Genomic DNA, 52,661 nt, shown 5'->3' on the forward strand with positions numbered 1-52,661 from the left:
TTGATCATCCACGAGTGAATCCGAAAAATAATTTTTTATTTTTTGAAAGATGGATTTTCCTAGTCGGTTATATAAATATACATTTAACACGCCATCGTTAAAGAACTGATGGGGCGTAAGAGGAGGAATGAGCTCATAAATGAACACACGAACATCATCTTCTTCCTTAATATATGTTTTTAACAAACCAATACCTTCTAATTTTAACCGCTCATGGTAAATAGCTTTCAAATTAATTTGCATCATTGACATTAGGTGATGATGCGTAGACTCTTTTCCCCATAAACGATCTTGTTCCAGCTCGCTCCATAGCGTCATATACAAACCAAAACACGTCGTACCCACCAACGGCTGATAGAGCATTGTTAAAATCTTTCGGTCGTATTCCTGCAGTATGCCGCTCGAACGAACAACATAACGATCGACCGGTATCATTTCTTTCCAATGTTGTTCTTTCATGTCGTTCCCTACCTACTTTTAAAGTAATAGAAATGACAAAAAAAGAGCCTAAAGAATACTTCAATAGCTCTTTTACAGTCGTTCCTTCTTAATTAAATCTTTTAATTCATCAATAAATACATTGATGTCTTTAAATTGTCGGTATACCGAAGCAAATCGAACATAAGAGACTTCATCGATAGCAGCTAATCGCTCCATCACCATTTCTCCTACCACATCTGACTGCACCTCTGATGTACCCTGACTGCGCAGCTCTGTTTCAATATCGTGTACGGTATCTTCCAGTTGTTTTAAGCTTACTTGGCGTTTTTCACACGCCTTAATTAACCCTCGAAGGATTTTGTCTTTGCTGAACTCTTCTCTCGCTCCATCTTTTTTTACAACAATTAACGGAAGTTCTTCTACTTTCTCAAAAGTTGTAAAACGATAGTGACACTCTTCGCATTCACGTCTTCTACGAATAGAGCGGCCTTCTTCTACAGGGCGCGAGTCCAGCACTCTCGTTCCATTGTAATGACAGGATGGGCACTTCATATTCTCAGCTCCAATAATAAACCTTGTTTTTCTTTTTATTTTCTCTCATATAAGTTAATTTTCATCTATGTTAGCCGGCTATTCGCCATTTATTATGATTGTCATCATCATTTCCTTTATCAAACACGATGCTATATTAAAGGATTTACTTTATTCCATCTTATAGAAAACAAGGCTTGAATACAAGTAAAGGAAAAGGAATTTCCCCATTTTATTTCCTGAAATTCAAAAATGATAAGGAACTTACGAAGAAAGAGGAATAAGTTTTTGATCAAAGCTCTTATAAAGCGTACGTACAAGTTCTTTGCTAAAACCAAAATCAACTGGCACCACTTTTGACTCTGTTGTAGCAGAAAAATCGATAGCGGTTTCAAGAGGACGTACGCTAATAATGGTAATCACAACAAAAGCTTTTCTTCCTTTTACAACGTTTAAGCTAATTTCTCCTCGCTCTTCATACGCAGCAAGTATCTCTATCCCTTGCATATGCTTCAACATTTCATGAACTTGCTTAAATGCATTCCCAGCCGTTGTTTTGTAATAATGCGTTTTTAGAGTCGGATCTGAATGACGATCGCTTGTTTCTACATGATTAGAAAATAAAGATTTAACTACTTGTACTACCCCCATGTTGTTATCCCCTTTGTTTTTGCATATTAAAAATTTATATACTAAAAAGAGGTGTGTAATACACCTCTTAACTTACGTAATCAATCGACACTATTAAAGTGCATTCGCTTTAGTTTGTTTTACCTGAACAGGACCCATTCCACGTGGTAATTCAATTGTTTCACGTGTCTGTGCACTTAGAGCATCTGCAATATAATCTGCTGCGATTGTAGGATCTAAATGACCACAAGTATAAACATCGATACTTGCATAACCATGCTCTGGGAAGCTGTGAATCGTTAAATGTGATTCTGAAATAATAACAACGCCACTTACACCTTGAGGTGCAAATTTATGGAACGCTACTTCGCGAACTTCCGCACCAGATTTTAAAGCTGCATCAACAAACGTTTTTTCAATATAATCAATATCATTTAACTTATCGAAATCGCATCCCCATAATTCTGAGATGACATGACGACCCATTGTTTCCATAATGATATTTCCCCCTTTAACAATTTTTAATCGTTAAACATGAAGTTCTTTCGCCATATAGCATGTTAACTACCACGGGGGAAAGTTAGTCCAAAGAGGTCCTAACCCTTTAAGTAGCCACATCACCGAAAGGTACACAAGAAGTTCACGAAACATAGTATACTTTGTTTACATTTATTTTGCAATACGTGTTTTGATTTTATTAAAGATTGTTCCCGCAGATAGACCTATACAAATTACCCCTGTATTCTCGTGAGACAGTGTGTAAAAGCTGCTAAACGACTATTCATTTTTTTATTAAAATTGAGGAAAAGAAACACTCCTTTGCATGATTATCTTATTGCTTTTCCCTATTCTTTTGAATAAAAACAAAAAAAACAGGGCGATAGCTCCCTGTTTTTTTTAAAAAGCAATCTATAGCTTTCTTAGCTTACTCTTATCTTTGATCCATTACGCATTTCTGCAGCAATATATCTTACCAAATCGACTACGCGCTGAGAGTAGCCCCACTCGTTATCGTACCAAGCTAACACTTTAATTTTATGATCTTCCATTACGATAGTCGATAGTCCATCTACAATCGCTGAATGAGGATTTGTATTAAAGTCAATTGATACGAGTGGTTCCATTGTTAAATTTAAAATATTCTTTAATGGTCCTTCAGCAGCTTTAATGAACGCTAGATTAACATCTTCCATCGTCACAGGTTTCCTTACATCCACAACTAAATCGACAAGCGATACGTTAGGCGTAGGAACGCGCAGCGCCATTCCATGAAGCTTTCCTTTTAAATGAGGAAGAACTAATGAAAGCGCCTTGGCTGCTCCAGTTGTTGTAGGAATAATTGATTGAGCACACGCACGGGCTCTTCGCAAGTCTTTATGCGGGTTATCAATATTCTTTTGATCATTTGTATATGCGTGAACGGTCGTCATTAAACCGTTTTCAATTGTGAACGCTTCGTCTAACACCTTGACAACTGGAGCTAGACAATTTGTCGTACAAGAGGCATTAGAGATAATGTTATGCTGATTCACATCAAACTCTCGTTCGTTTACGCCCATCACAATAGTAATATCTTCTTGTTTACCCGGTGCCGTTAAGACAACTTTTTTAGCACCTGCTTCAATATGTAACTGCGCTTTTTCTCTTGAATTAAATTTCCCTGTTGCTTCAACAACTAAATCAATCCCAAGCTCTTTCCAAGGCAAATTCAGCGGATCGCGTGAATTTAATAGCTGGATTCTTTTACCGTTAACAATTAGCGCATCATCATCACATTTAACATCTCCATTAAATGGTCCGTGTATAGAGTCATATTTGATTAAATGTGCTAATGTTTCTGCTGGATAAGATGCATTTATAGCAATAATATCTAAATTCTCCTCTATAATCGCTGTGCGAAAAACCATTCTTCCTATTCTCCCAAAACCATTAATGGCAATACGTGCTTTCATGGCTATACCCCTCTCTATATGTGTTATACTATTTAACTTTTTATATTGAATAGTATAACATAAATATTTAAAAAGTGAATAATATTAATTTTTTTTAATAAATTATTTTAATTAAGTTTTACTATATGTATATAGCGAGAACAGATATTTAACACATTCTTTTTTAGAAGCTCGTAAATATTCTCAATAAAAAAATCCGAACGAGCTTGATTCTACCTCAAGAATCAAGCTCGTTCGGATTTCCCTTCAGCTAACATACGTTTATCTCAGCCTCTTTAATCTAGCCATAGGGCTAATATACTTAAAAGCTGTTGTTTTGTTTCCTCTACAGGTCCGTTGTTATTGATCACCGCATCGGCTAAGGCTACTTTTTGAATCAAAGGCAGCTGTGCGTGGATACGTGCATAGGCATCTTTCGTCGAGAGATCATTACGAGATTTTAACCTTTCTAGCTGCACAGGCTCATCGACATATACAACCACTACTTTATCGACTAAATGCGTCAAATCACTTTCAAACAGCAGCGGAATATCTAATACCACAGCATCGTATCCTTCCTCGATATACCTTTCCTTTTGAGAAAGCATTTCTTTTCTTACCGCAGGGTGTACAATTGCATTCAACTTTTTACGTTCTTCCTCTTGAGAAAACACAATTCCCCCTAAAGCCGCTCGATTGATCTCCGCATTTTCGTGAAGAATGGCACGGCCGAACGTCTCTACAATTTGGTTATATGCTTCTTTTCCTGGTTCGACGACTTCTTTTGCAATGTGGTCAGCATCGATTACTGGAATATTAATATCTCTCAGCATTCCGGTTACCGTACTTTTTCCACTAGCAATTCCGCCCGTTAATCCAATTACAATTGACATTGGCCTCTCCTTTATCGCTTTATTTAAAATCTAAAAATACCTAAAATAATAAGCAGAACTCCCGGTAAAAAGGAAAACATTTTCATCCATGATAAACGTGAAAAAACTTTGCCAAACTGTATGCCAGCACTTAAAAAAAGTGAACTCATAAGAGCTACAGCAATTGCTAAAGCATACGGCGAATAACCTAATAAAGCTGCTCCAAACCCTGCTCCAAATGCATCAAGAGATAATGCAATTCCAAGTATAAATGCTTCAATCCCAGTGATGGAACCTGAATTATCTAAATCTGCTGCCGTTGGTTTTTTCAATACGTTAATGACTAAGCCAATTGACTTAATTTCAATTTTCACTAATGTTTTTTCTTCTTTCACTCGAGATGAATCTGCCGGACAAAAAAACTGGTATAAAATCCACATTCCAAGTAGAACAAGAATACCTCCGCCTACTTTATTTAGTACATCCACTGAAAATAGATGCGTAAGTACCTTTCCTAAAAACATAGAAAACATTAAAGAAAATGCTGAGCAACATGAAATAATAAAAATGGATTTCAGCGGGATTTTCACCTTTCGAAGTCCGTATGTCAGGCCAACGCTAAAGCTGTCAAGACTTACGGCAAAAGCAAGAATAAGTAAAGAAAATGTTATCATGATGAGAGGACTCCTTTCCTTTCTGTCTATACGTAGTATATGAAAGGAGCCCATCCATTGTTATTTTTTAGCCGGCTGACAATTTGGGCAGATATGTGTTCCTCTACCGCCTACAACAAATTTTTCAATTGGGGTACCGCAAATTTTACAGGATTCGCCTTTTCTTCCGTACACGTAAAGCTGCTGCTGAAACATGCCTATTTGCCCCTGTGTGTTTACATACGTGCGAATTGTGCTGCCCCCTTGTTTCACCGCTTCTTGAAGGGTCGCTACAATTTCTTCGTACAATTTTTCATACTCTTCGTCTGTTAATTGGCTGGCCACTCGTTCAGGGTGAATCCCTGCGCGAAATAGTGCTTCATCTACATAAATATTCCCTAGCCCAACCACGACATTTTGATCGAGTAAAACCGGCTTGATTTTTCGAGAGGTTTTGCCGATTCGCATTTTTAACTGACTTGGATTAAATGTTTCGTCAAACGGTTCAGGTCCAAGGCCAATAAGAGGAGGAAACAGATCTTCCTCTCCCTTTTTAAATAAGTGCATGGTACCAAATTTCCTTACATCCCGGTATCGTAATTCTGTTCCGTCGGTGAAGTGAAAAAAGACGTGTACATGCTTATCTGGTTCGTCTGCATTTTCATGGAGAGCATATTTTCCTTCCATACGCAGATGAGAAACCATCGTATAATCATCGAGTACAATTTTCAAAAACTTACCTCTGCGTTCAACATCTCGAATGGTTTGTCCAACAAGCGCGTCACAAAACTGCTCAACTTGCTCAGGACGTTTGATAATATTAGGCCATTTAACGGTTACACGCTCAATGGTCTTACCACTGGCTAATTCAATCAACGTACGTCTGACGGTCTCAACTTCTGGTAATTCTGGCACGTTTGTCACATCCTTTTTCCACTACTTTGCTTCGTACCAAGTCTTTCCGTAAGAATAATCTACTTTCAACGGAACTTCTAGCTCTAAAGCATGCTCCATTACTTCTGGTACGATTTTCTCTAAAATTTTAATTTCTTCTTCTGGGGCTTCAAAAATCAGCTCATCGTGTACTTGAAGCAGCAGCTTAGCCTGAAGATTTTCATCTTTTAAGCGCTTATTCATTTCAATCATTGCTTTTTTAATAATGTCAGCTGCTGTCCCTTGAATAGGCGTATTCATAGCTGTACGCTCAGCAAAGCTGCGGAGGTTAAAGTTTCGGCTCGTGATTTCAGGCAAGTAACGGCGGCGGTGCAAGAGCGTTGTTACGTATCCCTTTTCTTTTGCATCGCGCACAATCGTATCCATATACTCCTGTACACCCGGGAAGCTTTTTAAATAGCGTTCAATAAAAGTAGCCGCTGCTTTTCTTGTAATTCCTAAACTTTGCGATAAACCGTAATCACTGATGCCATAGACGATTCCAAAATTAACTGCTTTAGCCTGACGGCGCATATTCGACGTTACTTCTTCTCTTTCGACGTGGAACACATCCATCGCTGTTTTCGTATGAATATCTAAGTCATGCTTAAACGCATCAATTAGCTTTTCATCATTTGCAATATGAGCCAGTACGCGCAGCTCAATTTGTGAATAATCCGCCGCAAATATTAACCAATCAGGCTGTGAAGGCACGAACGCACCTCTTATTTTTTTACCTTCTTCAAGACGAATCGGGATGTTTTGCAAGTTAGGATCTACTGAGCTTAACCTTCCCGTTTGAGTTAACGTTTGATTAAAGCGGGTATGAACTTTTCCATCGCTTTCATGAATAACCTTTTTTAACCCTTCGATATACGTAGACTGTAATTTTCCTAGCTGACGGTATTGTAAAATCTCTGGGATAATATCATGGGCGCTAGCTAATTGCTCTAATACATCAGCTGATGTGGAATAGCCTGTTTTTGTTTTCTTTATGACTGGAAGCTGCATTTTTTCAAAAAGAACAACTCCTAGCTGCTTTGGTGAATTAATATTGAATTCTTGTCCAGCGTATTCGTAGATTTTCGCTTCAATTTTTTCAAGCTGTTCTCGAAGATCTTCGCCCATTTCATCCAAACGCGCCCGATCAATTTTCACCCCTTGATATTCCATATCGGCAAGGACAATGGCAAGAGGCATTTCAAGCTTTTCAAACAGCTCAAACTGTTCATTTTCAACCAATTCTTTTTCCAACACTTCTTTTAAATAAGCTACGGCGGCTGCTTTTCTTATAACATGCTCAGCTAGCTGAGCAGCTTCCGCAATGCTTCGCTTAGCTCCTTTTCCATACACAGCTTCATCTGATTGCACTTGATGATATCCTTTTAATTTTGCAATTGTCGCTAGGTCATCATTTGCTTCAGCGGGATTTAAGATGTAAGAAGCAATCATTACATCATGTTCAATTCCTTTAATTTCATGCCCCGCCCATTTTAACGATACAATCGTACGTTTTCCATTAAATACCGTCTTTTTTACATCTTCATCTTCTAGCCATGCTGTAAACTTGGAAGATGAAAGAGCTGTGTCTTTATCAATAAAATAGTGGCCGTTTTTGTTGCTGATTCCAAAACCGAGCAGCTGATTGTGATGATAGTTTTCTTCATAACCTTCTACGATCAGAGCTGCTTCGCTTGTTAACATATCATCGTGAACTTCCTGCACTATTTCAAACGTCAGTTCTTCAAAATCTGCTTCCTCTTCTGCTGATTCACCAAATTTAGCAAGCAGAGAATTAAACCCAAGCTCTTTAAATAAAGAGATGACCTTTGAAGATTCAAACCCGTCATATTTCGCATCTTCTACAGATACTTCAAGAGGCGCTTCGCAATAAATAGTTGCAAGCTTTTTACTCATGATGGCTGATTCACGATTATCTTCTAGCTTTTCTTTTAATTTTTTACCGCTGACTTGATCGATAGATTGCAATACATTTTCAACGGTTTCAAACTCTTTTAATAGCTTTAAGGCTGTTTTTTCTCCAACTCCAGGCACACCTGGGATATTATCTGAGCTGTCTCCCATAAGACCCTTCATATCAATGATTTGCGCAGCCGTGATTCCATATTTTTCATCAATGGCTGCAGGCGTATAGGAATCCACATCCGTAATTCCTTTTCTCGTAATATCTACGGTTACATGCTCTGACACAAGCTGAAGTAAATCTTTATCACCGGAAATGACTTTCACGGCCATTCCTTTTTGTTCTGCTTGTTTTGAAAGTGTACCGATAATATCATCTGCTTCGTACTCAGGCAGTTCATAGCGCTTAATTCCATATGCATCTAATAACTCACGAATAAAGGGAAACTGCTCTGAAAGTTCAGGAGGCGTCTTTTGTCTGCCTCCTTTATATTCTGTAAATGTTTTGTGACGAAACGTTGTTTTCCCTGCATCAAAAGCCACCAGTAAATGCGTTGGCTTCTCTTCCTCTAAAATACGTGTCAGCATTGTAGTAAAGCCGTATATGGCATTTGTATGTATTCCTTTATCATTGTTTAAAAGCGGCAAAGCAAAAAATGCACGGTAGGCAATACTATTCCCGTCAATTAATACTAGTTTTTGTGTCATTCATGTTCCTCCATTTCGCTCTCTTCTTATCTTACCTTTATTTTAGCAAACAATAAGCTTTAAGGACAAAAAGTACTCTTGAATTCAACGTTTTATTTTCATATGGTGATAAGATCTATACATCATAAAATAAAAAACACCGCCTGGTTATTTTAGGCGGTGTAGCATGTGAATGGATAGAAATTGTCAAAAAGAATCGGCGAAAATAGCACGGTTAAAGCTATTTTCGCCTTACATATTGGCTCCTTGGATGAAGGGGTTTCCATGAAAAATTGTATCAATTAATTATTAAGCTACATTAAATAAATTGTAAAAGGAACGTAAACATTTTACATCTGCGGCAAATACTTGTGCAGCTTCACCGAAAAAGTTGTCCCTTTATTGACTTCACTTTTCACTTCAATTTCCCCTTTATGAGCTTCAACAAGATGTTTAACAATTGCTAATCCAAGACCTGTTCCTCCGGAATTGCGGCTTCTTGCTTTATCTACTCTGTAAAAACGCTCAAAAATACGTGAAATTTCATCAGAATCAATACCGATACCTGTATCTTGAACATGAACCGTAATCGTTTCTTCTTCCTCTTCAAGCGAAACGTGAACGGTTCCTCCAGGCATTGTATACATGAGCGCATTGCCAATTAAGTTAACGAACACTTGCATAAGGCGCTGACTGTCACCATCAATCCACGCTTCTTCAGGAAGCGTATCTAACGTTAGAGTGATTTCTTTTTCATTCGCTCGGTTCGATAGCACTGTTATGACCTCATAGAGAAGGGTATTCAAATCTACTGAATGAATGCTTAGTTTAAAACCTTGCTGTTCAACTTTAGATAAATCCAAAAGATCTTGAATCAGGCTCTCCATGCGCTGGCTTTCCGTTAGAATAATAGATAGAAACTGCTCTCGCAGCTTTGGATCTTCCATGGCACCGTCTAACAATGTCTCACTAAACCCTTTAATGGACGTAATAGGTGTTTTTAGTTCATGAGACACATTCGCTACAAAGTCACGGCGCACTTGTTCTAGTTTTTTCAGCTCGGTAATATCATGGAAAACAAGCACAATGCCTTTCCATTCATCGTTTAAGCCAATAATCGGCGCTCCGTAAACATCAAAATATCTTCGTTCAATATTTAAAGGCAAAACGACTTGTTTTCGAACCTTTACTTCGGTCATAAATATTTTTTCCACAAGTTTAATGATTTCTTTGTGCTCAAATACCTCATAATACAAGTGATAAAGGAAGTCGTCCGGATGTATATGAAACTGCTCTTTATAAGCTCGGTTCACTAAGTTTATATAGCCTCGACTATCGATAAGAAGCATACCGCTTCCCATATTTTCAATTAGCGTGCGCAGCCTGTCCTGCTGCATTTCTTGATTAGTGATAGACTCTTGCAGATTACGAGCAAGTGCGTTAATAGACTGACTCAGCATCCCTGTTTCATCTACATAATCTTCATATGTACGAGCTTTATAATTCCCTTTTGCAAGTTCCATAGCCACCTTGGTTGCCGATTCAATAGGACGGGTATAGCGCCCCATAATCTTTACACCTAAGAGTAAAATCACAATCAAAGCTAGACCTAAGCTTCCAATAAGAAGCCCCCAGATTTGCTGATTTACTTGTTTTAATGAATCAAACGATGTACTCAAAACAACAAATCCCTCTTGCTTACCTTCTATAATAAGCGGGATACCATAGTAATATAAGTCGTAATCTTCTTTAATTTGATCAAAGCTTTTTTTGCTGTTTAACTGCTTTTTTAATACTTGTTGGATTACAATACTTTTTTCGATTCTTTGCTGCTTGCTACCTGGATTTGAGTCAACTAATATTTTTCCATCTTTTTGAACGACAGTCGTTCGTACACTTAGCGAATGACTGATTTGATCAACTTTAGATTTTAAAGCAGGACTTGTGATGCCTTCTTCACTAATGTACATTTCCACAAGCTTTGCTTCTTTTTCCATTCGCTCTTGAAACGTTTGAAAATAAAAGTTTTTAAACAACTGCCCCAGCAGCAGGCCAAGACCTACTAATACAATAATAATAAGTACTAATAGAGCCAAAAGTAGCCTTGAACGAAATTTATTCATCTACCTTTGGTTCCTCCAGCTTATATCCTAATCCTCTAATCGTTTTTATATAAACCGGTTTTCTCGTATTATGTTCAATTTTCTCACGCAGATGGCTGATGTGCACATCTACAATTCGCGTATCTCCGGCAAAATCATAATTCCACACTGCACTCAGCAGCTGATCACGAGTTAATACCCGTCCTTTGTATTTTGCCAAATATAATAATAACTCGAATTCTTTCGGAGTAAGCTCAAGCTGCTCTTGATTAAAGTAGGCCTCATAATGATCTGGAAGAATTTTTAAATCACCAATCATGATGCGTTCGCCATCTTCCTCCTGTTCATTTTCCTGAGCAATAATTTGTGTTCTGCGTAAAATGGCTTTTACACGGGCTACTACTTCTCGAGGACTAAATGGTTTCGTCATGTAGTCATCTGCGCCAAGTTCTAGCCCTAATACCTTGTCAAACTCATCGTCTTTTGCAGTTAACATTAAAATAGGCGTCATCACTTTTTGCTGACGAAGCTTTTTACAAACTTCAATTCCATCCATTTTAGGAAGCATCAAGTCTAACACAATTAAATCAGGTTTTCCTTCTAATGCCTTGTTGTATCCTTCTTCCCCATCTTCAGCTGTTTCTACTGTAAAGCCAGCTTGTTGTAAATTATATTGTAATAATGTTGAAATTGATTGTTCATCATCTACGACTAATAATTTCTTACTCATATTAACGATATAAGCCTCCATCTAGTTAAATTAAACCGCAGCTTCACCCAAATGATATTATTTTCTATTTATCTTCTCTTATCATACAATGTTTTAGCCTCGTTCTCCAATACATTTCAACATTTTCAGAAAATATGGCTAAAGAGCTTCTTCTATATTTATCAATATTTAGGGCGTTTTAAAAATTTTCAAAGTCATGTGTCTCTACTGATGGAAGTCTAAGCGGCGGATACACAAGAAACCGAGCCGTTACTACTTTCTCTTTTTGTTCATTGACCGCTTCTACTTCAATCGTAACAGTTTTAGAAGAAACATCTACCTCTGTGACTTCAAATAAAAATTCAATCGTACTATAATGATGAATTTTTTTGGGAAAGGCAACCGTATGTTCTGCAACATGGCTTCCAGGTCCGGGCAAGTACTTTGAAATGGCTGCTGTCATAATACCGGTAATCATAATGCTTGGCACAATAGGTTTCTTAAAAGGTGTCTGAGATGCATAATCATGCTGAATGTATAAAGGGTTAGAATCATTTGTCAGCCCTAAGTACAATAAGATATCTTTATCTTCAATTCGTTCAGTTAGCGTTAATTTTTCTCCAACTTTTATATCTTCAAGACTTCGACCTATTTTTTGTTTTTTACCTAATACCATCATCATTCCACCTTTTGTATAAAGTAATAGTTTTTCTTTATATACAAGAAAAATTCGAGGTTTCCCTCGAATTTTCCTTGTGACTATTGTTTGAATATCTATAAAAACCTATACTCAAACCTACTTTATTGTATTAAGCTAATACACCCATGACAGTTTTGACTGATTTTGCTGATTGATCTAACGCAGCTTTTTCAGAATCAGTAAGTTCTAATTCAATTACTTGCTCAATTCCTGCAGCTCCTAATACGGTCGGAACACCTAAGTAGATGCCGTTATAACCATATTCACCCTCTAGGTAAGCAATCGCTGGTAAAATACGACGCTGATCTTTTAAGATCGCTTCTGTCATTTCCACTAAAGAAGCAGCAGGAGCGTAGTACGCACTTCCGTTGCCTAATAAGTTAACGATCTCGCCGCCGCCTTTGCGTGTTCTTTCAACAATTGCTTCAAGACGCGCTTTTGGAATAAGCGTTTCAAGAGGAATACCGCCAGCATATGAGTAGCGTACAAGAGGTACCATATCGTCGCCATGTCCACCAAGTACAAAACCTGTGATATCTTTCACTGAAATGTTTAACTCCTGCGCTACGAACGTACGGAAACGTGCAGAATCTAATACGCCTGATTGACCGATTACGCGGTTTTTAGGAAAACCAGATTCTTTAAATACTGTGTACGTCATAGCATCTACCGGGTTTGTTAACACGATAATGTGACAGTTTGGCGAGTATTTAACAACTTCTTGAGTAACAGACTTCATAATTTTTTGGTTCGTTGTGACTAAATCATCGCGACTCATACCTGGCTTACGCGCGATACCAGCTGTAATAATGACAATGTCAGAATCAGCTGTGTCTTCGTAGTTGGCTGTTCCTGTAATGTTAGCGTCAAAGCCTTGTACAGGACTTGCTTCTAACATATCCAGCGCTTTACCTTTAGCTGGATTTTCTAATTGCGGAATATCAACTAATACAACATCAGCTAATTCTTTTTGACCAATTAAAAAAGCAGTTGTAGCTCCTGTAAAGCCCGCTCCGATAACAGATACTTTTTTACGCATATTTGCCATTATAATTCCTCCCCTAAATGAATAGCTATTAAACTGTTACTTGTTTTCCTAGATTGCTAATTAATTCATCAGCAAACTCTGAACACTTCACTTCTGTTGCGCCGTCCATTAAACGTGCGAAATCATATGTTACTACTTTTGAAGCAATTGTTTTTTCCATTGATTTCATGATTAGATCCGCTGCTTCATTCCAGCCAAGGTGTTCAAGCATTAACACACCTGATAATAATACAGAAGATGGGTTTACTTTATCTAAACCAGCATATTTAGGTGCTGTACCGTGAGTTGCTTCAAAGATAGCATGTCCAGTTTCATAGTTGATGTTTGCTCCTGGAGCAATTCCGATACCGCCAACTTGTGCTGCTAATGCATCTGAAATGTAATCTCCATTTAAGTTCATTGTTGCTACTACATCGAATTCACGTGGACGAGTTAAAATTTGTTGTAAGAAGATATCTGCAATAGAATCTTTTACAATAATTTTTCCTGCTACTTCCGCTTCTGCTTGAGCTTTGTTTGCAGCTTGTGCACCTTCTTTTTCAACGATGCGGTCATATTGAGCCCAAGTAAATACTTTATCGCCGAATTCTTTTTCAGCTAGCTCATAGCCCCAATTTTTAAATGCGCCTTCTGTATATTTCATAATGTTACCTTTGTGTACAAGCGTAACAGACTTGCGGCCCTGTTCAATCGCATAGTTGATTGCTGCACGCACAAGACGCTCTGTTCCTTCAGAAGAAATAGGCTTAATACCTAATCCAGAAGTTTCAGGGAAACGGATTTTATTTACGCCTAATTCCGTTTGTAGGAATGAAACAAGTTTTTGTACTTCTTCAGAACCCTTCGCATATTCAATACCAGCATAAATATCTTCAGTATTTTCACGGAAGATAACCATATCTGTATCTTCTGGGCGCTTAATTGGAGAAGGTACGCCGTCAAAGTAGCGAACAGGACGTAAGCATGTGAATAAGTCTAATTCTTGACGCAATGCCACGTTTAGAGAACGAATTCCACCGCCTACTGGTGTCGTTAATGGTCCTTTGATTGCAATTATGTATTCGCGAATTGCATCTAACGTTTCTTCCGGTAACCATTCGCCAGTTTGATTAAATGCTTTTTCACCTGCTAATACTTCTTTCCAAACGATTTCTTTTTCACCATTGTATGCTTTTGCAACTGCTGCTTCTAATACGCGGGAAGCTGCTGCCCAGATATCCGGACCAATTCCGTCACCTTCGATAAATGGAATAATTGGGTTATTTGGTACGTTTAAAACGCCGTTTGCTACAGAAATTTGTTCACCTTTTGTCATGAGAATGACCTCCTTAAAAAATTGTCTACTTTCACTTATGGAAAAGTGCTCAACGAACGTGAGCACCTTCGTCACATTGTTTAGCTGCGCTCTTCAAGCGGAATGTACGTTTGTTTTCCAGGACCGATATAATCAGCTCTTGGACGAATCAAACGATTGTTTGAATACTGCTCTAAAATGTGAGCAATCCATCCTGATACGCGGCTTACGGCAAAAATCGGAGTAAATAAATCGTGATCAATACCTAAGCTGTGGTATACAGAAGCTGAATAGAAATCAACGTTTGGCGGAAGCTTCTTCTCGCCTGTTACGATTTCCTCAATTTTCACTGACATATCGTATAGCGTTGTATCTCCTGCTTGTTTTGTAAGTTTTTCAGACATTTCTTTCAAGTGCTTGGCACGAGGATCACCCTGCTGATACACACGATGTCCAAATCCCATAATCTTTTCTTTTTTCGCGAGCTTTTCGCGAATGTAAGGTTCTGCGTTTTCAACTGTTTGAATGTCAGACAACATTTTCATAACAGCTTCATTCGCTCCCCCGTGAAGAGGACCCTTTAACGCCCCAATAGCGGCTGTAATCCCTGAATAAATATCGGATAACGTTGCCACACAGACACGCGCTGTAAAAGTTGAAGCATTTAGCTCATGGTCAGCGTGTAAGACAAGTGCTTTATCAAACGCTTCTACTTGGATATCAGTTGGCTCTTCGCCGGTTAACATATATAAAAAGTTAGCGGCAATGCTATAATTTTCGTTTGGCTCAATTGGCTCTAATCCGTTGCGAACTCTTGAAAAAGCCGTCACCACTGTTGGTAATTGTGCTTGCAAACGAACAGCTTTGCGATAATTTGCTTCTTCATCCATTAAATCAGCTTCAGGATCGTACAACCCCAATAGTGATACGACTGTTCTTAAAGCTGCCATTGGATGAACATCTTGAATTGGATAAGTTTTGAAATGATTTAAGACTTCTTGGGGTAATTTAGCGTTTTCTGCTAGTAATCTAGAAAACACAGATAATTCTTCTTTATTAGGTAATTTTCCGTGCCATAGTAAATACACCACTTCTTCAAATGTTGCATAATTCGCTAAATCATCAATATTGTAGCCTTGATATGTTAAAGTGTCATCAATAATTGAACTTACTGCTGACGTTGTAGCGACTACCCCTTCTAGACCTCGAGTTGCTGTCATAAATCTCCACTCCTTTACAGAAAAAATTCCCCATACCTTTCTGTGTAAAACGTGAAAAACAAAATTGAGCTTCTGCTCAACTAGACATTAAATGATATACGAAGCGCCTCTTTTGAATATATATCTTGGAAGAACATTCCTTCACCCCACGTAAAGAAAATGCTTACATTTCCATTTGTTTCAATAACACACAAAATTAAAACATCTGCATGTGTCATTGCTTTGTTACAGCCCTATAGGTAAAACATACAATTGTATGTAAAAAGATGCGGCCTCAAAATATATTATAAACAATTATCTGACTTTTGTGAATCAAAAGAGAGAAGAAATTTTAAAAAAATTATTATTATACAAAAATTTCTACGAAAAAAGTTCAGTTAATTTCATAAATAAATAAGCAATTCCAGCACCGATTAACGGACCTACTGCTACCCCTTGAAACAGCGCCACAGCAAGAATTGTGCCAAAAACTAAAGCGGTCGTAATATGCGGATCATCTTCCAAGAGCGTAAGCCCATATTTGGCAATAATTGCTACAGCAATGCCGGCTCCTAGAGCAATCCAGGCATAAGAAGATTTCACAGCTTCTCCTAATTGTTTAAACCCTATGTCTCCTGTTGCAATTGGCACAAGAACGGCAATTGTAATCACCGTTACCCCAATATTAATTCCTTTTGATTGTAGAAAAGGAAAAACCTTACTGTCTAACCCGATTAATTTTAAAATAAGTAAAAATGCAACTGCAATGATTAATGATTGATTTTTAGCCACTAATCCAATTACGAGTAAAACAGCTAAAAAAAGCATCGGTTGTGAAAACATTTTACTCATCCTTTCTTTTTTTATTGTGATAATTCTAAAGCGTATTACGTAACTATTTTATGAGTAGCTTTTTCTTTTGTTGACTATCGTTTACAAGGAGGCCTCTATTTATTGTGTACAAGCTTCATTTACATCGCCTATTTCGCTTAGCTTGTGTGTTGGTAATTATTGCAGCAGCTGTATTTCTTAGTTATTATGTCTCTTCTCTCCTCTATCCATTTATTATCGCCTGCTGCATCGCTTTTTTTATAAATCCTATGGTTAATCTATTTGAATTAAAGCTGCGCTTACCACGCTACTTAGCTGTTTTACTGTCAATGGTTCTTATCTTCTCTCTTTTGGCTGGACTTATTACGTTACTTATCACAGAAATTATTGCAGGAAGTACGTATTTAGCGAAAGTTGTTCCCACAAATTTCAAAGAAGTGGTCATATTTATTGAAAATATTGCTACAGAACAAATACTTCCGTTTTATGAACGCATTACTTCTATGTTTAATAACTTAAATACCGGTCAGCAAGCAACTATTTTATCGAACATTAAAGGGGTAGGCAACCATATCGCTCAAACGGTGGGCGATTTTCTGCAAAATGTATTGCAAAGCATCCCAGTATTTTTATCCGTATTGCCTAATGCAGCTACTGTGATTATTTTTTCATTGCTGGCTACTTTTTTTATTAGTAAAGATTGGTACAAGCTGATGGCTAAAAGCAGCGTGTTTATTCCTAAAAAAGTAAGAGAAAATGGACAGACAGTTGTTATGGAGCTTAAAAATGCACTGTTTGGTTTTATTAAAGCTCAGCTTACGCTTATTTCGATTACCACCATCATCGTTCTTTTTGGTTTACTTGTTCTTAAGGTTGATTATGCTATTACAGTCGCTTTATTAATCGGCTTAGTAGATATTCTTCCTTACCTCGGAACAGGACTGGTTTTTGTTCCTTGGATGATTTATGCGTTTGCAACAGATAATGTGTCATTTGCTGTAGGACTTTCGGTACTATATGCTGTAGTACTTGTGCAGCGACAAATTATGGAGCCCAAGATTCTGTCATCGAGCATTGGTCTTGACCCTCTTGCTACATTAATTGCTTTATTTGTAGGATATCAATTGATTGGATTTTTTGGATTAATAGTTGGCCCTGTTATTCTTGTTATTCTAAAAACACTTCATACAACGGGAGTTTTTAAAGAAACGTGGCAGTTTATTGTAGGAAAATGAAGAAAGAGAGTCAGACACAATAAAAAAATCCGAACGGTTTATCGTTCGGATTTTCCTTGCACTAAAGTACTTTTGTTCCAGCCTCTTTCTAGTTAACGTATAATCGTCATTCGATTACGTCCTTGAAAAAATCTTCTTAGCCACGTTAAAAGGAAAGGCTTAACGATTTTGCGTGTAAACGGCAGTAAAAAGATAAAGCCTACAACATCTGTCAAGAAGCCTGGAAACAGGAGAAACAAACCGCCAAATAGTACACACATACCATCAAGGATTTCACCGCTTGGAACATGTCCTTGGCTCATCTGACGCTGTGCTTTTTGAAAAAGAGATGTTCCTTGTTTTTTCGCTAGAAACGCACCAATAAAACTGGTAGCAATAATCAGTAAAAATGTTGACATTACACCAATGAGATGACTTGAATAAATCAAAATCATTACCTCAACAGCAGGTACAATAAGAAGGAGCGGAAGAAGCTTCCTCACCATCATCACCTCTTCGCTTATTGAATTGCCTAAACAAAAAGAGAAGGATTTCCCCTTCTCTTTTTTTCAATCATCTACGTGTTTCTTACAGTACGCTTGCGTGTCCGTTGTATACAACACCACGTGAAGCATCAACTGTAATATCTTGATCTTCTGAGAATACGCTTGTTGCGTTTTCTACACCTACAATGACAGGAATGCTTAAGTTTAATCCTACTACAGCTGCATGGCTTGTTAGACCGCCTTCTTCCGTAATAAGAGCCCCTGCTTTTTCGATTGCACTGATCATATCGCGATCTGTGCTGTTTGTAACAAGGATAGCACCTTCAGTCATTTTTGCATTTGCTTCTTCAGCAGTTTTAGCAATAACTACTTTACCAACTGCTGCTTTACGACCAATTCCTTGTCCTTTAGCCAGAACGTCACCTACAACTTGAACTTTCATTAAGTTCGTTGCACCTGATTCTCCAACTGGAACACCAGCAGTAATAACAACTAAATCACCGTGTGCTACAACGCCTGTTTTTACTGCGTCATTTACAGCGTGATCTAACATATCGTCAATTGTACTTACGCGCTCACCAACAACTGGTGTAACACCCCATACTAGAGAAAGACGACGTGCAACAGAATCGTTTGCTGCAACAGCTACGATTGGAGATTGCGGACGATATTTAGAAACGATTTTCGCTGTATAACCACTTTCTGTTGGCGCTACGATTGCACTAGCGTTTAAGTTAAGCGCTGTGTGTACAACAGATTGTCCGATTGCATCTGTAATAGATGGGCCAACTTGTTTGCTGCGCTGTTGTAAAATCTCAGAGTAGTTTAGAGCTTGCTCAGCACGAGAAGCGATTGAATGCATTGTTTGTACAGCTTCAACTGGGTAAGAACCCGCAGCTGTTTCACCAGATAACATAATTGCATCTGTACCATCAAAAATAGCATTGGCAACGTCACTTGCTTCCGCACGAGTCGGGCGCGGGTTGCGTTGCATTGAATCAAGCATTTGTGTAGCTGTAATAACTGGTTTGCCAAGTGCATTACATTGTTTGATTAGATCTTTTTGTACTAATGGTACTTCTTCAGCAGGAATTTCTACTCCTAAGTCACCACGAGCAACCATTAAGCCGTCTGAAACTTCAAGGATTTCTTTGATGTTATCTACGCCTTCTTGGTTTTCGATTTTTGAGATGATTTGAATGTGAGCTGCATTGTGTTTTTCTAGTAGTTCACGAATTTCTAATACATCAGATGCACGACGCACAAAAGAAGCAGCGATAAAATCAATGCCTTGTTCGATACCAAATACAATATCGTTTGCATCTTTTTCAGTGATACCAGGAAGGTTTACACTTACGTTTGGCACGTTTACACCTTTTTTATTTTTTAATGTACCAGGGTTAAGTACTTTCGTTTTGATTTCACCATCAGTTTTATTGACATCTAGTACTTCAAGACCGATTAAACCGTCATCTAAAAGGATTTTTGATCCTACGTGTACGTCATCAATTAGACCTGGATATGTAATTGAGAATTTTTCAGTTGTTCCCACTACTTCTGTCATAGAAACAATGATTTCAGCGCCTTCTTCTAACTCAATTGCACCATTTTCCATTGTGTTTGTACGAATTTCAGGTCCTTTTGTATCAAGTAAGATACCTACTGTTTTACCTGTTTGTTTCGCAGCTTCACGAATGTTAACGATACGTGCACCATGCTCTTCAAAGTCACCGTGAGAGAAGTTTAGGCGACAAACGTTTAAGCCTGAGTTAATTAGTTCAACTAATTTTTCTACACTTTCACTCGCTGGTCCAATAGTACATACAATTTTAGTTTTACGCATTCAAATTTCCTCCTATATATTTACTATTTACTCTTTAGGTAGAGCAAACAGCTATTTCCTTTACTAACCTTTTACAAGCAGGCTGTGAACAAATATTTTGTTGCCTTAACCTGTTCACCTTGCTTTACGTGTAACTTATGAAATACCTACATAGCGCTGAATCAAATAGCAAACAAATACACAGCACTTTAACGATGAATTTCTTCATCGTTTGCTTCTTGTTTTACTATTCCCTGCAATTCATACAGCAATACTTGCTGCCTGATTTGTCTTATATATCTCACGTTTTAGAGAAAAGACAAACGCTCGCACAGCTGCTAATAACCATAGGAATTTTTTAAAAAACACTCTTTTTCTACTTTTACTTAAAGGTTTTTGCTGTCTATAAAATACCACGAAGAACTTGTAAACACAATAGAGAAGGGCTATACAAACCGCACAAAAACGCGCACCCTTATTTTTCAAGAGTGCACGTTTCTTTATTTTATAGTAATGGCATCGTTTTCAGCTGCAAATTGTCCGATTTTTTTGTATTTTAAATAACGCTCTTCCACTAGCTCTTCTTTTGATAAATTCATCAGTTCTTTTAATGACTTCTTAATAATGCTTTCCATGTATCCAGCTTGTGCATCGATATCTCGATGAGCTCCGCCTTTTACCTCTGAAACCATTTCATCTACAATACCCAGTTCTTTCAAATCCGGTGCTGTAATCTTCATCGTTTCAGCAGCTTTTTTAGCAAGAGAAGAATCTTTCCAAAGAATGGCAGCCGCTCCTTCTGGAGAAATAACTGAATACGTCGAGTTCTCAAGCATATGAAGGTGATTTCCTAAACCTAATGCCAAGGCTCCTCCGCTTCCTCCTTCTCCAATGACAATACAAATAACAGGTACAGTTAAGCCAGCCATTTCGAAAAGATTTTTCGCAATAGCTTCGCTTTGTCCGCGTTCTTCTGCCGCTTTTCCTGGATAAGCTCCTTTTGTATCAATAAAGCAAATAATTGGGCGGTTAAATTTCTCCGCTTGCTTCATTAGACGCAGTGCTTTACGGTAGCCTTCAGGATGAGGCATACCAAAATTACGGCGAATATTTTCTTTCGTATCTTTACCTCTCTGATGTCCAATCACGGTAACAGGCACGCCATTAAACTTGGCAATTCCTCCTACGATTGCTTCATCATCTCCATAAAAGCGATCTCCATGACACTCTAAAAAGTTTGTAAACAAGCGAGTAATATAATCGAGTGTTGTAGGACGCTCAGGATGACGAGCAATTTGAACACGGTTCCACGGGCTTAGATGATTGTAAATATCGTTTTCTACTTTTTCTAAGCGCTTTTCCAACTTATCAATTTCGCTAGATAAATCCACTTCTGTATTTTTAGCAAACTCTTTCAGTTCTGCAATCTTGTCGCGTAACTCAACAATTGGACGTTCAAACTCTAATTCACTTACCACTCGATGTCACCTCCTGCTACGTGTATATCTAAAATAGTTGTTAACGTGTCTTTTAAATCGTGACGGTCAATAACTCCATCTAATTGACCATGCTTCAACAGAAATTCAGACGTCTGAAAATCTTCTGGAAGCTCTTCTCTAATTGTTTGTTCAATAATACGTCTTCCAGCAAAGCCAATTAACGCGCCCGGCTCGGCTAAATTATAATCGCCTAGCGAAGCAAAGCTTGCTGACACTCCTCCCGTAGTAGGATGTGTCATGATCGAAATGATTAAGCCGCCTTCGTCACTGAACATTTTAAGGGCTGCGCTAGTTTTAGCCATTTGCATCAAGCTCAGAACACCTTCTTGCATACGTGCACCGCCTGAAGCTGTGAAAATAAGGAATGGGACATGCATTTCCTTTGCTTTTTCAATGGCGCGAGTAATTTTCTCACCTACTACAGAGCCCATGCTTCCCATACGGAAATGTGAATCCATAACAGCAACCACTACTTTAATTCCTTCAATATCTCCTTCACCCGTAACAATCGCTTCACTTAAATTAGTTTTCTCACGATCTTTTTCGAGCTTTTCAAGATAATCCGGGAATCCAAGAGGATTTTCTGACGTCATATCTTTGTCGTATTCAACAAACGTACCGCTGTCAATCAAGCTTTCAATACGCTCTGGTGCTGTCATTTGATGATGATATCCACAGTTTAAGCATACTTTTAAGTTTTTATTTAACTCTTTTGTATACATGATTTTCTTACACTTTTTACACTTGGTCATAATCCCTTCAGGTACATCTTGTCTCATATGCTCAGAAGGAATCGTAGCATATTTTCGTTTTTTTGGAGTTTTTGTGTTTTTTGTAAATAAATCTCGTAACAAGGTGTAACCTCCTTTTGGTTCTTTTCTTTAACATAAGAACCTTTCTTCTTCCTCTTCTTCTACTTTACACGTTATGAAAGCCCGTCTCAAACGCAAAAACAAGCGACATATAAGAAAAAATTGGATGAATTATTCGCTTCACTTTATTAGTTGCTATTTACTTTACTAGATGACGGTTTGATTTTGTGTAGAAAGATGGCATGTCTCTTTCGACAAATTCCTTCTTTCACACTTGTTTGTAGCACTGATGGTGAAGATTTAATACAGCTGCTTCATCTTTTTTAACTAGCGCCTCTACTAATTCATTTATAAGAGTGTCGCTTGGCGCTGAGTTTTGTTGAAAGGTTTGAGAAAAACGGCAAATAATCAGCCAAATTCGGTGCAATAGCCGATTAGGCTGCAAAGAAAACAAATAGTCAAACAAGTTCTTTAAGCGATCGTCATTCTGCTTTTGAATTACTTTTGAAACATTGATTTTGTTCTGTTCCGCTAAAACAGAAAACAAACAGCTTTTTTCCAGAATATATCTCGTCTGAATTAAGTCTGACTTTGTTTTGCCGTCTTGTATTAAAAAAGTAGCTAATAAATCAATAAATTGATGATCTCCCACTTCTTTAATAAACGTACCTTCACCTCTTCTAGTTTCAATCAATCCAATTAGCTCTAACGCTCTGAGCGCTTCTCGAACGGAAGAACGTCCTGCGCCTAACCGTTCAGAAAGCTCTCGTTCTGACGGGATTTTATCACCCGTAGTTAAACGATCATCTTCCATTAGCTGGCGAATTTGTTTTAGAATTTCTACATATACTTTTGAACGTTCATTCTTCAAGTTTATTACCACTCACTTTACATTACTTTAACAGGCATGCTTGAAGCATCATGCCTGTCAAAGAACAGTTGATGTAACCTTATTCAATAATCGCTAAACGGCGTGTATTTTCAGCTACGGCTTCTGGCTTTACTTTTATTCGGGCAACGCCTGTTTCCATAGCTGCTTTTGCAACAGCTGCGGCTACTGCCGGAGCCACTCGTGCATCAAATGGCCCTGGAATCACATAGTCTGTATTCAAGTCCTCTTCCGTAATTAAATTAGCAATGGCCTCAACTGCAGCCATTTTCATTTTTTCATTAATATGAGTAGCACGCACATCCAGTGCACCTCGGAATATCCCCGGAAACGCTAAGACATTGTTCACTTGATTAGGAAAATCTGAACGTCCGGTGCCGATTACTTTCGCGCCAGCTTTTTTAGCTTCTTCTGGCATAATTTCAGGCACTGGATTTGCCATTGCAAAAATGATTGGGTCTGGATTCATCTTTCCAATCATTTCCGATGTGAGTGCTCCTTCAACCGAAACTCCAATAAATACATCAGCTTCTTCTAACGCATCGGCTAACGTACCTTCTACTTTGCTTCGATTTGTATAGGCTGCAACTTCATCTTTTATACGGTTCATGCCATGAGGACGCTTGTCATAAATCGTTCCTTTGGAATCACACATAATAATATCGCGCACTCCATAGCTGTATAATAATTTAATAATAGCAATGCCAGCAGCTCCTGCTCCATTCGCTACTACTTTGATTTGTGACATTTTTCTTCCTGTCAGCTTCAGGGCATTAAGAAGACCCGCTACCGTAACAATAGCCGTCCCATGCTGATCATCATGAAAAACCGGGATATTTGTTTCCTTTTTCAACCGCTCTTCAATTTCAAAACAGTTAGGAGCCGCAATATCTTCTAAATTAACGCCTCCAAAAGTTGGTTCTAGCAATTTAACAGTTTCTATAATTTTGTCCACATCTGTCGTGTTTAAACAAATTGGGAATGCATCTACGCCGGCAAAACTTTTAAAAAGGACAGCTTTCCCTTCCATTACTGGCAGAGCAGCTTCAGGGCCTATATTGCCCAAGCCCAATACGGCAGTGCCGTCAGATACAACAGCTACCATATTTCCTTTCATCGTATATTCATATACATTGTTTACATCATCATATATTTCTTTGCAAGGTTCTGCTACACCAGGGGAATAAGCAAGGCTTAAATCCTCTGCGTTTCGAACAGGAATTTTGGACTTTGATTCTAGTTTACCTTTGTTAATGCGGTGCATATGCAATGCTTCTTCACGTAAAGACAATGAATTTCACTCCCAATAAACAAAATGATAACAAATACTGCGCCTGAACCATGTTCTTTCCCACACTCATATGATGTTATAAATCCAATTGCATTTCATTTCAAGAAAAACGCATCTAATTCGTATATTTTATAAAAAAACGGTGGTCAGACCACTTTTTTAACTATTTTACCATATAACATCACATGAAATCTGTAAAGACTATATCTTCTTGAACACAACGTGCTTCTCTCCAAGCATTGCTTTTAACGTTTTGATCAACTCATCGCTTCGTTCAACAGAATAGTGAACAGGAAGCTTGACCAATTGACGTTCTGCCTCATAATAAATTTTCACGGGGATTTTCCCTCTATGAGACTGAAAATGCTGATAAATAGTATGAAGCAGCTTTTCCGTACCTTGCTTTGTTTCTATACGTAAGTACAATTCTTCTGACGGTAATTTTTGAACCGCTTCGCTAGCAGCTTCAGCACGTTGACAAACAATTTGCTGCTGCCCATTTCTTTCATCTATCTTTCCATGTATCAGTAAAACCTTACCTTGTTCAAACAGCAGACGATTCTGCTCAAATACGCGGGGAAACGCAACAACTTCTCCTTCTCCACTTTCATCCGTAATGCGCAAAAAGGCCATTTGCTCTCCTTTTTTCGTGCGAATGACGCGAATTTCCAACACAAATACTAAAAGAGAGACCGCTTTTCCTGAAGCGTGTTCTTTCATATCGTGAAGAGAAACAACAGAATAAAAGGAATTCAGTGCTTCATACTGAGAAGCAGGGTGGCTTGATAAATAAAAACCTAGCATATCTTTTTCATACTGAAGCCGATCTTCTATTTTCAGTTCCTCTTTTTCCATATATTTAGGCTTTAACGAAAATTCAGCTCCAAATCCAAAGTCATCATCAGGGAGCACCAAGCTTGCATGTTCAAATGCTACATCAATGGTTGCTAATAAAGTTGCTCGATTTTCTCCAAATTCATCAAAGCCTCCGGACAAAATCAAAGCTTCAAGCGCTTTTTTATTCACGGCTTTTGGTGAAACACGTGCACAAAAATCAAATAAGTCTTCAAATCTTTTTTTCTTTCTCTCTTCTGTTATTTCCTGCATAGCTGCCGCACCAATATGTTTAATCGCTGCAAGGCTATATCTTATTCTTTCACCTTCTACATTAAACGAATACATGCTCTTGTTAATAGAAGGTGGGAGAACTTGTATTTTTTTTCTTTTGAGTTCATTAATATATTGAGCAATTTTCCCTTCGTTTCCAATAACACTCGTTAACAACGCTGAAAAGAACTGTAGCGGATAATGTGTTTTTAAATAAGCTAACTGATAGGCCACCATACTGTAAGCAACGGCATGGCTCCGGTTGAAGCCATAATCAGCAAAGCGCACAATAAGGTCATAGACCCGATTAGCAACGGATAGGTCATATCCTTTCTTCTCGCTTCCTTGAACAAAATGTGCTCGTTCACGATCAAGCACGGATCGTTCTTTTTTACTAACTGCTCTTCTCAATAAATCTGCTTCTCCAAGAGAAAAACCGGCCATCTTTGAAGCAATCTGCATAATTTGCTCCTGATACACGATAACGCCATGGGTGGATTGTAAAATGCCTTGAAGCGTGGGATGGTCATATATGACGCTCTCCACTCCGTGCTTGCGCTTAATATAAGTTGGAATATTTTCCATCGGACCGGGTCTATACAGCGCGTTAACTGCTACAATATCTTCTAGCTCTGTAGGTTTTAATTGCTGAAGAACCCTTCTCATTCCATCTGACTCTAGCTGAAAAATCCCTGTCGTATCTCCTTTGCTCAGCAGTTCAAAAGTTTTCTGATCGTTAAATGGAATACGAGACAGTGACAGCTTTTGGTTCATGTCCCGCTCAATTTTCTTTAAAATGTGATCTAAAATGGTTAAGTTACGCAAACCTAAAAAGTCCATTTTCAAAAGCCCAACGTCTTGCAGAGCTTCCATTGGATATTGAGTCAGATATACATCATCATGTCCTTCTTGTACAGCTATAGATTGCGTCAGCGGCTTCTCACTGATCACAACGCCTGCTGCGTGTGTGGAAGTATGCCTTGGCAGTCCTTCTATCTTCATGGCAATGTTATACCATTGCTTTCTGGCTTCATTTTCTGCTAAATAAGTTTGAAGAACTCTTGAATCACGAAGAGCGCTTTTTAACGTTGTACCTGGTTTAGTTGGAATCGCTTTAGACATTTTATTTAACGCCTCTTGATCAAATCCCATCACTCTTCCTACATCACGTACGGCTGCTTTAGCCGCTAATGTTCCAAATGTAATAATTTGAGCTACATGCAGCGCTCCATATTTTTGAGCCACATACTGAATGACTTGATCCCGTTTATTATCAGGAAAATCGATATCAATATCAGGCATCGAAATACGTTCAGGATTTAAAAAGCGCTCAAAGAGAAGCTGATGCTGAATTGGATCAACATTTGTAATTCGTAAGGCGTATGAAACTAGTGAGCCCGCCGCTGAGCCACGACCTGGACCTGTTAAAATACCATGTTCATGAGCATAATTCATAAAATCCCACACGATAAGGAAGTAATCGCTAAAGCGCATACTTTCAATAATGTTCAGCTCATAATCTAAGCGTTTCTGGTATTGTTCCGTGATCACTTGAACTCTTTCTTGCAGTCCTTTCTCGCAAAGAGTGCGTAAGTAGGTTGATGATGTAACGGACGGAGGAACAGGGTATTTTGGAATAGACATGACGCCTAGAGAAATTTTAAGCTCGCATCGTCTTGCGATTTTTATACTTTCTTCTATTAAAAAATGCTGATCATGAAAGAGAACTTCCATTTCATGAGGTGATTTGAAATAGTACTCGCTGCTTTCTTCTTGCACCTGTTCACCGCTATGTAATTTCTCTCCGTCTCGAATAGCCGCTAAGCAATCATATGCGTCCCGATCTTCTTTTTTTAAATATTTCACTTGATTCGTTGCTACGAGCGGGACATTTTCTTCAGCAGCAAGCTCCGTTAACTGCTGATTTATCAAAGCTTCATCCTGTCCGTGGCGCTGTATAGATATATACAAAGACTGAGAATATACTTTTTTAAAGAATTGAAGCACTCGCTTTGCATCTTGAAGTTTGTTTTCTGCTAGCAGAGTTTCTACTTCTCCCCTTACGCCAGGTGTAATAGCAATCAGCCCGCTGCTATAATGCTGGAGCCATTTTTTCTTTACACCGTGTTTTTCCTTTGTTTGAACTAAACTGCTTAGTTTTAATAGATTTTCATAGCCTTTATCATTTTCTGCTAGCAAAACTAAAGGATACGCTTGCTCGCTTTCTTCATGTTCCAAAATTGATAGTGTAAGCCCAATAATCGGCTTAATCCCCGCTTTCACGCAGGCTTTATAAAAAGGAATGACTCCGTACATTACATTTTCATCGGTCAAAGCAATCGCTTCATAGTTCATTTTTTTAGCTGTTTCTACAAGTTCATGAATACGAACGGAACTGCTTAGTAAGCTATAAGAACTTTGAAGCTGTAAGTGAACAAAAGGCACAGGACTTCCCACCTTTCTTTAATTCTTTATTCTCATTATAAATTTTGTTGCGGGCGTAGACAAATTACATAACTCTGAACGTTTGTCCATATATATGTAGGAAGCATGAGTTATCAATAAAATAGTAAAGGAGGACGCGTCATGACAAAAGAGCCTTTTATGTCTCTTTTCATTTGGAGTTACTTTACTTCATTAGGTATTATTTTAGGCGGTTCATTAATCGGAGCATTTGCGGGGTTCTTAATTGGAAAATCTCCCCTGTACGTTATGCATACCCTCAGCAATAGCTTAAAAATCTGGGCAATTGTCGGAGCCATCGGAGGAACATTTGATACGTTTTACAGCTTTGAGCGAGGACTCTTTGAAGGAGCGACAAAAGATGTATTCAAACAAATTCTTTTAATTCTATCCGCTATGGGAGGAGCTCAGACCGGGGCTCTGATCATCAAGTGGTTAACGCAGGAGCACTTTGTATGAGAGTACCCAGCGAGCGAATGTTCAAGCGCTCCGACTGGCAGCGTTTTTTTGCCGGTATTGTCATTGGAGCAATTGTCAGCTGGGGAGTGTTTTTAACAATTTACGGCGTTTCAAGAGATAGAGAGCTAGAGGAGATTCGAATTGCTAATGATAAGCTAAAAAAAGCAAATTTGCAAATTAGCGCATGGCAAGAAGATGTAAAAGCATTAAACAAGGAAATGAAGCAGCATTTGATTATTCAAAATGTGAAAGTAAAATTAGTGAACGGCCATCGTTATAAAGTAAACTCTGTGGTGGAATACAATATTCAAAAAAGCGTCGACGAAGAAGCTCAGCACTTAATTGCCCAAGATATTGAAAGTGCGTATCGAAGCAGGGATATCTTAAAAAAAGCAATTGAAAACAAAAAATACGAATTCGATAAAACGATTTATGAAGTTGAAGTTCATCAAATTTATTTTTATACAACGCTTTCGATTGAAGTTCGAATTAAAAAGATGGAAAAAGTACTATAAAAAGCCGCTGATTTAAAATCAACGGCTTATTTTACAGATTACTCCTGACTGCAGAGCTCTTCTAAATCAAGTAGTAAAGGCTCTACTTCTTCCCATGAGTCAATGGAAGCGCCGGACGCAAGAGGATGGCCTCCTCCGTTGTATTTTCTAGCAATTGTATTAATCACAAGCTCTTTTGAACGCAGGCGGACCCGAATCTGATTTTCTTCTTCTACAAAAAATACCCACGTTTTCACTCCATCAATTTGTCCTAACGAGCCGACTAGCTGAGAGGCATCAGCAGGTGTCACATCATATTTGCGAAGAATTTCATTCGGAATTTTCATGTGAGCAACTCCCGCTGGAGACATCGTGAAGTTTTGCAGCACATATCCATGTAAGTGAGCGACGTTTTCTTTTGTTTTGTATAGCTGATCATATACATCCTTAAAATTGAAGCCATATTGAATCAATTCACTTGCATAGCAAAACGTTTTCGGCTTTGTATTTGGAAATAAAAATCGGCCCGTATCACCGACAATACCAGTGAAAATTAACTTTGCTCCTTCATCATTAAGAGCTAACCCCTTTTCTTTTCCTTCCAAGTAAAATTCATAAATCATTTCACTTGTTGAAGAAGCAGACGTCTCAACCCAAAGTAAATCACCGTAAGGAGTTTGATTCGGATGGTGATCGATTTTAATGATCATTTTTCCACTTGCGTAGCGCTGATCTGATACACGCGCTTCATTCGCCGTATCACAAACGATGACAAGCGCATCTTCATAGGTGTCATCGGCGATATCATCCATACGGTATAAAAATTTTAACGACTCCGCTTCTTCTCCCGTTACGTATACCTTCTTTTCCGGAAAAGATGTTTTTAACAATTCCGCTAATCCGCACTGAGATCCGTATGCATCTGGATCTGGACGAATGTGCCTGTGAATAATGATGGTGTCAAACTGCTTAATAGCTTCTAATATTTGTGCTTTCATTTTCTCTCTCCTGTCAATACTGTTCTTGTTTTATGTACGTACCACATGCACTTATATTTCCACAGCGCTGTATCCATAATCTTTATTAAATCATATCTCTTCTCCTTTTTAAAAGAAGAATCAATCAATAGTAGAATTTTCTGTTATTGACCTGTAAAATAATAGATACTACTGTAAACACTTTCAACACTACGCATTACTAGCATCTAGAAACATTACGGATAGAAATACACCGGACTGGAGGGGCGTCTGTGCCATTTTTTATGATTTTAATCGTTGTGTCCTTTGTTTTCTACATGTATTTAAAAGTAAAATACGTACGTTCAAAACGCCCAATGGAACGAAAGTGGATTTCCGCTAAGTCGAGTATTTGTCTTGGCTCTTTTGTATTATTTTTTGGGATCAATCAATGGTTTATTTACGAAACAAACCTTTCGCTTATCATCGGCATATTATTTATATTATTCGGTTCAGGTAGCATAATAGCAGGTGTCAAAGCTTATAAGTACTATCAGCCTTATGCAATAAAAGAAGCAGATCAAATGTAAAAAAGGCTGAGGCATAACGAGAGGAATCCAATCTAAAGACGAACAAATGGGAGACATGAGCTGAACCGCTTGAGACACCGCCGTTGATTTCCGTGCAAGACTTCGCTTTCCGCTGGAGTCTTCGTCTTGCCCTCCAATCAACGGCTAGAAGAATCTAAACAGGTGAAACCTACGTTTACCCTAACAAAAAAAAACGAACCACTCATCAACATGGTTGATAAATGGTTCGTTTTTCACTTCGTCTAACATACTTTTGTCCCAGCTTCTTTTTTTATACTCTGTCCAATAACTGAGCCATCATCATCGCTTTTCCTACTACAACTCCGGCGTTGTAGACTTCTACATCTAATTTAGCAAACTTCCGACCCAGTTCTAATAGCTTAGGGCGAATTTCAATTACACTTTCAATTTGAACCGGTTTAATAAAATAAACGGTAATGTTTTCAATAACCAAATCACCTTTTTTATATAAGCGCAGAACACGATTAGCAGCTTCCGTCACAATAGTAGTAAAAACTCCGTATGAAATAGTTCCCATATAATTTGTCATTTGTGGCGTTACTTCACAGCGATAGACAGGTGCTTCCTTTGTCTCTTGTACGTCCATAAATTGATTCGTTACAATGTCATCAATGGTTTCTCCTACCTGTGGTTGACGCTGAATCATTTGCAGCGCTTTTAAGACATCTTGACGGCTGATAATGCCTTCTAGTCGATGGTAATCGTCCACTACAGGCAGCACTTCAATCCCTTCCCATACCATCATATGAGCGGAAGAAGCGACCGATGTTTTCCCGTGAACGGTCATCGGATTTTTCGTCATCACTTTTTCAATCGAAGTGGAAAGATCATATCCAATAACATCTTTTGAGGTAACCATACCATGAACTTTCATATGCTGATCTACTACAGGAAAACGACTGTGGTGCGTTTGATCGTTACATTCGTGCCATTTTTCAATCGTATCGGTTAACTGCAAGCTAACCGCTTCAGAGACGGGTGTTAAAATATCCTCTACAAGCACAATTTCTTTTTTTATCAGCTGATCATAAATAGCCCGATTAATCATCGTTGCAACTGTAAATGTATCATAGCTCGTTGAAATAATAGGAAGCTTCAGATCATCCGCAAGCTTCTTAACCCATTCTTCCGTATCAAAGCCGCCCGTAATTAAAACGGCTGCGCCTGCTTCAAGGGCTAATTCATGAGCGTTTACTCGATTCCCTACGATAAGAAGGTTTCCGGCCTCGGTATACCTCATCATAGCATCAAGCTTCATCGCTCCAATAACAAACTTATTTAACGTTTTATGCAAACCTTCACGTCCGCCCAGCACTTGTCCATCTACAATGTTTACTACTTCGGCAAACGTGAGCTTTTCAATGTTTTCTTTCTTCTTTCGTTCAATTCGAATAGTCCCTACTCGTTCAATCGTTGAAACATATCCTTTATTTTCCGCATCTTTTATTGCTCGGTACGCCGTGCCTTCACTGACAGTCAGTTCTTTGGCAATTTGGCGCACTGAAATTTTTTCACCAATTGGAAGCGAATCGATATACTGTAAAATTTGCTCATGTTTTGTCGCCACGTGTACTTCACCCTTCTAAAACGTTTTTACGTTTCATATGTCTTTTCTTTTATTATACGGGGGAAGTGAAATGGATTCAATCTAACCTCTTTGACGCAAAGGCTTTCTCGCACTATTTTTTTGAATACCTGTCTTTTTACGGCGCGGTGCATAAAGTAGTGATGACAAATTGCCTCCGGCTACAAAAAGAGCAAAGGTAAGCCAGCTTATACTAAAAATCCCTTGCAAACTCGCAGTTGTTAACACTAAGTGCGGCATTGCATAGTAAAGCATCACTCCGCATAGTAAAAGCGATAAAATAACTCGATTTTTTTCCATAACTCTCCCTCCTTATTATTACTATCGTATGCGGGAAAGTAAAAAAAGCAGAACGTTTCTTTGCAAATAAAAAGAGATTAAGACATAACTGCATCGATTCAATCTAAAGATGAACAAATGTGAAACCTACGTTCACCTTAACAATAAAAAAAGAACGAGTGATCGATATTATCGATTACTCGTTCTTTTTTAACTTTAACTGAAATCGTTTTGTCCCATCCTCTATGATTAAAGATCCAATCCTTCTCCAACTTTTAATACTTTTCCTTCAATACCAGATAAAGACTCAACAAATTGATGAGGATCTTGCTTAATTACAGGAAATGTATTGTAGTGAATTGGCACAACAAGCTTTGCCTGCACCCATTCCGCTGCGATAGCCGCATCTTCAGGTCCCATTGTAAAGTTATCTCCAATTGGAAGAAATGCTACGTCAGGCTCATGGCGACCAATTAACTTTAAATCAGAAAATAAAGCCGTATCTCCAGCATGATAAATTGTCTTTCCTTCAATCGTTAAAAGCAAACCAGCCGGCATTCCTGTATAAATAATTTTCTCATTATTTTCTGTATAACTTGAACCGTGGAAAGCTTGTGTCAATTTTACCGTACCAAAATCAAATGTATAGGCTCCGCCTATGCTCATTGGATGTACGTTTAAGCCTTGCCAGCTAAGATATGTAGCTAATTCTGCTACTGCCACAACAAGTGCACCGCTGCGCTTAGCAATTTCCACCGTGTCGCCTACATGATCATTATGGCCATGAGTCAGTAAAATCACATCTGCTTTTACATCTTCAGCATTTAAATCTGTTAATTCATTTCCAGTGATAAACGGGTCAATTAAAATTGTTTTTCCTTTTGTTTCAATTTTAACAACAGAATGTCCATGATAAGAAACGTGCATCATATATTCTCTCCTTTTACACTAACCTTTTCTATATTCTACCCGTCTGTTTTGGTTACAAAACAAGTGAATACGCGGCTATCATATCACAAACTGCGCAAAAACATGCCTTATTATGCTTGCTCTAATAAAGTTGTTGCATCAGCGTAAGTTAGACCGTGTGCATCTGCAACAGCCGCGTAAGTGACAAACCCATTTAGGGTGTTGATGCCTTGAAGAAGGGAAGGGTTTTTTAAGCACGCTTTTTTATATCCCTGATTTGCTATTTGCAGAGCATAAGGAACCGTTACGTTGGTCAGCGCTAAGGTCGACGTGCGGGGAACAGCCCCTGGCATATTAGCAACAGCATAATGCAAGACCTCATGCTTCGAGTAAGTCGGGTTATCGTGAGTAGTAATACGATCAGTTGTTTCAAAAATTCCGCCTTGGTCAATGGCAATATCAACCACAACTGACCCTTTTGACATCGTTTGAACCATTTCCTCGGTGACAAGCTTTGGCGCTTTAGCTCCCGGTATGAGAACCGCTCCTATCACTAAATCTGACTCTTTTACAGATTGTGCGATATTGTAGTGATTTGACATTAATGTTGTCACTTCTTTACCAAACAAATCATCCAGCTGGCGAAGGCGATCAGCGTTTAAATCAATTATTGTGACATCAGCCCCTAATCCGACCGCAATTTTAGCAGCGTTGGTTCCCGCTACTCCTCCTCCAATAATTGTTACTTTTCCTCTTTGCACGCCTGGCACTCCACTTAACAAAATCCCTTTGCCACCTTTGGTTTTTTCTAAAAATTGAGCTCCAATTTGAGAAGACATTCTTCCTGCAACTTCGCTCATCGGTGTTAACAGAGGCAAGCTTTTATTTGGGAGCTGTACCGTTTCATAAGCGATACCCACTACCTTTTTATCAATCAATGCTTTCGTTAACGCTTCTTCAGCTGCCAAATGTAAATACGTAAACAAAATAAGTCCTTCACGAAAATATCCGTATTCTTCTGAAATCGGTTCTTTTACTTTCATAACCATTTCAGCATCCCATGCTTCTTTTGCAGTATTTACAATAGAAGCTCCTGCATTTGTGTAATCTTCATCATGGAATCCAGAGCCTTCTCCTGCCTGTGTTTCAATATATACATCATGCCCACCGTTAACTAAAGCTGTAACACCAGCTGGAGTAATAGCCACGCGATTTTCATTATTTTTTACTTCTTTCGGCACTCCAATTTTCACCTTTATCCCTCTTTTCTTATATCAGTGATTAACTGAAAAAAGAACGCCACACCAAATCCTTTAGAAAACCGGATTTACTATGACGTTACCTTTCGATAGAGCTCAGCATAATCCTGCTTTTCTTAGTCTATATACAGTATATGCATGTAGTTATTCATATAGTTCGTTATCACTCTGTGCTTCTGGATTTTCAACTACAGAAGCCATAGCATCGCCAATAACGCCGCTTGAATAAGAATCCATTAGCTGTCTTGATGTCTCTTTTTCTCCTTCAAAATCATATTCATATACATGCTGCGGATGTTTTTTGTCTTTCATATGTCACTTCTCCTTTTTCACTCTATTTTCTTTACGAATGTGAACTTTATTTCATAATCCCTTACATGATCTTTTCTATTTTCTTCTTAATTGCTCTAGTTATACCATTTATCTCACATCAAAAAACGCCCGCAGAATTTTCTGCGGACGTTTTGAAAACTGTTTTATATTGAAGCTTTTTCATGCAATTCATCTTTAGCTAGCTGAATTGCTTTTTTCACTTGTTCAAACCCTGTTCCTCCCGCGCTATTGCGGCGATTAACAGCTGTTTTTGGACTTAATACATGGTAGATGTCTTCCTCAAATAAATCTGACGCTTCTTTATATTGCTCGAGCGGCAAATCCATTAGGTAGATATTTTTCTGAATACAAACGAGAACTAGTTTCCCAACCACTTCATGTGCTTCACGAAACGGCATACCTTTTGCAGCAAGATAGTCAGCTAACTCCGTTGCATTTGAAAAATCTTGTTTCGTAGCTTTTTCCATAACATTTGTTTTTACTGTCATTGTTTCAATCATGCCAGCAAAGATTGTTAAGCAGCCTTCAATCGTTGTAACCGTATCGAACATGCCTTCTTTATCTTCTTGCAAGTCTTTGTTGTATGTTAAAGGCGTGCCTTTTAACACAGTCAACAAGCTAAATAAATGACCATATACTCGTCCTGTTTTACCACGAATTAACTCTGCCATATCAGGATTTTTCTTTTGAGGCATAATACTGCTGCCAGTTGCATACGTATCATCCATTTCAATAAATTGAAACTCTTGACTAGACCATAAAATTAACTCTTCACAAAAACGAGATAAATGCATCATTAAAATAGAACTGTTGCTTAAAAACTCTAAAATAAAGTCACGGTCGCTGACAGCATCCATACTGTTTTGATAAATTCCATTAAAGCCTAGAAGCTCCGCGCTGTAATGACGATCAATTGGAAATGTCGTACCAGCTAAAGCTCCTGCTCCTAAAGGAGATAAATCAATACGCTTTAGTGATTCCGCATAACGCTCAGCATCACGCTTAAACATTGAAACATAAGCCATTAGATGATGAGCAAAAGAAACCGGCTGCGCGCGCTGTAAATGTGTGTAGCCTGGAAAAATAGTTTCGACATGCTGATCTGCTTTTGTAAGCAGCACATCTTCTAGATTTTCGATCAGTCCTACAATTTGCTGAACATGCTTTTTTAAATATAAGTGCATATCTGTAGCAACTTGATCATTACGGCTTCGACCCGTATGAAGCTTACCTCCAACCGGACCAATTTCATCAATTAATAGCTTTTCTAAATTCAAATGAATATCTTCATATTGAGCAGAAAATGTTAATTCTTTCTTCTTAGCTTTTTCAAGCAGTGTTTGAAGGCCTTTTTTAATTTGTGACGCTTCATCTCCAGAAAGAATGCTGCATTTCTCAAGCATTGTTACATGTGCTAAACTGCCTTCAATATCTTCTTCTACAAGATGCTGATCAAATGAAATGGACGCACCGAACTCGTCAATCCATTGTTCAGGGCGTTTCGTAAAACGCCCTCCCCAAAGTTTGGTCATACCGTTGTCACCTTCTTTTGATTTACCATGCTACTCACTTGTGTTGGAAGACCCCATAATGAGATAAAACCAACTGCTGCATTGTGATCAAATTCATCTTCTTTTGTATATGTTGCAAGTTTTTCATTGTATAAAGAATTAGGAGATTTACGTCCCTCTACGATAGCATGCCCTTTAAATAGTTTTACTCTCACTGTTCCGTTCACATATTGCTGCGTGTCTTTTAAGAATGCAAGCAGGGAATTTGTTAATGGAGAGAACCATAAACCCTCATAGATAACTTCTGTTAATTTTTTCTCAATCACTGGTTTGAAGTGCGCGACTTCTTTCACTAATGTTAAATCTTCAAGCTCTTTGTGTGCTTTGATTAATGTCATAGCAGCTGGACACTCATATACTTCACGTGATTTGATTCCCACAAGACGGTTTTCTACATGATCAATACGTCCCACTCCGTGCTTACCTGCAATTTCATTCAATTCTAGAATTAACTGAGCTAGCGTATAAGATTGACCATTTAATGCTACTGGAACACCTTCAACGAATTCAATTTCTACTACATCGGCTGTGTCCGGAGTATTTTCAAGAGAAGCCGTTAGGTCATATGCTTCTTCAGGTGGAGCTGCCCAAGGATCTTCAAGAACGCCGCACTCGTTACTTCTTCCCCATAAGTTTTGGTCAATTGAAAATGGGCTGTCTAAGTTAATTGGAATTGGAATATTCTTTTCTTTTGCATACTCGATTTCTTCTTCACGAGACCATTTCCAGTCACGAACAGGAGCTAAAACTTCTAAGTGTGGATTTAATGCTTTAATTGATACTTCGAAACGCACTTGGTCATTTCCTTTTCCCGTACATCCATGTGCGACAGCTACTGCATTTTCTTGTTCTGCTACTTCTACAAGCTTTTTAGCGATTAGCGGTCTAGATAGTGCAGATACTAATGGATATTTTCCTTCATATAACGTGTGTGCTTGAAGTGCTGCTAATGCAAATGTATTAGCATATTCTTCTTTTGCATCAATCACATATGACGATACCGCTCCAACTGTTAAGGCTTTTTCTTTAACGAATTTTAAATCTTTTCCTTCGCCTACGTCTAAACAGCAAGCTACCACATCGTACCCTTTTTCTTGTAACCATTTAATTGCAACTGATGTATCTAAACCTCCGGAATATGCTAAAACAACTTTTGGATTACTCATCATCTATTCCTCCTACAAATTATATATATATTAATACAACCGTTTTAATTTTTATTCATTTAATCTACTATTACTTTAACAACTTTTTAATCTATTTTCAATAGTTATTCAAAAAAAAGTATATAAATTCACGTTTTTTTTAATTTAATAGGATAAAAGCTTTTAAAATACTGTAAAAATAGACGTGAATGAATATTCCTGCCTTAAATGCATTGTATATTTATATGCATAAATCAAGTATAAATGATTTATTTTTCACTTAAAGTAGCTCTGGCTTTTGTCATTGTATAAAATGGAAGGGAAGAGGTGAAAAAATGGAGCGCTTTTTTACTTATGACAACAGACTCGGTATAAAAATTCCTGCTCTTGAAAGAGAATGGACATTCTATTCTGAAAAAGTTCAGCAGGATATCCTCCTAACATGGGAATCCATTCGAGGGCAAATTCCAGACAAAATTCAATCTGTAGAAAAGAGGATTAATCAAAAACAAGCGGCGTTAGAAGATGAGACTAATTTTATCCGCTCCTGTGAATTAAATAGCGAGATAGGAGAACTTGCTTCTATTATTAATGATTTGTGGATTTGGTATCGAACAAATGAGGAAATATCAAAAAAAGTTCACGGATAGACAAAAAAACGAGTCTCATGAAAAATTAATGAGACTCGTTTTTCTTATCCAGCAAATAGCGGTATTGGTAAAAGCGCTTCGCATAATCTGTCACTTGTTTGGCCATTCGATAATTCATCCCTCCGCCAACCATCATACTCACAATTGGCAAACGATTATAAACTTTTCGCTTCGCAGCAAATATAGCTAGCGTTTTTCCAATTTGCACAACGATTTTTTGCAGCCACGTCTTATCTACAATTTGATCAACACCTTCATAAAAATACGGGTCAAATTCTTGGCTTAGCTCACTCTTTAATTGATGCCACCCCTCAGCCTGAAGGTGTCTAGGTAACGTTGCTGCATGAAAAACTTTTAGCGTTAGCATAAGCTCTGAAGGAGTCTGGATATGATAGCCGTAGCTCATTGCTGCCTGTTGCACCGCTTGAATATTCATGCATAAAACAGCGGGTATATCAATACCGACTAGCAGCGATTGGCCGGTTCCTGAAAGTGCTCCTTGACTCAGCGCATACAACCGCAGCTTGGCCATTTGCTGTTCGCATATATAAGAAAGCTGATCTACTTGAAGGGAATTCATTTCTGACAGATCTGTGATATCTTCTTTGAATACACGGGCGGTTTCAATAATTCGTTTTGTCGCTTGAGTTTGCATTTCCGTACCTTGAATTAATGCAGTTAACTGAAAGAGTCCCTCATCAATTTTATGTAAATAGGTCTCACGAACAGAAGCAGGAATTAAGTTAAGCCCTTTTTCTAACCATTCTTCGTACAATAACTCCATCTCAGTTGCTTCTACGCTCTGTAAGCTCTCTTCCCATTTATAGATTTCTTCTAAAAGCTGGTCTTCGCGATTCGTTAATATCATCATGTCACCCTTTCAAGAAATAAGTAGTTTTATTTTTATTATAACAAATAATGCATCCGTTACATTTTGCTTCCTATATTATTTCTTTCTTCTATACGTTGTAAACCTTCTTTCAACCGTCAGCTCCTTACGCTATATAAAAAAGCTGATTTCCTAACAAGGAAATCAGCTTTTCGTTAGTTTGCCTGACAATTTATGAGAATTCATGCATTGAAGAGGCACTTTATGAACTTAAATATTCGCTAAACGAGTAACGTCACGTGCAATCATAACTTCTTCGTCTGTAGGAATAACCATAACTTTAACTGGAGAATGAGGGTAGCTAATAAATGCTTCTTCTCCTTGTACACTATTTAAAGCTGGATCCCAATAAACGCCCATGAACTCTAAACCACGAAGAACGCGAGCACGTACAACATCACTGTTTTCTCCAATACCTGCTGTGAAGATGATTGCATCTACACCAGACATACGAGCAGCATAAGAACCGATATATTTATGAATACGGCTAGCAAATACTTCAAGTGCTGTTTCAGCGCGTTCATTGCCTTCAGCGCTTGCTTTGATTAGATCGCGTAGGTCACTAGAAATACCAGATACACCTAAAAGACCACTTTCTTTATTTAATACATTTAATACTTCGTCAGCAGTTTTTCCTGTTTTCTCCATAATAAATGGAATTAATGCAGGGTCAATGTTACCTGAACGAGTTCCCATTGCTACACCAGCTAATGGTGTGAAGCCCATTGATGTATCAATTGACTTTCCGCCTTCAATTGCAGCGATACTTGCACCGTTACCTAAGTGACAAGAGATTAAGCGTAATTGTTCAATTGGGCGTCCAAGAAGCTCAGCTGCACGCTCAGAAACATATTTATGAGATGTGCCGTGGAAACCGTATTTACGAACGCCATACTTTTCATAGTACTCGTACGGTAAGCTGTACAAGAATGATTTTTCTGGCATTGTTTGATGGAATGCTGTATCGAAGACTGCTACAGCTGGAACATTTGGAAGAATATCTTGGAACGCTTTAATTCCCACAATGTTTGCTGGGTTGTGAAGCGGTGCTAAATCAGATAAAGCTTCAATTTCCGCTAGTGTTTCATCTGTGATTAAAACAGAGTCAGCAAATTTCTCTCCGCCGTGTACGACACGGTGACCTACACCAGTGATTTCATCGTATGATTGAATGATGTTTTGAGAAAGTAACTTTTCAACTAAAATTTTAACTGCAACAGCATGGTCAGGGATTTCTGTAATATCCGTTTGTTTTTCACCATTTACCGAGATCGTGAAAACAGCGTTATCTAAACCAATTCGTTCTACTAAACCTTTTGTTAATACCGTCTCACTTGGCATTTCAAATAATTGAAACTTAAGTGAAGAACTGCCGGCGTTGATTGCCATGATTTTTGACATAAAAAAACAGCTCCTTCTTTATTATACGTGCATCATAAACATAACGAACAGAACATAAAAGTGTAATCTCTACAATATTCTATGCATTTCGACACGATTTCTATCCTTATTCATTTAATCATTCACGACAATAGATTTCAAGAGCTATACATCATGAAAACGCTACCGGCAAATATTCATTATTTTCGAAAAAGACTTACTTTTTATTAACGCGAAACCATTGGTCCATTTGAGCCATAATATCACTCATTGCTTCTCGATTACTGAACTTCGGCAAATTCACAAGCAGCGCGTTCTCAGGTGCCGTTACCCCTTCTCCTTGCTTTTGAAGAATGATAATACTCTTAGCAGCCTGCTCTTGTTTGAACATTGAAAGCGGCAGCTGAACGATTCCTTGAACGATTGCTTCCTCTTTTAGCAGCGGCTGTAATAAATGAGACTGTTCAGATTCGAACAAGTTATTTGGAATAAGAGCTACTACGTATCCTCCGTCTTTTACATGGCGCAAGCTTTGTTCAATGAATAAGTGATGAGCATAGGTATGACCTTCTTCAGCTCTTACTTTATAGTCTTTTGCCCCTTCATCGTTTGGATAATAACCAACCGGCAGGTCACAGACAACTAAATCAACAGGATCAATAAAAAGCGGCTGTAAACTGTCTTGATTAAATAATTGAACGCCGTGCTTCTGTAAGTTTGCATTTACATATGTCAATTGAAGTAATAAATCATCCACATCTACACCGTATACATGTTCAATTGACGCAGCGTGTGTATTTAAAATGGTTGTTAATAAGTTTCCAGCTCCTACTGCTGGATCTAAAAGCGTATACTTATCTTTTCCTGCCATGAATTTTCCAACTAAGTAGCTAACAAATAGTCCTACAGCATCAGGGGTCATTTGGTGGTTAGGCTGAACTGCTTCTTTCATCCCTTTTAAAATAGCTAGCTGATATGCTTTTCGAATCGTTTCTTTTTCAAAATGATCAAGCGTGATTGAATCGTATTCTTTTTTTAAACGTTTTTTGGTTACCTCATCTAGCTCTTCTTGCAAAATAGTTCCTTGAAACAAGTTTTCTCCCGTTTCAGCTACTGCTTCTAAATATACACAGTTTAGTTCTTTTCTTAAAATAATAGCTGTTTGATCAATTACACCAAATAGCTTTTCCATACTAGCTAATTGACTCATATTCTGCCTCCTGTGTAATGAAATGATATCTATATAAATGAGTAAACGTCCTATTTGGAACATCATATTTTATCATAAAAGCTTCTTAAAACACAAAGAAGGCGAAAAACATTGTTTTCCGCCTTCTGCCGAACGCCATAGACAATCTTACTTAGCTGCTTTAGCTGCTTCGATTGCTGCTTCGTAGTTCGGATGCTCAGTTACTTCTGGTAAGTACTCAACATACGTTACGTTGTCATTTGAGTCTACTACAAAGATTGAACGAGCCAATAAGCGTAATTCTTGAATAGCTACACCATATGCTTCGCCGAAAGATAAGTCGCGGTGGTCAGATAATGTTTGAACATTATCAATGCCATTAGCACCACACCAGCGCTTTTGAGCAAACGGTAAATCTACGCTCACTGTTAATACTTTTACGTTATCTAATTTAGCTGCTTCTTCGTTGAAGCGGCGAGTTTGCGCATCACAAACTCCAGTATCAATAGAAGGAACTACACTGATTAGGCGAACAGAACCCTTTGTACTGTCAAGCGTTACTTCTGATAAATCATTTGCTAAAACGGTAAAGTTTGGCGCCTTGTCTCCAACCTTTACTTGATTTCCTAATAATGTTACATCGTTACCTTTAAATTTAGTCACGAATAATTCCTCCTTTAAATAAGTATGTACACTGTTCATATTAGCTTGTCTGTCTCTATATTGCAATTAAATGACATACATACTATAACGCTATATGCTAGAAAACATGCCCAATAAAAAAAGGCTTTGCTTGCTTCTTTTATCGTTCAAAGAAGCAAGCAAAGCTTTATTTTATCCCTACAAATTAAAATCATTTGCACCGTCATGATGCTGATTTTGTTGATTATGATGATCCTGCTGATGGTTATTTCGCTTGAACATTTGCTGCACGCGTTCAATTGCTTGAGGTGCTGTATCTAAAATCTTTTCATATAAATGTGTACTTTCATTAAGGTGAAGCATTTTAATTCCGCTTCCACTCACAATTAAAAAGGCAATTGGCGTAATTGATACACCGCCACCGCTACCTCCGCCAAATGGATGACCTGATTCTTGCTGATGCTGCCCTGGAGAAGATGGCGCATGCCCTTCTACTCCAAACTCGCTTCCGCCCGCTGCAAAGCCAAAACCTACTTTTGAGACAGTTAAAATAACGCTGCCATCAGGTGTTTCTACGGGATCACCAATGATTGTATTAACATCAATCATTTCCTTTAAATTTTCCATAGCTGTCGACATTAAACTTTTAATTGGATGTTCTGCCATTAAGATAACCTCCTTATGTTTTCACAGAGTGTGTCTTGTTCTTATTTGACGACTTCCATCTTTTGCGACGCTTTTTGGACGTATGCCGCCAGTATCTCAAGGTCCGTAAACCTACTAGAATAGCTTGACCAACTCGAAAAGAAATTATGCACTCAAATACCGTTTCTGACCAAAGATGTTGAAATACAGGGGTAACGCTCATTACAGGCATATCTTTTAGTTTCATATAACGGCTGATTATACCAACTATGCCCCCCTTTGCAGACCATACAGCCCCGGTAAGTACGCCTGTTAACGCAGCATCACCTAAGCCGAAACGGCTGTGCCATTTAATATCCCTTACCGTCACTTTCTGTAAGAAACGACGAAAAATTTTATGAAAACCGACTACCTGTTCAAGGAATTGCTTCGCATTTTCTAACATGCTTAATCCGTCTTCTACAGAATAATCACTCCATGAATTCTCGTCTTCTTTTCCTTGATCACCCATTCCTTTCTTCTTTTCAACAAGCAAACGAGGAGAATCTTTTTTTACTTTCACTACCGGAATTTCATATGTATAGCGAATAAGACCAAACCAAGCCCTGAGTCTCACTCTGTAATAATCGTTATCTCGGACATGATGAAGCTCTACAAATAGCGTGATTTTTGTCCATACAATAAGTACAATAACAATTAAAAGTGCTAGCAATATCCATAAAAGCCATAGCACATCCTTCACTCCTTCTTAGCTTCACATTATCTCCAACACACAGAATATTAAACCTTATGAAAACAATAAAAAGAGGTTGAGACATAACGAAATGAATCCAATTTAAAGACGAACAAATAGTATACATGAGCTTAACCGCTTGCGACACCGCAGTTGATTTCCGTGCAAGGCTTCGCTTTCCCTCCAATCAACTGCAAGAAAGACCTACACACATGAAACCTACGTTTACCATAACCAAAAAAACGAACCACTAATCAAACACCTTGATCAATGGTTCGTTTTTCAATTTGTCTAAATACTTTTGCCCCAGCCTCTTTTTATTATCTGCTTATTGTACCTTCATGTATAACGGTTGTATCTGCATAGTAATCATGCGCTCCTTGCTTTTTAGGTAAAAAAGCAACTAACAAATAGCCAAGTAAAAAAACTGTTTTAGAAATATAACGTCCAATTCCTTCACGAAACAGCACAACAGGCCAAGTTAAAGTGGAGTCTTTCAGTGATACTACTTTAAGCCCAAACACCATCTTTCCAAGCGTTTGTCCAAAATACTTGGTCATTAAAACAAAATAACCATAAAAGATAATCACCGTCACAATCGTATAGGGAGAAAAAAATCCATCCCCTTGAGGAATATCTGCTAAATGGAAAATGGGTTTGATCAGCAGGGAGTTCAAGCTAGCTACTACAGCTAGATCCAAAAGATATGCCCAAAAGCGCATCCAAAAGCCTGCATAATGGAATTCACTACCTATTGGAGCACTTACCGCTGGCTCATGTTTTATAGTGTCGTTTGATTCGGTTGAATGAGATTGATTTTCCATGTTCCCACCTCTATTCTGCATATAAATACATCAAGCGCGGAGAGCTTGGCTGCGCAAATGTTTTTAACATTGCGGTAACTTGTTCATCTCCACCAATTACTTTTTGCATGCTCATTGAAAGCCAAGAAGGCAGTCCGAATCCTTGATTGTATTGAATTACTTGTGCACCTTTTAACTTGTAATCTTTCTCCATTCCTTTTACCGTATCTTCAAAATAGCCTAGTTGATCGACCAGCTTCAGCTCTTTAGCCTGACGTCCATCGTACACTCGTCCATCTGCAATAGAACGCACTTTTTCTTTAGAAAGGTGACGTCCTTCAGAGATAACATTGACGAAACCATCATACGAGTTGTCTACAAGTGTTTGCATAATTTCTTTTTCTTCTCCGGTCATTTCTCTTGTTGGAGACATAATATCTTTATGAGCCCCGCTTTTAATAACAACAGATTCTACTCCTAGTTTATCCGCCAGCTTGCCATAGTTAACGCTTTGCATAATTACACCTAGTGAACCTGTTAAAGTGTCAGGGATTGCATAGATTTTAGTAGCAGCTGTTGAAATGTAATAGCCTCCTGAAGCAGCCATTGATCCCATTGAAATATAAACTGGCTTTTTCGTGTCTTTCTTCAGCTCTTCAATTTTTTTATGTATTTCAGCACTTTCAACGACGCCCCCGCCCGGTGAATTCACCTTAATAATGACTCCTTTAACTGCCTTATCATTTTTTGCAGCCTCTAGCTGCTTTAAAAATGCTTGGTGGTTATAACCATTTTGAGACATAAGCGGAGAGGAACCGCTTCCTGTATCTTGAATCGTTCCATTGACCTCTAGTACTGCAATTTTCTTAGCTGCATTCCCTTTTTCGATAACTGTTTCTGATAGTTCACTGTCGTCTCCTCCAAATATGCCTGCCAGACCGTCATCTTTTTCTTCTTTGACTGAAAAACCAACATTAACAATCGCAGAGAAAATGAATAAGCAGGCCGCAATCAAAAGAGCAATCCACCTTTTTTTGTTCATGAAAATCCTCCTTTTTAGGTGTCAGAATTAAAAGATTATTCTTTTAATTTTTAAAGCAATAATGCTATAATTATTGTAACAAACTTTTTTTAAAAAGTTTACTTTATCGCTAATATTTTACATATCAGACAAACAAGGGGGAACTATCTATGCCAAATCGTCGCAACGTTTATTTCTTTCATCCAAAAAACCAGGAAACAAAGGCGCTCGTAAGTCCACTTATTGAACTTGCAAAACAATATGATTTTCATGTAGTAGACCATTTCGACAGCGCTAACATCATTGTAAGTATTGGCGGTGACGGAGCTTTCTTGCAGGCTGTCCGTCAATCTGGCTTTCGAGATGACTGCTTATATGCTGGTGTCACAACTTCAGATCAGCTAAGCTTTTACTGCGATTTTCATATTGATGAAACGGATAAAATGATTGAAGCTATTACAACAGAAAATATAGAAGTACGTCGATTTCCCGTTTTACAAACTCAAATTGATCAAGGAACTTCTTTTTATTGCTTAAATGAATGTTCCATTCGATCAGGTGTTATAAAAACATTCAGTCTAGATGTTTTTATTAACGAAAATCACTTTGAAACATTCCGTGGGGATGGGATGATTATTTCAACACCAACAGGCAGTACGGCTTATAATAAATCAGTAAATGGAGCCGTAGTTGATCCGTTAATTCCTTGTATGCAAGTCAGCGAATTGGCATCGTTAAATAATAATAACTATCGTACATTAGGATCTTCATTCATCCTAAGCGCTGAGCATACGCTCACTTTAAAACTATCCAATGACAACAACCACAATCCAATTATTGGAATAGATAACGAAGCATTAAATGCACGTCAAGTTGATCAAGTTCAAATTCGTTTAAGCGACCGTCAAATTAAAACGGTTAAGCTGAAAGATAACTCTTTCTGGCAACGAGTTAAGCGTACATTTCTATAACAAAAAGCGCCCTTGGGCGCTTTTTATTTTTGATATACAATTTCTCCATCAATAGCAGTCATCTGCACCCGTACCCCTGGAATATCATCTGCAGGTATCTCAAACAGATCTCTTTCTAATACGGTAAAATCAGCTACATAACCCTTTTGAACGTATCCTTTTTTATGCTCTTGATGAATGGCCTGCGCGCTTCCTAACGTAAACAGCTGAACAGCTTCAAATACAGTCAGTCGCTCAGAAGGTATGTAAACGACCGAGCTGTTTGGAGAAGTTTTTCTTGAAACCGCTGCATGAATCGTTAACATTGGATTGATAGGTTCAATAGGCGCATCCGATCCCCCTGCACACATAACGCCCTCGTCCAATAACGTTTTCCACGCATAGCAATAATCCAAATGCTCTTCTCCAATTTTTTCAATGACCCATGGAAAATCACTGGCTAAAAATCGAGGCTGAATATCCAATACAACAGGAAGATTTTTTACAAGATCAACTAAATCTTTTCGTAAAATCTGCGCATGAATGATACGATCTCTTTGCCCTGTTTGAGGAGGATATTGCTCGATGCTTTCTACTACATATTGAAACGCTAAATCACCAATCGCATGAATTGCAACGGTCATGCCCAATTCTCTCGCTTTCCTCACTAGCTGCTTTAATTCATCTAGTGATTGAATAGCTACACCTCTTGTAGAAGGGTCGCTTTTGTAGGGAAAGCTTAAAAGCGCAGATTGACTGCCAAGCGAACCATCAGCAAAAATCTTCATTGGTCCTATTTCGATAAAATCGGATGTGTCTTTCTTTTCTTCACAGTATGTATACATATCATCTACAACTTCATGATGAACAAGTAAATGAGCACGAAACAGCTGCTTTTCTTTATGAATAACGTCTTGAAATGCTTGATATGTACGCAGAAAGCCTCCATAATAATTTAAATCTTCCGTATGTCCACCCGTTAATCCGTGCCGAACACAATCTTTAATGGCCACTGAAAGCGCTTGTCGAATGTATGCTTCTGATACTTGAGGAATATGAGCCGTTACTAATTCTTGCGCTTGATCAGCCAAAAAACCGGTAGGATTTCCAGCTTCATCCCTCTGGATAATACCTCCTTCCGGATCACGTGTTTCAGCTGTAATTCCGGCTATTTTAAGAGCTGTTCCGTTCGCTACTAATCCGTGACGACAAACTCGCTTCAACATAATAGGATGTTCAGTTGAAAGCTGATCAAGATCTTGATACTGAATCAATGAGGAATCTTCCCACTGATTTTCATCCCAGCCTTCCCCGATCACCCATTCTCCTTTTGGTGTACTCTCTACTTTTTGTCGAACACGCCTCAACACGTCTTCCCGAGAAGTAGCTTGAGACAAATCAAGCCGAAGAAGCTTTTCACCGTGACCAATTAAGTGAAGATGGCTATCTACAAAGCCAGGGTACATTGTATATCCTTTGAGGTGTACTTCGTTTTTAATTGCAGGACCCCATTTGATTCTTAACTCTTCTTCTGCACCTATATCTTCAATAAATCCGTTTTCAACATATACGCTTTCTACATGCTCATCTTCTTTTCGCATCGTATATATTTTGCCGCCGTAAAATAAAGTTCCCATCGCCAACATCTCCTTTACTTTATAAAGCTTGACCTTTTCTCTATTATACGTGACAAAACAAACAAGACAAAAGAGTGGGGTTTCCCCCACTCTTTTTAGCCATCATTATTTAGTTAATATGACTTATTTACCACCAAGTTGTTGCTCAGCTAGTTGAACTAAGCGTTTAGTGATTTCTCCACCAACAGATCCGTTAGCGCGAGCTGTTGCTTCTGGTCCAAGATTTACACCGAATTCAGAAGCGATTTCGTATTTCATTTGGTCGATAGCAGCTGCTGAACCAGGAGCTACTAATTTGTTTGTGTTTGCCATGTGTTTTCACCTCCTTGTTGAATATAGATTGTGTCAAAACACATGGCTTCATACATGATCTCTTTTGGTAATTTTATGAAATTTTACTTTTAAAACAAATCTTCGACGTTCTCTGCCGTATTTGTAGCCGAAGAAGCAGTCATTTCAAGCGTTTCTACATTATTTACCGCTTCTTGAATTAATGTTTCAAAATCATAAAATTGTTCGTATCGATTGATTTTTTCACGCTTTGGCTTCGTTTTAGGTGAGCTTGGCGTAAAAATGGTACAGCAGTCTTCATACGGACGATTCGAAATTTCATGCGTATCAATCTTACGGGCAATTTCAACAATCTCCGTTTTATCCATTGTCACAAGCGGACGCAAAATTGGCGTATTCGTCACTTCATTAATCGCATACATGCTCTCAACAGTTTGGCTAGCTACTTGCCCTAAGCTGTCTCCAGTTACGATAGCTAACGATTCATTTTTTTCACGAATGAGGTCCGTAATTCGAAGCATCATACGACGTGTAGAAGTCATCGTATAATTCTCTGGAATTTGTTTTTGAATCGCTTGCTGCACAGCTGTAAACGGTACAATGTGCAGCTTTACTTTTTCGTGATAAGCCGTTAATTTTTGCGTTAAATCAATTACTTTTTGCTTAGAACGTTCACTTGTAAAAGGCGGACTATAAAAATGAACCGCTTCTATTTCTAAACCGCGCTTCATAGCTAAGTATCCTGCAACCGGGCTGTCGATTCCTCCAGAAAGCATGAGCATCGCTTTTCCACTCGTACCAACTGGAAGACCCCCTGCTCCGCGATAATCAAAACATGTAATATACGTTGCTTCACTTCTCACTTCTACTCGTACATTTACGCTTGGCTCTTTTACATTTACTTGTAGATGCTCTGTATTTCGTAGAATATGACTTCCTACTGCATAATTTAATTCGTTTGTATCAAGAGGAAATTGTTTGTACGCTCTTCGAGTAGATACTTTGAACGTTTTTCCTTCTATATCAAATTCTTTCATTGCTTCTAGCGCTGCTTCTTGAATGGCTTCAAGTTCATTTTCAACTTTTAATGCTAAACTAAAACTTTGAATACCAAAGATTTGCTGAAGACGTTCAATGATAGGCTCGTGATTTTCACCATTTAAGTGAATATACATGCGGTCTCTTGTGTATTTTACGTGAATGTTTTGGAATGCACTAAGAGCCGTTACAATATTTTTTCTTAGCTGCGCAACAAATTTTTTTCTATTTTGTCCTTTAGTGGAAATTTCTCCGTATCGAATTAAAATATGGTTATATATCATAGTTATTTACCTCATTACTTTCTTTAGATCTTCAATTACTGTGAAAATAGCATTTATAATGGGCGTTACTTCATTATAGTCATTTAATCCTGACAAGCTCAAACGAATGGACTGATCGGCTTCTTCGTAATTTTTACCGATAGCTAAAAGCGTTTTACTTGGCTTTTTTCGTTTTGATGAGCAGGCAGATGTAGTTGATACAAACACTCCTTTTTCTTCAAGAGCGTGAACAAAAACCTCACCTTTAATACCTTGCGCTGTAAAATTTATAATATGGGGAGCTGAATGCTCATTCGGCGTATTAATCGTGATTCTTTCGTGAGCAGAAAGTTTGTCCATCAGTTCTGCTTTTATTTTCTGCATTTTTTGCTGATTCTGAGCTGCATGTTCAAGTGTTAAACGAAGTGCTTTAGCAAATGCTACGATTCCCGGAACATTTTCCGTGCCTGATCGATGCTGCATTTCCTGAGAGCCTCCGCTAAGCAACGGATGAAGCTGAACTCCATTCCGTTTATATAAAATCCCCGTTCCTTTTAAGCCGTGAATTTTGTGTCCTGATAATGTGCATAAATCAATTTTATGATTTGCTAAAGAAAGCGGAACTTTTCCAATCCCCTGCACATGATCGACATGAAAAAGCACCTTCGAATAGTTCGTGAGCATCTGTCCAATTTCTTCAATTGGCTGAATGGTGCCAATTTCATTATTTACATGCATAACGGATACTAAAATGGTTTCATCCGTAATAGCTGATTCAATAGCCGCAGGTGACACAAATCCATTTGAATCTACCGGAACATACGTCACATGAAACCCTAGTGCTTCTAACTGCTTAAATGGTTCATGAACAGAATCATGTTCAATATTTGTCGTAATAATATGCTGACCTCGGCTTTTATATTGCATCGCTACGCCTTTAATAGCTAAATTATTCCCTTCCGTTCCTCCTGATGTAAAGATAATTTCATTTGACGATACGTGCAGCAATTCTGCTACTTGCTCACGTGAACGGCTCAACAAATTCTCCGCCTGTACGCCAAATTGATGGAGGGACGATGGATTGCCATAATAAGTTGTAGCTACTTTGGTAAAAGATTTTATGACTTCATTATAGGGTTTTGTTGTAGCGCTATTATCTAAATAAATCAAGGATGCGCGCCCCCTTCTTCATTTTTTCGGAACAACGTATTATCATACCACACCTTGGTATTTTTTTAAATTAGGCGTTCCTTTTATTATTAATAAAATATTTAGATTTTTTCAAAAAAACCTATATATGATTCCATAAATGTGGTAGTATGTATCACGTACTTTTAGTTTTTAAAAAGTCAGAAAATTTAATCATCAACATAAGAAACACTAGGAGGCATTATGAAAACCAAAGCACTCACTAACAAAGAAATACTCGCCATCGGTCTTATGCTGTTTGCTCTCTTTTTCGGAGCGGGAAATATGATTTTCCCTCCTTTGCTCGGACAGCAAGCCGGAACACACACTTGGAGTTCCATTATCGGTTTTCTCATTACAGGTGTAGGACTTCCGCTTATGGGGATAATCGCTGTTTCTAAAAGCAATGGAAACTTTACCGAAGTAGCTAAAAAAGTTCACCCTATTTTCGGGATTTCTTTTACTATATTGCTTTACTTAGCAATTGGCCCTTTTTTTGGTATACCCAGAACGGATACAGTAGCGTTTGAAATCGGTGTGACCCCATTTTTATCAGAAAATGCGGTTGCAAGCAAGATTCCTTTAATGGTCTATACCGTTATTTTCTTTGGACTAACACTTTATTTATCATTGAATCCAACTAAAATTGTTGATCGCATAGGAAAAATTCTAACTCCTTTACTGCTCGCAGTATTAGCTCTTTTAGCTATCAAAAGTTTAATGACACCTATGGGTTCTTTTCAAGAACCTCACGCCAAATATATAGCCTCTCCATTTACGGGCGGCTTTATTGATGGATATTTGACAATGGATACAATTGCAGCTCTCGTATTTGGCATCGTTGTTATCAACAGTATTAAGGAAAAAGGCGTAACGGACGAACGAACACTCGCTTCGGTATGTATCAAAGCCGGGTTGATTGCTGCTGCTGGGTTAGCTATCGTTTATCTTTCTCTCGCGTATGTCGGCGCTTCAAGCGTAGAAGCAATTGGTATGAAAGAAAATGGAGGAGCTATTTTAACAGCTGTAGCTACAACATTATTCGGTTCGTTTGGCACCATTATTTTAGGACTTGCTATTACATTTGCTTGTCTAACGACAGCCATCGGATTAACTTCTGCTTGCGCACGATTTTTCACGCAGCTGGTGCCAAGCATGTCATATAAAACATTTGTTGTCATTTTAATGCTGTTTAGTGCTGTTATTTCAAATGTAGGGCTTACTCAATTAATTTCTATTTCCATACCTATTTTGACCTTTGTATACCCTATTGCCATTACGCTAATTGCTTTATCATTAATTGAAAGAGCCATTTCGTTCGGTCGAGAAGTATATGTGACAGCCGTAATCATTAGCTCGATTCTGAGCATTTTTGACGGGTTAAAAGCAGCAGGAATTATCTTAACAAGCATAGACGATTTTTTCAAAAACTATTTGCCCCTTTATAGCCAAGGCCTTGGCTGGCTTATTCCAACAGTTGCTGCTGCCTTCATAGGCTATATTATTAGCATTGCAAGAGGTACACATCACACGGATAGTATACAAAGAAAAGCATCATAAAAAAGCTCGTGTCCAAAGGGACTGACCCCCTAGAGTGAGACAAATAAAAAACACCTTTAAGTTAAAAAACGGGTATGTAGTACCTAACAATAAC

General features: G+C 38.2%; 50 protein-coding genes (1 of these 50 only partly in view). 7 read left to right on the forward strand and 43 right to left on the reverse strand.

Annotation, left to right across the window (positions count from 1 at the left end; translation table 11 throughout):
- The 16 genes from ACRPLQ_RS22650 to ACRPLQ_RS22725 all read right to left on the reverse strand — a co-directional run.
- Positions 1-459 carry the start of a replication initiation and membrane attachment family protein gene (locus ACRPLQ_RS22650; protein WP_165635112.1) on the reverse strand. 969 nt of this gene lie to the left of the window's left edge, so 459 of the gene's 1,428 nt are visible here — the first part of the coding sequence; the start codon lies at positions 457-459; its stop codon lies beyond the left edge, outside the window.
- A gap of 72 nt (positions 460-531) precedes the next feature.
- Complete coding sequence (gene nrdR, locus ACRPLQ_RS22655; protein WP_013059432.1) at positions 532-993, reverse strand: transcriptional regulator NrdR; 462 nt, start codon at positions 991-993, stop codon at positions 532-534.
- A 243-nt stretch (positions 994-1,236) separates the two neighbouring features.
- Positions 1,237-1,623 carry a hypothetical protein gene (locus tag ACRPLQ_RS22660; protein ID WP_028411774.1) on the reverse strand — a complete coding sequence of 129 codons (387 nt, stop codon included), beginning with the start codon at positions 1,621-1,623 and terminating at the stop codon, positions 1,237-1,239.
- A gap of 93 nt (positions 1,624-1,716) precedes the next feature.
- Positions 1,717-2,097 (reverse strand): adenosylmethionine decarboxylase, encoded by a 381-nt coding sequence (speD, locus tag ACRPLQ_RS22665; RefSeq protein ID WP_013059434.1) that lies wholly within the window; start codon positions 2,095-2,097, stop codon positions 1,717-1,719.
- 425 nt (positions 2,098-2,522) lie between these two features.
- On the reverse strand, positions 2,523-3,554 hold the full coding sequence (locus ACRPLQ_RS22670; RefSeq protein ID WP_013059435.1) for a glyceraldehyde-3-phosphate dehydrogenase: 1,032 nt from the start codon (positions 3,552-3,554) through the stop codon (positions 2,523-2,525).
- Between the two features lie 275 nt (positions 3,555-3,829).
- Positions 3,830-4,426: a dephospho-CoA kinase gene (gene coaE / locus ACRPLQ_RS22675; protein WP_033579624.1), complete on the reverse strand. Its 597-nt coding sequence runs from the start codon at positions 4,424-4,426 to the stop codon at positions 3,830-3,832.
- Positions 4,427-4,449: 23 nt separating this feature from the next.
- Positions 4,450-5,079 (reverse strand): sporulation membrane protein YtaF, encoded by a 630-nt coding sequence (gene ytaF / locus ACRPLQ_RS22680; protein WP_033579623.1) that lies wholly within the window; start codon positions 5,077-5,079, stop codon positions 4,450-4,452.
- Between the two features lie 60 nt (positions 5,080-5,139).
- Positions 5,140-5,973, reverse strand: a complete 834-nt coding sequence (gene mutM, locus ACRPLQ_RS22685; RefSeq protein WP_028411775.1) for a DNA-formamidopyrimidine glycosylase — start codon at positions 5,971-5,973, stop codon at positions 5,140-5,142.
- Positions 5,974-5,994: 21 nt separating this feature from the next.
- Positions 5,995-8,622 (reverse strand): DNA polymerase I, encoded by a 2,628-nt coding sequence (polA, locus tag ACRPLQ_RS22690; protein WP_432236284.1) that lies wholly within the window; start codon positions 8,620-8,622, stop codon positions 5,995-5,997.
- A gap of 329 nt (positions 8,623-8,951) precedes the next feature.
- Entirely contained in the window at positions 8,952-10,724 is a 1,773-nt protein-coding gene (pnpS, locus tag ACRPLQ_RS22695) for a two-component system histidine kinase PnpS (RefSeq protein WP_028411777.1), read from the reverse strand.
- Entirely contained in the window at positions 10,717-11,433 is a 717-nt protein-coding gene (locus ACRPLQ_RS22700) for a response regulator transcription factor (protein ID WP_013085192.1), read from the reverse strand. The genes pnpS and ACRPLQ_RS22700 overlap by 8 nt, the downstream gene beginning before the upstream one ends.
- A gap of 178 nt (positions 11,434-11,611) precedes the next feature.
- The gene (locus ACRPLQ_RS22705; protein ID WP_098112321.1) at positions 11,612-12,088 is read right to left on the reverse strand and encodes a MaoC family dehydratase; all 477 of its coding nucleotides are present in this window, start codon (positions 12,086-12,088) and stop codon (positions 11,612-11,614) included.
- Between the two features lie 133 nt (positions 12,089-12,221).
- Entirely contained in the window at positions 12,222-13,160 is a 939-nt protein-coding gene (gene mdh / locus ACRPLQ_RS22710) for a malate dehydrogenase (protein ID WP_013059443.1), read from the reverse strand.
- 28 nt (positions 13,161-13,188) lie between these two features.
- Positions 13,189-14,481, reverse strand: a complete 1,293-nt coding sequence (gene icd, locus ACRPLQ_RS22715) for an NADP-dependent isocitrate dehydrogenase (RefSeq protein WP_255256853.1) — start codon at positions 14,479-14,481, stop codon at positions 13,189-13,191.
- A 74-nt stretch (positions 14,482-14,555) separates the two neighbouring features.
- Positions 14,556-15,674, reverse strand: a complete 1,119-nt coding sequence (gene citZ, locus ACRPLQ_RS22720; RefSeq protein ID WP_033579621.1) for a citrate synthase — start codon at positions 15,672-15,674, stop codon at positions 14,556-14,558.
- Between the two features lie 360 nt (positions 15,675-16,034).
- Positions 16,035-16,496, reverse strand: coding sequence for a DUF441 domain-containing protein (locus ACRPLQ_RS22725; protein WP_033579620.1), 462 nt, complete (start codon positions 16,494-16,496; stop codon positions 16,035-16,037).
- A 113-nt stretch (positions 16,497-16,609) separates the two neighbouring features.
- Here ACRPLQ_RS22725 and ytvI point away from each other — a divergent pair, with 113 nt between their 5' ends.
- Positions 16,610-17,719: a sporulation integral membrane protein YtvI gene (ytvI, locus tag ACRPLQ_RS22730; RefSeq protein WP_049166249.1), complete on the forward strand. Its 1,110-nt coding sequence runs from the start codon at positions 16,610-16,612 to the stop codon at positions 17,717-17,719.
- Positions 17,720-17,811: 92 nt separating this feature from the next.
- On the opposite strand, the gene ACRPLQ_RS22735 is transcribed toward ytvI, so the two are convergent.
- The 7 genes from ACRPLQ_RS22735 to dnaE form a co-directional block, all read right to left on the reverse strand.
- Positions 17,812-18,204, reverse strand: a complete 393-nt coding sequence (locus tag ACRPLQ_RS22735; protein WP_033579618.1) for an FxsA family protein — start codon at positions 18,202-18,204, stop codon at positions 17,812-17,814.
- 82 nt (positions 18,205-18,286) lie between these two features.
- A complete protein-coding gene (gene pyk / locus ACRPLQ_RS22740; protein ID WP_045291184.1) occupies positions 18,287-20,047 on the reverse strand; it encodes a pyruvate kinase in 1,761 nt (586 codons plus the stop codon).
- 479 nt (positions 20,048-20,526) lie between these two features.
- Positions 20,527-21,504 carry an acetyl-CoA carboxylase carboxyl transferase subunit alpha gene (accA, locus tag ACRPLQ_RS22745; RefSeq protein ID WP_047749772.1) on the reverse strand — a complete coding sequence of 326 codons (978 nt, stop codon included), beginning with the start codon at positions 21,502-21,504 and terminating at the stop codon, positions 20,527-20,529.
- Positions 21,498-22,379 (reverse strand): acetyl-CoA carboxylase, carboxyltransferase subunit beta, encoded by an 882-nt coding sequence (gene accD, locus ACRPLQ_RS22750; RefSeq protein ID WP_028411784.1) that lies wholly within the window; start codon positions 22,377-22,379, stop codon positions 21,498-21,500. The genes accA and accD overlap by 7 nt, the downstream gene beginning before the upstream one ends.
- A gap of 226 nt (positions 22,380-22,605) precedes the next feature.
- Positions 22,606-23,208: a FadR/GntR family transcriptional regulator gene (locus ACRPLQ_RS22755; RefSeq protein WP_028411785.1), complete on the reverse strand. Its 603-nt coding sequence runs from the start codon at positions 23,206-23,208 to the stop codon at positions 22,606-22,608.
- 79 nt (positions 23,209-23,287) lie between these two features.
- Positions 23,288-24,517 carry an NAD(P)-dependent malic enzyme gene (locus ACRPLQ_RS22760; RefSeq protein ID WP_028411786.1) on the reverse strand — a complete coding sequence of 410 codons (1,230 nt, stop codon included), beginning with the start codon at positions 24,515-24,517 and terminating at the stop codon, positions 23,288-23,290.
- 201 nt (positions 24,518-24,718) lie between these two features.
- A complete protein-coding gene (gene dnaE, locus ACRPLQ_RS22765; protein ID WP_033579615.1) occupies positions 24,719-28,069 on the reverse strand; it encodes a DNA polymerase III subunit alpha in 3,351 nt (1,116 codons plus the stop codon).
- A 141-nt stretch (positions 28,070-28,210) separates the two neighbouring features.
- Between dnaE and ACRPLQ_RS22770 the strand changes: the two genes are divergently transcribed.
- Positions 28,211-28,546: a YtrH family sporulation protein gene (locus ACRPLQ_RS22770; protein WP_013059455.1), complete on the forward strand. Its 336-nt coding sequence runs from the start codon at positions 28,211-28,213 to the stop codon at positions 28,544-28,546.
- A complete protein-coding gene (gene ytrI / locus ACRPLQ_RS22775) occupies positions 28,543-29,061 on the forward strand; it encodes a sporulation membrane protein YtrI (RefSeq protein ID WP_014458035.1) in 519 nt (172 codons plus the stop codon). The genes ACRPLQ_RS22770 and ytrI overlap by 4 nt, the downstream gene beginning before the upstream one ends.
- A gap of 38 nt (positions 29,062-29,099) precedes the next feature.
- Here the strand turns inward: ytrI and ACRPLQ_RS22780 are convergent, their stop codons facing one another.
- The gene (locus tag ACRPLQ_RS22780) at positions 29,100-30,038 is read right to left on the reverse strand and encodes a DHH family phosphoesterase (protein WP_033579614.1); all 939 of its coding nucleotides are present in this window, start codon (positions 30,036-30,038) and stop codon (positions 29,100-29,102) included.
- 251 nt (positions 30,039-30,289) lie between these two features.
- Here ACRPLQ_RS22780 and ACRPLQ_RS22785 point away from each other — a divergent pair, with 251 nt between their 5' ends.
- A complete protein-coding gene (locus ACRPLQ_RS22785; RefSeq protein WP_325074915.1) occupies positions 30,290-30,586 on the forward strand; it encodes a YtpI family protein in 297 nt (98 codons plus the stop codon).
- A 271-nt stretch (positions 30,587-30,857) separates the two neighbouring features.
- Here ACRPLQ_RS22785 and ACRPLQ_RS22790 read toward each other — a convergent pair whose 3' ends face one another.
- The 7 genes from ACRPLQ_RS22790 to ACRPLQ_RS22820 form a co-directional block, all read right to left on the reverse strand.
- A complete protein-coding gene (locus ACRPLQ_RS22790; protein WP_028411790.1) occupies positions 30,858-32,174 on the reverse strand; it encodes a CBS domain-containing protein in 1,317 nt (438 codons plus the stop codon).
- Positions 32,175-32,255: 81 nt separating this feature from the next.
- Positions 32,256-32,492: a hypothetical protein gene (locus ACRPLQ_RS22795; RefSeq protein ID WP_033579613.1), complete on the reverse strand. Its 237-nt coding sequence runs from the start codon at positions 32,490-32,492 to the stop codon at positions 32,256-32,258.
- Positions 32,493-32,720: 228 nt separating this feature from the next.
- Positions 32,721-33,398: a metal-dependent hydrolase gene (locus tag ACRPLQ_RS22800; RefSeq protein WP_034271489.1), complete on the reverse strand. Its 678-nt coding sequence runs from the start codon at positions 33,396-33,398 to the stop codon at positions 32,721-32,723.
- A 113-nt stretch (positions 33,399-33,511) separates the two neighbouring features.
- Complete coding sequence (gene ald / locus ACRPLQ_RS22805) at positions 33,512-34,633, reverse strand: alanine dehydrogenase (protein WP_014458028.1); 1,122 nt, start codon at positions 34,631-34,633, stop codon at positions 33,512-33,514.
- Positions 34,634-34,783: 150 nt separating this feature from the next.
- The gene (locus ACRPLQ_RS22810; RefSeq protein WP_013059463.1) at positions 34,784-34,951 is read right to left on the reverse strand and encodes a hypothetical protein; all 168 of its coding nucleotides are present in this window, start codon (positions 34,949-34,951) and stop codon (positions 34,784-34,786) included.
- Positions 34,952-35,115: 164 nt separating this feature from the next.
- Entirely contained in the window at positions 35,116-36,504 is a 1,389-nt protein-coding gene (gene argH, locus ACRPLQ_RS22815; protein WP_014458026.1) for an argininosuccinate lyase, read from the reverse strand.
- Entirely contained in the window at positions 36,501-37,709 is a 1,209-nt protein-coding gene (locus ACRPLQ_RS22820; RefSeq protein WP_033579611.1) for an argininosuccinate synthase, read from the reverse strand. The genes argH and ACRPLQ_RS22820 overlap by 4 nt, the downstream gene beginning before the upstream one ends.
- A gap of 314 nt (positions 37,710-38,023) precedes the next feature.
- Here ACRPLQ_RS22820 and ACRPLQ_RS22825 point away from each other — a divergent pair, with 314 nt between their 5' ends.
- A complete protein-coding gene (locus tag ACRPLQ_RS22825; RefSeq protein ID WP_028411794.1) occupies positions 38,024-38,338 on the forward strand; it encodes a hypothetical protein in 315 nt (104 codons plus the stop codon).
- A 25-nt stretch (positions 38,339-38,363) separates the two neighbouring features.
- Here ACRPLQ_RS22825 and ACRPLQ_RS22830 read toward each other — a convergent pair whose 3' ends face one another.
- The 8 genes from ACRPLQ_RS22830 to sppA all read right to left on the reverse strand — a co-directional run bounded on the left by ACRPLQ_RS22830 (position 38,364) and on the right by sppA (position 45,661).
- Positions 38,364-39,206, reverse strand: coding sequence for an EcsC family protein (locus ACRPLQ_RS22830; protein ID WP_033579610.1), 843 nt, complete (start codon positions 39,204-39,206; stop codon positions 38,364-38,366).
- Positions 39,207-39,437: 231 nt separating this feature from the next.
- Positions 39,438-40,628, reverse strand: coding sequence for an acetate kinase (locus ACRPLQ_RS22835; RefSeq protein ID WP_013059468.1), 1,191 nt, complete (start codon positions 40,626-40,628; stop codon positions 39,438-39,440).
- A gap of 196 nt (positions 40,629-40,824) precedes the next feature.
- Complete coding sequence (locus ACRPLQ_RS22840; RefSeq protein ID WP_033579609.1) at positions 40,825-41,817, reverse strand: class I SAM-dependent methyltransferase; 993 nt, start codon at positions 41,815-41,817, stop codon at positions 40,825-40,827.
- Positions 41,818-41,964: 147 nt separating this feature from the next.
- Positions 41,965-42,459 (reverse strand): thiol peroxidase, encoded by a 495-nt coding sequence (gene tpx, locus ACRPLQ_RS22845; protein ID WP_028411797.1) that lies wholly within the window; start codon positions 42,457-42,459, stop codon positions 41,965-41,967.
- A 177-nt stretch (positions 42,460-42,636) separates the two neighbouring features.
- Positions 42,637-43,104 carry a GerW family sporulation protein gene (gene ytfJ / locus ACRPLQ_RS22850; RefSeq protein ID WP_028411798.1) on the reverse strand — a complete coding sequence of 156 codons (468 nt, stop codon included), beginning with the start codon at positions 43,102-43,104 and terminating at the stop codon, positions 42,637-42,639.
- Positions 43,105-43,117: 13 nt separating this feature from the next.
- A complete protein-coding gene (locus tag ACRPLQ_RS22855; RefSeq protein WP_028411799.1) occupies positions 43,118-43,816 on the reverse strand; it encodes a DUF2953 domain-containing protein in 699 nt (232 codons plus the stop codon).
- Between the two features lie 320 nt (positions 43,817-44,136).
- Positions 44,137-44,640 (reverse strand): RDD family protein, encoded by a 504-nt coding sequence (locus tag ACRPLQ_RS22860; RefSeq protein WP_033579607.1) that lies wholly within the window; start codon positions 44,638-44,640, stop codon positions 44,137-44,139.
- A gap of 10 nt (positions 44,641-44,650) precedes the next feature.
- Positions 44,651-45,661 (reverse strand): signal peptide peptidase SppA, encoded by a 1,011-nt coding sequence (gene sppA, locus ACRPLQ_RS22865; RefSeq protein ID WP_028411801.1) that lies wholly within the window; start codon positions 45,659-45,661, stop codon positions 44,651-44,653.
- Between the two features lie 149 nt (positions 45,662-45,810).
- On the opposite strand from sppA, the gene ACRPLQ_RS22870 reads away from it, so the two are divergent.
- Complete coding sequence (locus ACRPLQ_RS22870; RefSeq protein WP_028411802.1) at positions 45,811-46,611, forward strand: NAD kinase; 801 nt, start codon at positions 45,811-45,813, stop codon at positions 46,609-46,611.
- A 23-nt stretch (positions 46,612-46,634) separates the two neighbouring features.
- On the opposite strand, the gene ACRPLQ_RS22875 is transcribed toward ACRPLQ_RS22870, so the two are convergent.
- The 4 genes from ACRPLQ_RS22875 to ACRPLQ_RS22890 all read right to left on the reverse strand — a co-directional run bounded on the left by ACRPLQ_RS22875 (position 46,635) and on the right by ACRPLQ_RS22890 (position 50,989).
- Complete coding sequence (locus tag ACRPLQ_RS22875; protein WP_328152883.1) at positions 46,635-48,227, reverse strand: amidohydrolase; 1,593 nt, start codon at positions 48,225-48,227, stop codon at positions 46,635-46,637.
- A 123-nt stretch (positions 48,228-48,350) separates the two neighbouring features.
- Complete coding sequence (locus ACRPLQ_RS22880; RefSeq protein WP_028411804.1) at positions 48,351-48,539, reverse strand: alpha/beta-type small acid-soluble spore protein; 189 nt, start codon at positions 48,537-48,539, stop codon at positions 48,351-48,353.
- 89 nt (positions 48,540-48,628) lie between these two features.
- On the reverse strand, positions 48,629-49,840 hold the full coding sequence (thiI, locus tag ACRPLQ_RS22885) for a tRNA uracil 4-sulfurtransferase ThiI (RefSeq protein WP_028411805.1): 1,212 nt from the start codon (positions 49,838-49,840) through the stop codon (positions 48,629-48,631).
- A 6-nt stretch (positions 49,841-49,846) separates the two neighbouring features.
- Positions 49,847-50,989: a cysteine desulfurase family protein gene (locus ACRPLQ_RS22890; RefSeq protein ID WP_028411806.1), complete on the reverse strand. Its 1,143-nt coding sequence runs from the start codon at positions 50,987-50,989 to the stop codon at positions 49,847-49,849.
- A 222-nt stretch (positions 50,990-51,211) separates the two neighbouring features.
- Between ACRPLQ_RS22890 and brnQ the strand changes: the two genes are divergently transcribed.
- Positions 51,212-52,567: a branched-chain amino acid transport system II carrier protein gene (brnQ, locus tag ACRPLQ_RS22895; RefSeq protein ID WP_033579604.1), complete on the forward strand. Its 1,356-nt coding sequence runs from the start codon at positions 51,212-51,214 to the stop codon at positions 52,565-52,567.
- The last annotated feature ends 94 nt before the right edge of the window (positions 52,568-52,661 follow it).

It is taken from the genome of Priestia sp. TRN 1309 (assembly GCF_050846875.1).
GTDB lineage: Bacteria > Bacillota > Bacilli > Bacillales > Bacillaceae_H > Priestia > Priestia zanthoxyli.

Excerpts from the sequence above, each read along its gene's own strand:
- brnQ (WP_033579604.1), top strand. The coding sequence starts at position 51,212 with ATGAAAACCAAAGCACTCACTAACAAAGAAATACTCGCCATCGGTCTT.
- ACRPLQ_RS22670 (WP_013059435.1), bottom strand. The coding sequence starts at position 3,554 with ATGAAAGCACGTATTGCCATTAATGGTTTTGGGAGAATAGGAAGAATG.
- ytrI (WP_014458035.1), top strand. The coding sequence starts at position 28,543 with ATGAGAGTACCCAGCGAGCGAATGTTCAAGCGCTCCGACTGGCAGCGT.
- argH (WP_014458026.1), bottom strand. The coding sequence starts at position 36,504 with ATGACCAAACTTTGGGGAGGGCGTTTTACGAAACGCCCTGAACAATGG.
- ACRPLQ_RS22800 (WP_034271489.1), bottom strand. The coding sequence starts at position 33,398 with ATGCACGTTTCTTATCATGGACATTCTGTTGTTAAAATTGAAACAAAA.
- speD (WP_013059434.1), bottom strand. The coding sequence starts at position 2,097 with ATGGAAACAATGGGTCGTCATGTCATCTCAGAATTATGGGGATGCGAT.
- coaE (WP_033579624.1), bottom strand. The coding sequence starts at position 4,426 with ATGTCAATTGTAATTGGATTAACGGGCGGAATTGCTAGTGGAAAAAGT.
- ACRPLQ_RS22870 (WP_028411802.1), top strand. The coding sequence starts at position 45,811 with ATGCCAAATCGTCGCAACGTTTATTTCTTTCATCCAAAAAACCAGGAA.
- mdh (WP_013059443.1), bottom strand. The coding sequence starts at position 13,160 with ATGGCAAATATGCGTAAAAAAGTATCTGTTATCGGAGCGGGCTTTACA.
- ACRPLQ_RS22835 (WP_013059468.1), bottom strand. The coding sequence starts at position 40,628 with ATGTCAAAAATCATGGCAATCAACGCCGGCAGTTCTTCACTTAAGTTT.
- thiI (WP_028411805.1), bottom strand. The coding sequence starts at position 49,840 with ATGATATATAACCATATTTTAATTCGATACGGAGAAATTTCCACTAAA.
- ACRPLQ_RS22880 (WP_028411804.1), bottom strand. The coding sequence starts at position 48,539 with ATGGCAAACACAAACAAATTAGTAGCTCCTGGTTCAGCAGCTGCTATC.
- ACRPLQ_RS22875 (WP_328152883.1), bottom strand. The coding sequence starts at position 48,227 with ATGGGAACTTTATTTTACGGCGGCAAAATATATACGATGCGAAAAGAA.
- ACRPLQ_RS22810 (WP_013059463.1), bottom strand. The coding sequence starts at position 34,951 with ATGAAAGACAAAAAACATCCGCAGCATGTATATGAATATGATTTTGAA.
- ytaF (WP_033579623.1), bottom strand. The coding sequence starts at position 5,079 with ATGATAACATTTTCTTTACTTATTCTTGCTTTTGCCGTAAGTCTTGAC.
- nrdR (WP_013059432.1), bottom strand. The coding sequence starts at position 993 with ATGAAGTGCCCATCCTGTCATTACAATGGAACGAGAGTGCTGGACTCG.
- ACRPLQ_RS22840 (WP_033579609.1), bottom strand. The coding sequence starts at position 41,817 with ATGAGTCAATTAGCTAGTATGGAAAAGCTATTTGGTGTAATTGATCAA.
- ACRPLQ_RS22660 (WP_028411774.1), bottom strand. The coding sequence starts at position 1,623 with ATGGGGGTAGTACAAGTAGTTAAATCTTTATTTTCTAATCATGTAGAA.
- citZ (WP_033579621.1), bottom strand. The coding sequence starts at position 15,674 with ATGACAGCAACTCGAGGTCTAGAAGGGGTAGTCGCTACAACGTCAGCA.
- ACRPLQ_RS22770 (WP_013059455.1), top strand. The coding sequence starts at position 28,211 with ATGACAAAAGAGCCTTTTATGTCTCTTTTCATTTGGAGTTACTTTACT.
- ACRPLQ_RS22825 (WP_028411794.1), top strand. The coding sequence starts at position 38,024 with ATGGAGCGCTTTTTTACTTATGACAACAGACTCGGTATAAAAATTCCT.
- ACRPLQ_RS22705 (WP_098112321.1), bottom strand. The coding sequence starts at position 12,088 with ATGGTATTAGGTAAAAAACAAAAAATAGGTCGAAGTCTTGAAGATATA.
- ACRPLQ_RS22820 (WP_033579611.1), bottom strand. The coding sequence starts at position 37,709 with ATGAGTAATCCAAAAGTTGTTTTAGCATATTCCGGAGGTTTAGATACA.
- ACRPLQ_RS22795 (WP_033579613.1), bottom strand. The coding sequence starts at position 32,492 with ATGGAAAAAAATCGAGTTATTTTATCGCTTTTACTATGCGGAGTGATG.
- pyk (WP_045291184.1), bottom strand. The coding sequence starts at position 20,047 with ATGCGTAAAACTAAAATTGTATGTACTATTGGACCAGCGAGTGAAAGT.
- sppA (WP_028411801.1), bottom strand. The coding sequence starts at position 45,661 with ATGAACAAAAAAAGGTGGATTGCTCTTTTGATTGCGGCCTGCTTATTC.
- ACRPLQ_RS22830 (WP_033579610.1), bottom strand. The coding sequence starts at position 39,206 with ATGATATTAACGAATCGCGAAGACCAGCTTTTAGAAGAAATCTATAAA.
- ytfJ (WP_028411798.1), bottom strand. The coding sequence starts at position 43,104 with ATGGCAGAACATCCAATTAAAAGTTTAATGTCGACAGCTATGGAAAAT.
- ACRPLQ_RS22700 (WP_013085192.1), bottom strand. The coding sequence starts at position 11,433 with ATGAGTAAGAAATTATTAGTCGTAGATGATGAACAATCAATTTCAACA.
- ACRPLQ_RS22735 (WP_033579618.1), bottom strand. The coding sequence starts at position 18,204 with ATGGTGAGGAAGCTTCTTCCGCTCCTTCTTATTGTACCTGCTGTTGAG.
- ACRPLQ_RS22860 (WP_033579607.1), bottom strand. The coding sequence starts at position 44,640 with ATGGAAAATCAATCTCATTCAACCGAATCAAACGACACTATAAAACAT.
- pnpS (WP_028411777.1), bottom strand. The coding sequence starts at position 10,724 with ATGAATAAATTTCGTTCAAGGCTACTTTTGGCTCTATTAGTACTTATT.
- ACRPLQ_RS22780 (WP_033579614.1), bottom strand. The coding sequence starts at position 30,038 with ATGAAAGCACAAATATTAGAAGCTATTAAGCAGTTTGACACCATCATT.
- ACRPLQ_RS22725 (WP_033579620.1), bottom strand. The coding sequence starts at position 16,496 with ATGTTTTCACAACCGATGCTTTTTTTAGCTGTTTTACTCGTAATTGGA.
- polA (WP_432236284.1), bottom strand. The coding sequence starts at position 8,622 with ATGACACAAAAACTAGTATTAATTGACGGGAATAGTATTGCCTACCGT.